This is a genomic window from Corynebacterium sp. HMSC068G04, from assembly GCF_001814885.1.
GTDB classification, from domain to species: Bacteria; Actinomycetota; Actinomycetes; order Mycobacteriales; family Mycobacteriaceae; genus Corynebacterium; species Corynebacterium hiratae.
Map to the genome: position 1 here is coordinate 1 of NZ_KV818305.1, position 57,286 is coordinate 57,286.

Here is a 57,286-nt window from a genome sequence, read left to right on the forward strand (position 1 = left end):
TATCAGGTGTCTACCAAACAGGGGTCAGGTCCTATCGCGGACAAAGCCACCTACCACAGGTCATCGACGCCATGTTTAATACAGACCAGCTCGAAGCGGAGTCCAAGCGCCTAGACGAGAAAATCCGCGCTCTTGCCAGCGAGATTGAATCATTGGTTGCAGAAAATCAGCGGGTAGCGCAAGACCAGGACCAATACCCCGCCCGCTACACCCAGCTAGAAGCGCGATACCAGAAAACCCTGGGCCGCAAACAAGCCATCGAGGCCGAGATTGCTGCCAAGAGTGCCAAGGCCACTGCGATCAAAACCGCCTACACCCAGTTGGCCGACAAGCCCATCCAGCATTTTCAACCATCCCAGTGGACAGCGCTTATCGACCATGCCGTTATCGGAGCCAACGAGATCCAGTTCGTCTTCAGAATCGGCACTGAAATCACCGTGCCTATTGCTAGCAGGCTGCCAGTTTCTTCCACTTCCTGATTTTGGTGCGAAACGTCGTAAATGGCGCGACGGTGTTGATATGCACCCATTTCCACACCGGCCACGCCGACGGGGTGGAAGAAGCCCACGCACGCTGACCCGAACTAAACAATTCTGATTCGGTTAGACCGCCCACCATTTTGACTATCTCACCAAGCAGGATCTTGAACCTGTCGATCAAATCCTCAGTAGATACCTGCTCCCAGCGTTGGTAGAACGATTCATACAATCCGCCCAGTTGATTCCACTTAAAACCAGGTGCCGGAGTCACCACGTCAAGACCGGCTTGTTCGTCACGTTCCCAGCCGAGCAGTAATTCCATCCAGCCAAGCTGGTAGGCGATCATCTGCCGGGGCGTGCGGTCAACACCGTCAACCAGCCGGTCCCAACCATCGCCAGGAACGCCTACGAACTCGCCGATAAAAAGTTCGCCACGCTTAGTAATCTCTGCGGCTAGTTCATCGCCGGACGCATACGATCTCACCACACACCTCCTCGTGAAACGGCCTTAGGTTTAACGCTTCGTTAGCGCGTTAAACCCTAAATACGCATTTTACTAGGGCAAACAAGATACCCGCTAACGCAAAACCCAAACCCGCTAACGCAAGCGATTTTTCACACCCCCCTAAGCGATACTCGCTAACGCAAAAGGGTACTTATCAAATCCGACGTCTAAGTGGAGCCGCCTGCGAGAATCGAACTCGCGACCTTCTCATTACGAGTGAGATGCTCTACCGACTGAGCTAAGGCGGCACGATGCAGTGTGTATATGCGCCGCCTGAGAGTTTAGCCTAGGCCTGGGCTGATAAAGAAATCGGGCTATCACCTGTAGTGTGCACGCAGCACACGTGCTGGTTAGCGCGCGCCACAGGCCAGGCGCAGGCGGCCCACCATGCCGTCGAAAGCCACCTGCGGGGTGACGTTCTGCGGCAGCTGCTCGCGGCAAGTGCGAATGGCGGACTGAGCAGCCAGCAAGCCATCTTCGCTCACGCGCTGGGCAAGTTCGCTCGCCAGGCCCGCGAAGTCCGGGTGGGTCATCTCCACCTCAGCGCCGACTTTCAGCATGAGCGCATCGCGGTAGATGCCGGCGAGATCCACGAGGGCGATGTCGAGGCCGTCGGAGATGCGTCGTTTAGCGCGCTTCTTGTGGAGCTCTTCCATATCCTTCAGGGCACTGCGGGCGTCGCGCTGCGCCTTCGTCACGCCCTTGCCCTTGGCGCCGACGCCGAAGGATTGCTCAATCTTGGAGCGCTCCGCCTCCTCCGCCGCCGCGTGGGAGTCCTTGGCTTCCTTCTCAATGAATTTCAGCAGCGCCGTGACGGATTGAAAGGCCTGGGAGCCGTGAAAGACATCCTCGGCCAGGTTGATGGCCATGGCGCGGCGCTTCTGCGCGGCGGGCTCGTTGACTAGGTGCCGCGCACGTCCCACGTGGCGCAGGGTGGTCACGGCAGCCAGGCGCGCGTCGTTCTCGCTAGCGCCTTCGGCGACGAGCTGCTTGACCACACCCTCCACACTCGGCGCCGGGATATAAAGGTGCCGGCAGCGCGAGCGCAGCGTGACCGAGAAATCCTCCGGATCCTCCGAGGGCGCCACCATGATGATGACGGTGCGCTCCGGGGGCTCCTCCACGGTTTTGAGCAACGCGTTGGCGGCCTCATTGCGCAGGCGGTCGGCCTTGTTGAAGATGACCACGCGCCACGGCGCCACGCTCGGCAGGCTGGCCGCGCGCCCAATGACCTCGCGGGCCTCGCCGACGGTGATGAACTGCTCCTGCGGGTCCACGTAAACCAAGTCGGTGTGCTCCTGCTTGTCCAGGACGCTCCGGCAGGAGGGGCAGCGCCCGCAGCCGGGGTTGCCGTTCTCGTCGGCAGAAGTGCACATGAGCGCTGCGGCGAAGCATTGCGCGGCCAGTGAGCGGCCAGCACCCGGGGGCCCGGTAAATAGCCAGGAGTGGCTCATCGCCCGCAAGTCGCCCTCACCGCGGGCCGCGCGGGCAGCACTGAGGATGGTGTGGGCGACGGAGGGGGCGTCGGCAAGCCTTTCTGCAACGCTTGATGTAATCACTCGCCCTAGCCTACTGGGATAACTAAAGTGAGTAATCATGAATAGACTGATGCGTGGCGCCCGCTGGTTATGGGGTACTCAATGGCCGATGTACGCCGCGCTCGTCCTTGGCTCCAACATCATCGGCGCCGTTGCAATCATGACCTTCGTGGTCTTCTTTCTCCCCATGCCGGAGATCTCCGACTTCATCGCCCACACGCCCCACCTGTGGACCTATGGCACGCTGTTCGTGACCTTCGCCGTCATCATTGGCATTGCGGTGACCCTGCGGCTGTTCCGGCCGGTGTTGGACTGGCAGCGCAGTCCCGACGACCATGACCCCAATATGGTGCGCAACCTGGTCCTGCGCATCCCGCTCTACCAGGCCGGTGTGGCCGCGGGCGTGTGGCTGCTGGGCATCATCTTGGCGGTGGTGCTGGCAGGCCAGCACTCGGCGCGGCTGGCCGTGGTAGTCGGTGTTTCTGCTGCATTGGCCGGCGGCCTCATCGTGCTGTTGACGTACTTGCAGGCAGAGCGCCTCGTACGCCCCGTGGCTGCGGAGGCCGTGGCCCGGCGTTTCGAGGATTCCACCTTGGAGCCGCCGATTAAGTACCGGCTGCTTTCCACCTGGATGATGACCTCCGGCATCCCGCTCATTGGCATCGTGCTTGTCCTCATGGGCCAACAGGCAGGCCTGTTTAGCCCTGAGACCTCAGACATCATGCCGGCCATCGTCGCGCTGACCGTTACCGCGCTGGGCACCGGGCTCATGGGCACCATGTTCGCGATGATGAGCGTGGTCGATCCCATCATTGAGCTGCAGGACGCCATCAACCGCGTGCGCCGCGGCGAGAGTGACGTCCAGGTGGACATCTACGACGGCTCCGAGCTCGGCGTTCTTCAGGCCGGTTTCAACGAGATGATGCGCGGCCTGCGTGAGCGCCAGCGCGTGCGCGATATCTTCGGCCGCTATGTCGGCACTGAGGTGGCACAGCGCGCCCTGGAGGAACGCCCGGAGCTGGGCGGTGAGGACCGCAAGGTGGCAGTGCTGTTTATCGACGTCATCGGCTCCACCACCTTCGCCGTCAACCACACCCCGGAGGAGGTCGTGGAGGAGCTCAACAAGTTCTTCGAGCACGTCGTTGAGGTGGTGCACCGCAACAAGGGCATCATCAACAAGTTCCAGGGTGACGCCGCCCTGGCTGTCTTCGGTGCCCCGCTGACGGTCTACGACGCTAATTCCATGGCCCTGCAGGCCGCTCGCGAGCTGCGCCAGGAACTGCGCGGGCTGCGGCTGCAGGCAGGCATCGGCGTGGCCGCGGGCCACGTGGTGGCTGGCCACATTGGTGGTGCGGATCGCTTTGAGTACACCGTCATTGGTGACGCCGTCAATGAGGCCGCGCGTCTTACTGAGCTGGCCAAGGACACGCCCGGCCAGGTGCTCACCAACTCCGCCACCCTGCGCGGCGCTAACGAGGCTGAGCAAGCACGCTGGACGCTGATGAAGTCTATCGAGCTGCGCGGGCGCCGCCGCATGACGCAGCTGGCACGCCCTATTCGCCCGACCCTGGCGGAGCGTGCCCTCGGATAAATAAGTCTTTGTGATTCTGGTAGCTTCGGGGCCATGCTCCAACAGCCACATCAGCCCCATCCGCCACGTCAGAATTCGAGTCCTCGCCTCCTCGTCCCCGACGTCGCCCGCGGCATGGCCCTGCTGGGCATTGCGCTGGCAAACGTCTGCACCGCGTGGATTATGAACGACGGCGATGGCCCCGATGCTTATTTCGGCGGCGTGGAAACGCTCGCGGACAAAATCTACGTGGTCTTTTCCGCCATGTTCATCCACGTGCGCGGCCTGCCGATGTTCTCCACGCTTCTCGGTTTTGGCGTGGGGCTTATTGCGATGAGCTTGTGGCGGCGAGGTTTCCCGCTTCGCCGCGCGCGGACGGTGATTGCGAAGCGCTACGGGTTCTTGGCTCTGTTCGGAGCACTTCACTGCCTTTTCCTGTTTATGGGCGACATCATGATGCTGTATGGAGCCATAGGCATACTCCTCGCGCTGCTGCTCCCTGTGACCGACAAAACCCTCATGCGCGTGGCCTATGCACTCTTCGGACTCCAAGTACTCGCCGGCATTGGCATTGGTGTGGCCGCAGTATTCATCGACACCTCAAATTTCAACATCGGCGGTGTCCCTTCACCAGAAAGCTACTTGGGGCTCGTGGGCGAGCAAGCTCTTGCGCTCCTCGCCCACGCTGTGTCCTTCCCCTTTACCGGTGTCATCGCCCTGCCGGTCATGCTCGTGGGCTTCGTGTGGGCGCGCCGCGGCACCTTGGCCGGGGGTCATCGGCGTGAGCTGTGGGCGTGGACCCTTTTGGCCCTAGCCATCATCCTCTTCCTCGGGCTGCCTTGGGGTCTGGCCACGATTGGGGTGCTGGACCCAGCACTAGCGGATCCCCTCAACGCGGCGAATAGCTGCATCGGAATGCTCACCGGGCCGGGCATCGTGGCGGCGGCGACACTTGCCCTAGAACCCCTGCAGCGCCGCGGCGCGCGCCCGTGGTTCCTGTGGCCGCTCATCGCACTGGGCAAGCGTTCCATGACCGGCTACGTGCTGCAGTCCGTGTTCTTCCTGGCGCTGGTCTACCCCTTCACCCTCAACATTGGGCCGGAGCTCAGCGCCGCAGGCCAGGCAGCGCTGGCCGCCGGCGTGTGGCTGGCAACGCTTCTCATTGCCTGCGCGCTCGAGGCAGCAGGCAAGCCCGGGCCCTTCGAGTGGGTGCACCGCCGCCTGTCCTACGGCAAGACGATGCGCCCGGAATTAGGTGCGGCGTCTAGCTCCGAGCCTTCCGCACGAGCCCATCCACCAGCAGCACCAGGCCTATCGTCTGCGCCGCATCCAGGGCTCGGCCACGCAGGCCCGCATCCTGGCGCTGCTCAACCGGGTTCAGGACCGTCAGCGCCTCAGAGGCCAGAAGCAGGTTAGCGCCGTGGCTCAGGCCCTGCGTGGCCTGGTTGGCGCGGAGCTTCTCATCACCGGCTAGCGCGGAGAGTGCAGCCGCCGGGATTCCGGCGACGGCCGTAGCGAGGCGCTCGCCCCGGGTGCGGGAGAGCGCAATACCCGCGGCCCACGCCCCGGCGCGCAGGCCCCAGCCCACCGCATCATTGCGCGCGCCGCGCAGCGCCCATGCGAAGGAAGCGTATTGCACGCTCACGCAGGTTACCCCGAACGTTGTTGGCTCACCGCGCTTGGCGGCTTGGCCTAGGGACGCGGCGATGAGCCCCACGCGGGTCTCCGGTGCGCAGTCCGGGCGCAGGGCCAGCAGCACTGGTACAGCGGCCGTCGTCACCGTGCCGAGCGTGCGCCAGTTAAACAGGCGTGACCAGACTGCAGTCTCCCCCGCGGCGAGCGCGCCGAGGGTGAAGTGATCGCGGCCGGTAAAGGCCGGGCCCACCGCGCGCAGGAGAGCCTCGGTGCCCTCCTGAGTGCGGGCCACCATGTCGCGCGCGAAGCTGGTCTTCATGTCCTGCTACTTCCTGCGCGATCCGGCCTTGACCACGTTCTTCGTGCCCGGCGAAGGCTTCTTCGTGGCCTTCTTGCTCGACTTCTTCGTAGCCTTCTTCGTCGATTTCTTGGTCGACTTCTTAGTGCTCTTCTTCGTCGACTTCTTCGCCCCGCCGTTCGCGGCATCCTTGGCGCGGCGCTCGGAGAGGAGCTCGTTCGCGCGGGCGTCGGTAAGCTGCTCCGGATCGTCACCACGGCGCAGCGAGGCATTCGTGGTGCCGTCGGTGACATACGGGCCAAAGCGGCCGTCCTTAACCGTCATCGGCTTGCCGGAGACGTCGTTATCACCCAGCTGCTTAATCGGCGGCTGTGCGGCCGCGCGGCCACGGCGCTTCGGCTCCGCGTAGATGCGGCGCGCCTCATCCAGCGTGATGGAGAAGATCTGCTCCTCCTTGGCCAAGGAACGAGAATCCTTGCCCTTCTTCAGGTACGGGCCATAGCGGCCGTTCTGCGCGGTGATGACCTCGCCGTCCGAGGGGTCCACGCCCACCTCACGCGGCAGGCTCAGCAGCTGAAGTGCTTCCTCCAAGGTGACGCTGGCCGGCTCCATCGAGGCAAAGAGCGAGGCCGTGCCCGGCTTCAGCTTCTCCTCAACGTACTCAGCAATGCGCTTTTCCTTCTGTTTTGCCGCAGTCTTGGTCTCCCAATTCTTGGCGCGCTTGCCCTCGGCCGCGCGCTGGGCGTCCTCGGCGGCGCGCTCTTCCTTGACGATCTCCTCGGCCTCGGCCTCGGCCTTCTCGCGCTCGTCGTCACGCACCTGCTCGGTCACGTACGGACCGAAGCGGCCTTCCTTGGCCACGATGGTGCGGCCATTCTCCGGGTTCTGGCCCAGCTCACGCCCGCCCTGCGGGGTGGCAAAGAGCTTCTCTGCGAGGGCCTCGTTGAGCTCATCCGGGGTGACCGTCTCCGAGAGGTTAGCGCGCTGGTACTCCACCGTGCCGTCCTCGTTGGTGCCCACGGCGCGCTCGATATACGGACCGTAGCGGCCCACGCGCACGAAGACATCGCGGCCTTCCGCGTCGGTGTAGAGACGCAGCGAGTTGACCTGGCGGGCATCGATAGCCTCCAGGTTGATGTCCACCAGGGACTTCAGGCCGCCGTGGCGGGCGATCGACGCTGCTTTGCGCTCACCAGCCTCGGTGTTGCCGAAGTAGAAGTTATTCAGCCAATCCGTGCCATTCTCCGAGCCGGCCGCAATGGCATCGAGCTCATCCTCCATGGAGGAGGTGAAGTCATAGTCCACCAGCTCGGTGAAGTTATTCTCCAGCAGGCCCACCACCGCGAAGGCAACCCACGAGGGCACCAGCGCGTTGCCGCGGGAGAGCACGTAGCCTCGGTCCTGGATGGTCTTGATGATGGAGGCGTACGTCGACGGGCGCCCAATGCCCAGGTCTTCCATCTTCTTGACCAAGCTGGCCTCGGTATAGCGCGCCGGCGGGTTGGTCGAGTGTCCGTCGGCAGTAACCGCAGCGGTCTTCAACGTGTCACCCTCGTTGAGATGCGGCAAGCGCGACTCTTCCTTCGAACCCTTCGCCGCCACGTCCTCGTAGGCCTTGAGGAAGCCCGGGAAGGTAATCGTGCGGCCAGTTGCGGAGAAGTCGGCGTCGTGGCCGCCGGCGTTGACCGCCGCGGTCACCTTCATCGACGTTCCCTTGGCATCGGCCATCTGAGAGGCCACGGTGCGCTTCCAAATCAGCTCGTAGAGCTTGTACTCCTCGGCGTCGAGCTGCCCGGCCAGCTGGCCCGGGGTGGCAAAACGCTCACCGGCCGGGCGGATGGCCTCGTGGGCCTCCTGGGAGTTCTTCACTTTACGGTCATAGGTGCGCGGCCCGTCGGCCACGAACTCGGCGCCGAAAATGGACGTCGCCGCCTCACGTGCCGCGTCCAGGCCCTGCTTAGACAGGGAGGTCGAGTCGGTACGCATATAGGTAATGTGACCGTTCTCGTAGAGGCGCTGCGCAATGCGCATCGTGCGCTCCGAGGTGTAGTGCAGGCGCCGACCCGCCTCCTGCTGCAGGGTCGAGGTCATAAACGGCGCGGAAGGCTTGCGCGAATAGGGCTTGTGCTCAACGCTGGCCACGGTCATGGTGGAGCCCTCCAGCGCGCTGGCCAGCTCCTCCGCCTGGGCCTGCTTGACGACGACCACCTCGTCGCTCTTCAGCTGACCCCTATCGTTGAAGTCGCGGCCCGCGGCCACGCGCTTGCCGTCGAGGGCGCTCAGGCGCGCGTCGAAGTCCGGCGTGGACGTCAGCGTTGCCGTGAGATCCCAGTACTCGGCGGGGATGAACGCCATGCGCTCGCGCTCGCGCTCGACGATGACGCGGGTGGCCACGGACTGCACGCGGCCAGCCGATAGCCGCGGCATGACCTTCTTCCACAGCACCGGGGAAACCTCGTAGCCGTAGAGGCGGTCCAGGATGCGGCGGGTTTCCTGGGCGTCGATGAGGTTTTCATCGAGCTCACGGGTGTTTTCCGCGGCCTCCAGGATGGCGGACTTGGTGATCTCGTTGAAGACCATGCGGCGCACCGGCACCTTGGGCTTGAGTACTTCCAGCAGGTGCCAGGCAATGGCCTCGCCCTCGCGGTCGGGGTCTGTTGCGAGGTAGAGCTGATCGCACTGCTTCAGCTTGGCCTTGAGGTCAGCGACCTTCTTCTTCTTGTCCTGGCTGATGACGTAGAGCGGGGTGAAGTTATCCTCCGGGTTCACACCGAGGCGCGCCCAGGATTCCTTCTTATATTTGGCGGGGACGTCGGCAGCGCCGCGGGGAAGGTCCCGGATGTGGCCGACGGAGGCCTCAACAATGTACTTATCGCCGAGGTAAGGCTGAATCTTCTTCGCCTTGGTTGCTGACTCGACGATGACCAGGGTCTTCCCCGGGCCGGTAGCTTCTGCCACTTCGACTTCATCCCTTCCGATGGCTAGTCCTCTGCTGGGCAATTGCCCCTAGAGTACACAGATAGAGGTTCACTCTAGTTATTCAGGCCAGTACACGTCCACACAACAGGGGGTCTATACTGGCCGTCCGAGGATTCGCCTCACAGTACACAACCGGGAGACAGCGTGATTGCGTCTATTACTGCATGGTTCGAGGTCATCATGGCCACACAGTGGATTTATCCGCTGGTGGGCTCGCTGATTTTCCTCGACTGCTTCTTCCCCGTTTTGCCTTCAGAGGTTCCCCTCAACATGGTGGGCGCCTGGTCTGGTTCCCAAGGATTCCCCCACCTCCCCACCATGTTTTTCGTCGCCATGGTTGCCGCCATTTTGGGGGATAACTTGTGCTTCCTCCTAGGAACCCGGCTCATTGCCCTTATTAATAGAGCCCAAAAGGGCACGAAGGCTTATGACGCCTTGACGTGGGTCAAGCGCAACATTCGACGCAGTGGCGGCGCAGCCATCATCATTGCGCGTTTCATCCCCTCGGCCCGGCTCTTCATGACGATTCTGCTGGGCTCGATGCGTTACCCATGGGCGTTGTTTTTCTTCTTCGACACCTTCGGTGTCCTGCTGTGGGTGGCCCAAGCGCTGGCTATCGGTTACCTCGGCGGCGTGGCCTTCTCTGGCTCGCCCGCTATAGCCATGCTCATTTCCATCATCGCCGCCGTCATCATCGGCTTCGGCCTACAAAAAGGCCAGAATAAGCTGCTGGAATGGTGGGATACCCGGCGCGGCTATGCCGAGTCTCCCTAAACCACCTCGACGTTGGTGGCCTGCTGGCCTTTAGCGTCTTCCCCAATCTCAAAGGAAACGCGCTGGTTATCTTCGAGAGTGCGGAAGCCGGTTCCTTGGATCTCGGTGTAGTGCACGAAGATATCGCCGGAGCCGTCCTCCTGCTCAATGAAGCCGTAGCCTTTTTCGGCGTTGAAGAACTTGACGGTACCGTATGCCATGATGAGTTGTCCTTTGCGGAAATAAAGTAGTGCAAACTAGTGCACCAGTGTGCCACGTTTGGACACCTACAGCAGATTAGTGGAGGCAAGCGTGAGTGAGAACCCTCTGGGTGAGGAGCTCGTCGAACACCTTGTTGAGCGTTTCCCCGAGTCCGAGCTAACGCACTTCACCACCCTGCCCGCCCAGCCCGCGAGCTATGCCGAGTGGCCAGAGTGGGTCCTGCCGGAGTTGCGGGCAGTATTGGAGGAACAAGGTGTGGCCAAGCTCTATGCCCACCAGGTTGCCGTGGCCCAGGCCGCGTGGGAGGGGCGCGACGTGGTGGTCTCCACCGGCACGAGTTCCGGAAAATCGCTGGGCTACCGTTTGCCCATTCTGTCCCGCCTGGCGCAGGATTCGACCGCGTGCGCGCTCTACATCACGCCAACGAAGGCGCTGGGTTCGGACCAGCTGCGCGCGGGGCTGGAGCTCACCCAGAACATTGCCGCGCTTGGCGACGTCCACCCCGCCCCCTACGACGGCGATACCCCCACCGAAGCGCGCGCTGGCATCCGCGATCAGGCGAGGTTTATCTTTTCCAACCCGGACATGATTCATTCCTCCCTGCTGGGCGCGCATCAGCGCTGGGCACGCGTGCTACGGCACTTGAAGTTCATCGTCATCGATGAGGCGCATGCCTACCGCGGGGTTTTCGGGGCGAACGTGGCGCTCGTGGTGCGGCGTTTGCTGCGGCTGTGCGAGCACTATGGTTCACGGCCGGTCATTATTGCGGCGTCGGCGACCATGCGGGATCCCGCCCGGCATGCCGCGCGGCTGACGGGGCGCGAGTTTCTCCCCGTAACCGAGGATGGCGCGCCGACGGGCGCACGGACGGTAGCACTGTGGGAGCCGGGCTTCATGGAGGGAATTGAGGGCCAAAACGGCGCCCCCGTGCGCCGCGCCGCCACGACGGAGGCGGCCTGGATGATGGCCGCGCTCGTGGCGCAAGGCGCTCGGACGTTGACCTTTGTGCGCTCACGACGCGCGGCGGAAACCACGGCGCTGCGGGCAGCGGAGGAGCTCTCCGGAAGGTTGGGGCGGCCGGATTTCGCGCGCCGAATTGCGGCCTACCGCGCGGGGTATTTGGCCGAGGACCGCCGCGCGCTGGAACAGGCGCTGGATAATGGTTCACTGCTCGGAGTGGCCACCACCTCGGCTTTGGAGCTGGGCATTGACGTCGGCGGGTTGGATGCCGTGGTCACCGCCGGATTCCCGGGTACGGTCGCCAGCTTTTGGCAGCAGGCCGGGCGCGCGGGCCGCCGTGGCCAGGGCTCGCTGGTGGTGTTGGTGGCCCGCGATGAACCGATGGACACCTACCTGGTCCACCACCCGGAAGCGCTGTTAGGCCGGCCGGTGGAGGCCAGCGTGTTCAACCCAGCTAACCCCTACATCCTGGCCGGGCACGTGTACTGCGCGGCGGTGGAGAAGCCGCTAAGCGACGCCGACGTGGCCGCCTTCCGCGCCGAATCCGTGGTCCACGACCTAGCCCAGCAAGGCTTGCTGCGCCGGCGCCCGCAGGGCTGGTTCGCCGCTCCCCTGCCGGCTGGCTCCAGCGATCTCACCCCGGAAACCGCGCACACGGCAGTCTCGCTGCGCGGCGGTTCGGGCGAGGAGGTCATGATTGTGGATTCCTCCGATGGCCGCCTGCTGGGCACCATCGATTCCGCCCGCGCGGTGAGCCAGGTGCATCCCGGCGCGGTGTACCTGCACCGTGGTGAGAGCTTCGTCATCGAGGAACTTCACCTCGGCGGAGGCGATGGTTGGGCGTCCGCCGAGCCGGGCGTGGCCCTCGCCGTACCGAAGGCGCCGGACTACACCACGCAGCCGAAGTCCACGACGGACATCCGCATCCTGAGCGAGGCCGATGACCTGGTGAACTACGCCCCCGGCCTGTGGGTGGCCAGCTTGGAGGTTGAGGTGACCGATAAGGTTACCGGCTACCAGGTGCGGCTTCCCGATGGCTCCGTGGGCGAGGATATCCCCCTTGACCTGCCGGAGCAGCGCCTGGTGACCCGGGCGGTGGCCTACACCATCGATCCGCTGGCACTCGCAGCGATGGGAGTCACCGCCGGGCGCACCCCGGGCACCCTCCATGCAGCAGAGCACGCCGCCATTGGGCTGTTGCCGCTCATTGCCACCTGCGACCGCTGGGATATCGGTGGCGTGTCCACCGCGCAGCACGCCGATACGGGCTTGCCCACGGTCTTTGTCTACGACGGCCACCCCGGCGGTGCTGGCTTCGCCGAGGAAGGTTTCCGGCGCTTCCCTGAGTGGATCAAAGCCACCTTCGAGGCCGTGCGCTCCTGCCCCTGCGAGTCCGGCTGCCCGTCGTGCGTGCAATCCCCCAAGTGCGGCAACGGCAACAACCCTCTGGACAAGGCAGGCGCTATAGCCCTCCTCGGCGCGCTGGTCACCATGACCTCTTAGACCGGACCAGCGCGGGCAATAGCGCTGCGCCCGCGCAGCCGGGCAGTAACCTCAACGTCGCGCCCATCGATGACGCAGGAGCCAAGCTCCGCGCCGTTGAGCGCGGCAATCTCTGTGGCCTTCGTGCAGGCCTCCCTGCCCTTGGCCACCTCCCACGCACCGGCCACGGCGGCGAGGTCCGCCGCCACCTGCGCTTCGTGCCGCGCCACGACGAGTGAAGCTATCGCCGCGACCGCCAACAGCAGCGAAGCCACCGCGGCGATGATCCCGGCGGTGACGACGGTGGCATAGCCGTCCTCACCCGCTAGGAGTCTCGCCCATCTGCGCTGACGACGCCTCATGGCTGCACCCCGTTGTTCCCACCCGCTGCCATCTCCGCAGGAAACACCGCCTGCGCGCGCATGGTCCCCAGCGGTGCCGGCACGGCGGCCTCAGCGGTCATAAGCCCGGAGCCTTCGCTCACATTCACGGTCACTCCCTCGCGTTGAAAATCCACGCCAATGGCGGCGGAGCGAGCAGCAGCGCCCGCGGCGTCAACGGCAGCGAGGTGGGCCGACAACGTGGCGATGCCACCCACGATTCCCGCGGCAACGATGACGAGCGCGAACAGCGACAATGCCGCCTCGATGGTGACGGAGCCGGCGTCATCAAGCGCGCGCATTAGCCTGGGGTGTTGGACAGGGCGTCGGTGATGATGGACGTGATGGCGCTGGTAACTTCGCCGCCATTGACCACGGCATAGAGGACCGCGGCAAGGGCTGCGGCCGCTAAGCTCCCCATGGCGTACTCAATCGTGGACATACCATCATCATTTCCTAATAGTGACTGGTAGTTTACCTTTTTCTGCATGATGTACCTAGCTTTCTTTTCCTGTGTTTGTGTCGGTTATGTGTACTGAGTTGGTGAGTGGTTAGTTGTATGTGCTGATTTAGAAGAGTTGCTGCCCCAAGCTGATGAGGACAGGTATCAACCCAAGGACCAGGAATGCGGGAAGGAAGCACACTGCCAGCGGTGCTGCGATGAACACGCCAGCGCGTTCCGCCCGCGCGGTAGCTTGTGCCGAGGCTTCGGCACGCAGCTGCGCCACCAAACGGTGGCACCCAGTCGCCATGGCCGCGCCCGATTCGCCGGACAGCTGCGTCAGTCGCACCAGTTCTTCCAAATGCGGCTGACTGGCCAGCGCCGACCACGCGGTACTCATGGGAACCCCCACCCCGATGAGAGCTGCCGCCTCCGACCAGTGTGGTGACGCCTCAGCGACAGCTAGCACGGCACTGCGCGTGGAGAGACCAGCCTCTAGGCAAGCAGCAAAAAGCTCCAAGTCGCTTGCCGCATCGAGCGCGCCGTATTCTGCCGCTGGGCCATCGCGCGGCGTCTTCGGGCGCGGTGTGCGCGACCCTGACTGGGCTATCCTCCCGGCTGGCGCAGCAGCAGTAATAGCGAGTGCTGCAGCCAGCAAGGCAGCGGATAAATACGTCACGACCATCACTGCGCTGCCTTCCGCAATATCAAGCGCGACCAGATGAATCCGGCGCAGACGAGTGCCACGCCGACGTCGAGAAGCAGGCCACCGAGACCACCGCCAAGCAAAAGCCCCAAAGAATCCGCGCCCATCGCCCCGCCCATGAGGATGCCCGCCAGCGGCAAGCACGCCAGGATGACCGCGGTGGCCTGTGGCCCTTGCAAGGAGGCCGCGGTCTCACCGGCATGGCGGCGCGCGGTATCCAGCTGGCTTTGGGCCTGCTCAATGAGGCTCGCCAAGGCCACGCCATGGCGTCCGGAGAGCGTGAGCAACGCCGCGTAGCGCCTAACCTCCGGCACGGTGAGAGCGACTGCGGGTTCCCCGCCCTGCGCCGCGAGGCCCGCTGCCGTGTTCAATGCGCTGCGCAACCCTTCTGGGGTTGTATCAGGTAGGGATTCTGCGCCCCGGCGAAGCGCGCCCGCCGTCGTCGATCCCGCCCGCAGTTCAGCCGCAACAGAGCCAAAGTAGGAGGCGAGCGCTTCTGCGCCGCGGCGCTCGCGCCGGGAAGCTGCGAGGTCGTTGGCAAACCACAGCGTACAAGCCAGGATGCAGCCGGCCGCCACCACAACCGTCGGCCGCCCGAAGAAGACACAGCACCCCACCCCGAGAAAGAGCAGCGCTGGGGCCAGCGAGCGTGACTTCGGCGGCGCCAGCCGCGCCACCGAACCGGGGTTCGTGAGCAAACACGCCGCTGCAAGGAATAGCCACATCATGGTTCCACCCCCAGCCGCGAGCACAGCTGCGCAAACCCAGGAAGGGGGCCGTCTTCGACCGTCCACACCAGCTGCGGTGTAACCGGGTTTCCCTCCAGCACGCCGAGATGCGCTAGCCGACGCCCCTGCGGTGTGCGCTCCATCCCGAGGACCACGTGCACGGCGGCCGCCAGCTGCGAATGCAGCGCTACGCGGTCGAGCCCGCCGAGAGCGGCGAGTGCCTCCATCCGGGCGGGCACTTCATCAACAGAGTTTGCGTGCACGGTGCCCGCACCACCATCGTGCCCGGTGTTGAGCGCAGCCAACAACTCCACGACCTCCGCGCCGCGGATCTCCCCGACGACGATGCGGTCCGGGCGCATGCGTAGCGCTTGGCGGAGCAGGAGCGACATGGATATCTCGCCGCGTCCTTCCGCATTAGCCCGGCGCGAGACCAAGGTCACCGCGTGCGGGTGATTGGGCGAAAGCTCCGGGGTGTCCTCGATGATAAGCAAGCGCTCGGTGGCGGGCACAGAGCCCAACAAGGCCGCGAGTAGTGTCGTCTTCCCCGATCCCGTTCCTCCCGTGACGAGGAAGGAAATCCGTCGCTCAACCACCGCACGCAAGAAATCCTCCAGGCTGGCGTCAATGCTCCCATTGGCCACCAACTCCCCCAGGCTGGTTTGTGCCTGCCGCAACACGCGGAGGCTGATGCACGTTCCGCTGGCCGATGGCGGAGCTAACAACGCATGAAGACGAATGCGGGTGCCATCGGGGCGGGTCAGGCGCCCATCGGCAAAAGGCTGCGCGTCATCAAGCCGCACGCCCGCCACCGCAGCCAGCCGTGTAGCAAGCTGGCGCACCTCGGCATCATCGCTAAAGCCGATGTCACGCGGCTGCAGGCCCTGCCCGCAATCAACGAAGCAGGAATCGGGGCCGTTGACAACGACATCGGTCAGCCCCGGCAGCGACAACACTGGTTCCAGCAGCCCCAGCCCCACGGAATCGTGGCGCAGACGCTGCAGGAGGTCAAGCACATCAACATCGCTGATGACGCCGGCTTCCTGACGAATGCGCCGCGCCAAGGCCGGAGCATCGTGGGCAAGCTGCGGCTCGGAGGCCACGATGGTGCGCATCGTATCGAGCAGGCTCATGCCACGGCCTCCCAAATCTGGCGGGTCACCCGCGTCAGGGCGCGTGGCAGCTGCCGCGGCAACCCACTCGTTTCTACCGTGCGGGTCAGACCACGGATGGTCGGCAGGTCAGCGATGGGATCCGCATGGGTGACCGTGGCAATGTCGCTGGAATCGAGGCCTGCCCACTGGCGGTGGCGCACGACGACGGAGCAGTCCTGCGGCCGGGCGCGAAGCTCTGCTACCAGCTGCGCGCAGGCGGCAGCCGCCCGCACCTCTGCGGCGGTCAGCAACACTACGTGATCCGCCGCATCGGGGATATCCCACGGAGGGCAGTCCACAACCACGGTCCCTGGGTATAAGCAGGCGGCCTGCATAATGGCCGCGCGCCGTGTCGTGCTCATCGCAACCGCCTCTGCGCTGGCCGACCTCGCAGCCGAGAGAACCGCGATGCCATCTGGGGTGGTGGGCAATGCACGGACGAGGTCTGCCGCATCAACCGCACCGGTCCCCGCAGCGAGATCCGGCCACCGCGCGCCGGGCTTGTTTTCAATGCCGATGAGCAAGTCGAGCCCTCCGGAATTGGGGCACGCATCAACCAGAAGGTCCGCGCCCGCCTCGCGGGCCAGCGCCGCCGCCACCGTCGAGACCCCCAAGCCACCAGCGGAACCGGTCACCGCTACGGTCACGCCAGTGGACACCGTTGTCTCGGGACTGGTTTCTGTGGCGAGCGCACCTAGGAGTTCTTTGGATTGCGCAGGCAGGATAAAGGCAGCTGTGGCCCGGCAGCATAGTGCAGCTTCATAGTCGATCGGCCCCGGGTCGAGCGCCACAAAGTACACCCGTGGATGTCCCGCCACCAGGCGAGCTGTCAGCGAATCAGCCAAGACGGCATCCGCCTTGGGCAGGTGCCGGGAGAAGTCCCGCGGATCCTCCACAGTGCTCACTTCCGCAGTACTGGCAGCGGCCGCGGATGCTGCCTCTGCTCGCAGTGTGGAGTCCCCAACGGCGATAACTAGGTGAAACGTGCTCATGCCTGAAGCATGCGCGAGCGAACCAACCGCGCGCTAGGGCTACCTAGCCGCCTGTGGATAACTCGGCTGTTTTCGCGTCATTCGCACCCATTTTGCTGACTCTTAAACAAAGTTACGGGGCTTAGGTACCGATAATTCACAGGGAACCAAAAACTTGCCTCTTAAGCGGGCCCCGCGCCGGGCTGAGTGCCCCAAAGCAAATACCCCCGAGCTGCGCTCGAGGGTATCGCAATAAGTGCGGTAGATAATGGCTTGGTTAGCCATCAAACTCGGGTGGTGAGTCTGAGACTCGGCCCGAGGGGCGCTTGCTTTTAGCCTGCGGCTATGGCGTTCAGCGCCTCACTTAAGAGTATCGTTGGCGCTTCAATTCTGTCAATGACCTCTCATGGCTTGTCTCAATCTTCAAAAGTGATGTACGGCAGTCACTGAAGTGACTCTCACCTAATGCAGCCGCAATACCTTTCGAAAGCCTGGCCTTTGGCGAACGATCTTCCAAGAAGGCCTCCAAACCCACGTCTTCGATCTTCTTTCGCGCATGGAAAACCGAACTAGCTAGCAAATCCGCCACCTGCAGAGCCGGACACGTCCGAGAATCCAGGCTAACCGCCGTTGCAAACCGCTTATTTCCAAATCTCTGATTGAGAGAATTCACCAGCGCATCTCCATAGGAAACCCCGACAGGAACATCAATGTGATCAAGCAGCACCACCCCAACCTCACGCCGAGTAACCAACCCCCCGTAACAGCCGATCTGTCGCGAACAAATGCCCCTGCCACTGTTCTCGGCTACTCCATGGATCAAAATGTCTCTTGTCCAGAACAAAAGCACCAAACGAGCAGCCCGCGTTTACCGCTGTTTGAAAAATCTCCAGCAAAACAGGTCCAGAGTGTTTAGTGACTTTCGAAAACTTAATCTCGTCAGCCTTTGTGAAGTTGTGCTGCTCACGACATGCCTTAATCTCTCTCGAAAGGAAATCAGGATCCCCCGTTCGAACAGCCGCAACAACAAAATACTTCCCTAAGGTTCCTTTACTCCCTGCTTCATCAACAAAGTAGACGGTGCTTTCTGTAGCAAGTGGCAAACTCACTTGAGGGGGAACGGAACCTCCTCGGCGAGAGGAAGAATTTGAACGATAGCCTGTCACGACTGAGATTATATCGCCACGCCAGGACATTAAATACGAACAGTTTGATGGCGGAAAAATTAAAAAGGTGATGGCCCGCGCCTCGGGGGGGTGTGCGCGGGCCATCGGTAACCCGGCATCGGGGGGGTGCGCCGGGGCAGGCCGCACTGTATATCGGGGCCTTGCACATCACATTATGACATGCGAGGGAACAGATGACAACAGCGAGCGACAACATTCCTTGAGATCCCTAACACCGTGCCGATACACTCCCGATTCTTCCTGCTAAGAGGTTACGATGAGCAGGGTAACTCGCACACAGACGGCAGGCCTTCCTCGATGACCGGTACCCCTTTTCCCACTGACGGCGCCACCCGCGCGGCCGCGTTCTTCGACTTGGATAAAACGATCATCGCCACATCCTCTGCCTATGCCTTCGGCCGCGAGTTCATGCACAACGGGCTCATTACCCATGCCGAGGCGCTCCAACTGTCCTTAGCTAAAGCCAGCTATATGCTCGCTGGGCACAGCAGTGAGCATATGGACACCACCCGCGATCAACTCGCCGCGATGGCCGCCGGCTGGTCCGTTAAGGAAGTCCACGACATCGCGGTGGACACCATGCACTCAGTGGTCACCCCCGCCATTTATGCGGAGGCACGCGCGCTTATCGACGCCCACCGCGCCGCCGGCCACGAGGTGGTGATCATCTCGGCGTCGGCAAGCGTACTGGTCGAGCCCATCGCACAGGAACTGGGCATCAAGCACGTCGTGGCCACCGAGCTCGCCGAGGAAGACGGCCGGTTCACCGGGGAAATCCTGTTTTATTGCAAAGGCGCCGCAAAAGCTGAGGCACTGGCGCGCATTGCCCAGGAACTCAACGTGGACCCCGAAGAATCTTTTGCTTATTCCGATTCCGCAACGGATATCCCGATGTTGGAGCAGGTTGGCCACCCCGTTGCCGTGAACCCGGACCGCTTGTTAAAGAAGCATGCCCTTGCCCATGACTGGGAAATTCGCACGTTTAAACACCCCGTTCCCCTCTTCACTGCCCCCAGCGCCCGCGAGTTCGGTATTGGCTCGGCCGTCGTGGCCGGCATCGCTGCCCTAGTGGTTGGCGGTGTTTTCTTTGCGAGGCAGCAGCTGCGCGATTAAGCCGCTTGCGCGATGCCGTCGGCTTCGCGGGCGCCGGCCTCCCAGGCGTCGAGAAGCAGCGTGATGAGCGCCCCCGGATCCTTGTCATAAGCGTCCAGTGCCGCACGGTAGTCCGCGCGATGGCGGTTGAGGTAGGTCTCGGGCACGGCGAATCCTCGCGGATCGAAGCCGGTGTGGATGGCGGCGGTGCGCGCGGCGACGAGCGCCACGGCAGTGCTACGCGCACCGAACAGCGAGCGCGCGGCGATCTCCGCGTGCACCACCACCGGCAATAAACGGTCGAAATCCACGCCGGCTCCGCGCGTGATGAGCTGCGCCAGCGCCTGCGCCACCGCCGGGTTCTGATCGGGGCGGCCCGCACCGCCCGCAGCAACATCGATCCGGGCTAGGACCTGCAGCGGGGCCCGCGCGAAGGTGCGCACCGTGGCCGCCTGTTTTTCGGGAGCGAGGAGGGAATAGGCGCTGACTGCGGGCGGGATACTGTGCGCGTCGAGCGGCGCGCCGTCGATCGCCGCGGCCGCCCGCGCACCGCGCAACAGCGATTCGGAAGAAATAACGTCAAACTTGCGCAAGCCCGCGGGCCGACGGTGCACGCGCGCTATCGCTGCGACGGCAGAACCGGCTTTGTCCTCCACCCCAGAAAGGGCCATCAGCGGGGTCAGCGGGTCAGAATGCGGCATACCCATTACAATAACGCCGTACCCACTTTGCGGGCCGCACCACATGAACTCTGGAAAGTTCATTACTATGGCCGATATAGATTGCGACAAAACAGTAGGAGTATTAAACCGTGAGCAACGACGGACTATTCACTGACGGGTCCAACAAGTTCGCCCCGAAGGTAGACAGCATTCCCTTGAGCGATGCGGATACCTCCCGCCGTGGCGAAGCATCCATCGGCCAGCTCGTGTCCAACGCCACCGAGCAGATGTCCCAGCTGGTTCGCTCTGAGGTTGAGCTAGCCAAGACCGAGCTCGCTGCTTCTGCCAAGAAGGGCGGCATCGGCGCGGGCATGTTCGGTGTGGCCGGCACCGTGGCTCTGTATAGCTCCTTCTTCTTTTTCTTCTTCCTGGCGGAGCTGCTGGCCGTATGGCTCGACCGCTGGGCTGCCTTCCTGATCGTCTTCCTCATTATGGTCGTCTTGGCCGCCGTCGTGGCCTTTATCGGTTTCAAGCAGGTCAAGCAGGTCAAGGCCCCGGAGAAGACCATCCAGTCCACGAAGGAACTCAAGAAGCTGGTTCCGGGGAAGGCTGAGAAGTCCATCGAGCGTGGTCTCTACACCTAAACCCTCAGGGTCCTTTCTCTCTCTCTTTACAGCCCCGCCCCGAGCACATGCGTTCGGGGCGGATTTCGTCTATCTACCCTCCCCCTTCGAAAGGCCCGCCCCTATGAATCCCCTACCGCCCTCCGTAGTGGAGCTTGACGGCCCCTTTGAGCACGAGTTCCTGCACACGCGCGGCATCCGCCTGCACGCCGTCACCGCCGGCAACCCGGATGACCCGCTGGTGCTGTTGCTCCATGGTTCTTTCGGCGGGTGGTTCGACTTCCGGAATGTCATTGCCCCGCTTGCCGACGCCGGCTTCCACGTCGCCGCCCTCGACATGCGCGGCTTTGGCATGTCCGATAAACCACCGCTCGAACCCGGCCAGGATATCCGCGTGGCGGTTGGCGATGTCAGTGGTGCCATCCGCGCACTGGGCCACGATGATGCCTACCTGGTTGGCGGGGATACCGGTGGTGCGGTGGCATGGGCGCTGGCAACCGAGCGGCCCGAGCGGGTGCGCGGGCTGGTTTCTGTTTCGGCAGCACACCCAACTGATTTGCGCCGCGCCATCGCCGCACGCCCCTGGGATTTCGGGTGGGTTCTCCTACGCGCGGCGTTGTGCCGCATGGGAAAAATTGGCGCCCCGAGACTCCTGCTGCGGGAAGATACCTATCACCGAGAGATGGATCTCGACGCCCTCGGATCCTTCAGCGGCGCCGAGCGCGCGGAGGCCCTGCGCTTGCGTGTGGCCTCCTCACGTATTGGAAACGTCCGCCGCGGAATCATCTGGAACCACCGACTGCGTACCGCCGTGGTCCCGCTGAGTTGGCTCAAGCTCAGCGTGCAGTGTCCGACGCTGTTCATTCATGCCGATCAGATGTTGTGGCGGCCGGTAGCCCGGCGCGCGGCGCGACGCTGCCGTGGGGGCTTTACCGCCACCACCATCCCCGGCGCCAAGAACCTCCCCTACCTTGAGAACCCTCACGGTTTTACCCAGACCATCACTCAGTGGCTGCGAGATAGGTAACATTCATCCCCCTCCGTGTCCCACCCCTCTCAGGGGGATGGGACTTTTTTCATTCTCCAACAAAACCGCAGGTCAGGAACAAATACCTACCGATCTATAGCTTTCATTGCAGGACATATTTTTCGATTCCTTGTATATGAGGCGCGCCACGCGGTAGCTTCATATAAAACCAACATCACAGGTTTTCTACATCTTTCGCACCACGGAGGTCTAAGACCCACATGACGCTCAAGAAGACACTTGCTGCTCTCTCTGTCGCTACCCTGCCGCTCACCCTCGCGGCCTGTGGTGGCGATAACTCCGGTTCGGACTCTGCTTCCGGCTCCGCATCCGGTGACGGAATCGTCACCGTCAACGGCTCCGAGCCGCAGAACCCGCTCATCCCGGCCAACACCAACGAAACCGGTGGCGGACGCATCGTCGATTCCATCTACGCCGGCTTGGTCTACTACGACGGCGACGGCGAAGCCCAGAACGAGCTGGCTGAATCCATCGAGCCGAACGATGACAACACCGAGTTCACCGTCAAGCTCAAGGAGTCTAAGTTCTCCGACGGCTCCCCGGTCACCGCGAAGAACTTCGTGGACGCCTGGAACTACGCCGTGGCCAATGACCAGCTCAACGCTTCCTTCTTTGCCAACATCAAGGGCTTCGAGGAAGGCGTGAAGGAGATGGAAGGCCTCAAGGTCGTCGACGACCTCACCTTCACCATCGCACTGAACAGCCCGGAGCAGGACTTCCCGGCACAGCTGGGCTACTCCGCGTTCTACCCGCTGCACGAGTCTGCCCTGGAGGACATGGATGCCTTCGGCCAGAACCCGATTGGTAACGGTCCCTACAAGCTGACCGAGTGGAACCACAACCAGGACGCGACCGTCGTCCCGAATGAGGAGTACAAGGGTGGCCAGACCCCGCAGAACGACGGCATCAAGTTCGTCTTCTACGCTGGCCAGGACGCTGCCTACGCCGACCTGCTGGCAGGCAACCTGGACGTCCTCGACGCCATCCCGGACGCCGCTTTCGACGTCTACGAGACCGACCTCGGTGACCGCGCTGTGAACCAGCCGACCGCCGTGTTCCAGTCCTTCACCTTGGGTGAGAACCTCGAGCACTACTCCGGCGAAGAAGGCGTCCTGCGCCGCCAGGCCATCTCCCACGCCATCAACCGCGAGGAGATCACGGACACCATCTTCAAGGGCACCCGCACCCCGGCCAAGGACTTCACCTCCCCGGTTATGCCGGGCTACTCCGAGGACATCAAGGGCAACGAGGTCCTGAAGTATGACCCGGAGAAGGCCAAGGAACTGTGGGCTGAGGCCGACAAGATCAACAAGTGGGACAACCCGACCCTCGAAATTGCCTACAACTCCGACGGTGGCCACAAGAGCTGGGTGGATGCAACCACCAACTCCATCAAGAACACCCTCGGCATCGAGGCTGTTGGCGCTCCATACCCGGACTTCAAGTCCCTGCGCGATGAGGTGACCAACCGCACCATCAAGACCGCCTTCCGCACCGGCTGGCAGGCAGACTACCCGAGCCAGGCCAACTTCCTTGCTCCGCTGTACAAGACCAATGGTTCGTCCAACGACGGTGACTACACCAACCCGGAGTTTGACAAGCTTCTCGACGAAGCCCTGACCTCCACCTCCGAGGAAGACGCAATCAAGAAGTACACCGCGGCCCAGGAAATCCTGTTCAAGGAACTGCCGGCCATCCCGCTGTGGTACTCCAACGCCACCGGCGGCTACTCCGAGAACGTCGACAACGTCGTCTTCTCCTGGAAGTCCCAGCCGGTGTACTACAACATCACCAAGAAGTAACGCCACCTTTGCTACTTCGCACGACCCCCGCAACCTCCGTGAGCGGGGGTCGCCCCACGTTTTCACCCCCGAAGTGTGATTAGAAACGCGCTATAGATTTCCCGGAGCGTGGGATCACACATTAGAATTCTCGTAAGCTTTGACCTGCGTCCCAAAAATCGGAGAACGCTGGCAAGCACCTGCCCCACAATGAGTAAAGGACCACACTATGCTGCGCTATATCGGGCGCCGAGTGCTCCAGATGATTCCGGTGTTCTTCGGAGCCACCCTGCTCATCTACGCGCTCGTCTTCTTGATGCCCGGCGATCCAGTCGAAGCCCTTGGCGGTGACCGCGGCCTCACCGAGGCTGCCCGCGCCCGCATTGAGGCTGAATACAACCTCGACAAGCCGTTCATCATTCAGTATCTGCTCTATATCAAGGGCATCTTCATGTTGGACTTCGGCACGACCTTCTCCGGCGTGCCCGTGACCCAGGTAATGGCTAATGCCTTCCCGGTTACCGTGAAGCTCACCGTCATGGCGATCATTTTTGAATCCGTCTTCGGCATCCTCTTCGGCGTCTTCGCCGGTATGCGCCGCGGCGGCTTCTTCGATTCCACCGTGTTGGTCATCTCCCTGCTCGTCATCGCCGTGCCCTCCTTCGTTATCGGCTTCGTCTTCCAGTACCTCGTAGGCATTAAGTGGGGCGTCCTGCCGGTTACCGTCGGCGCTAACGCCACGGTGAAGTCCCTTCTCATGCCGGCCATGGTGCTCGGCGCGCTCTCCCTGGCCTACGTCATCCGCCTGACCCGCCAGTCCGTGGCTGAGAACCTGCGCGCCGACTACGTGCGCACCGCCCGCGCCAAGGGCCTGTCCAACGGCGCGGTGACCCGCCGTCACGTGCTGCGCAACTCGCTGATTCCTGTGGCCACCTTCATCGGCGCCGATATCGGCGCACTCATGACCGGCGCCATCGTGACCGAGGGCATCTTCGGCATCAACGGCGTCGGCGGCACCATGTACCAGGCCATTCTGCGCGGTGAGCCGACCACCATCGTCTCCTTCACCACGGTGTTGGTGATCATCTACATCATCGCCAACCTGCTCGTTGACCTCCTGTACGCCGTACTTGATCCGAGGATTCGCTATGCCTAATTTCGAGAAAACCACTCCCTATCCGGGCCAAGAGCACTTCGTCTCGGAAACCGATGAAACGGGTCTCGGCGCGGTCGACGCCGTCAAGGACGAGTCCGCTCCCTCCTCTCAGTGGGGCGAGGCATGGCGCTACCTGCGCCGCCGCCCACTGTTCTGGGTCGCTGCCGTGATGATTCTCGTGGCAGTCCTCCTGGCTATCGCACCGGGTCTGTTTACTAGCACCGACCCGCGCCTGTGCGAACTATCCAGGTCCCTCGCACCCGCCGAGCCGGGCCACCCCTTCGGTTTCAACCGCCAGGGTTGTGACATCTATGCCCGCGTGATCTACGGTGCGCGTGCGTCGGTCGCCGTCGGCATCCTCACCACGCTGCTCGTCGTGGTACTTGGTTCAATGATCGGCGCTATCGCCGGCTTCTTCGGCGGCTGGATCGACTCCGTCCTGTCCCGCATCACCGACATCTTCTTCGCCATCCCGCTAGTGCTCGCCGCCATCGTGGTCATGCAGATGTTCAAGGAGCACCGCACCATCGTCACGGTGGTCTTGGTGCTCGGCCTCTTCGGCTGGGTCTCCATCGCCCGCATCACCCGCGGCGCGGTGGTCTCCATCAAGAACGAGGAATTCGTACAATCCGCACGCTCCATCGGCGCGTCGAGCTGGCGCATCCTGTTCAGCCACATCCTGCCGAACGCAGCCGCGCCCATCATCTCCTACGCCACCGTGGCGCTGGGCACCTACATCGTCGCCGAGGCCACCCTGTCCTTCCTGGGCATCGGCTTGCCGCCGACGTTCGTGTCCTGGGGCGGAGACATCTCCGACGCGCAGGCCTCCCTGCGTGTTGCCCCGGCAGTCCTGTTCTACCCGGCGGGTGCCTTGGGCCTGACCGTGTTGAGCTTCATCATGATGGGTGACGTCGTCCGCGATGCACTCGATCCGAAGGCGAGGAAGCGTTAATGACTAACCCACTTCTTGAAATGAAGGACGTTCGCATCTCCTTCACCACGTCGACCGGCGTGGTTGAGGCAGTGCGTGGCGTCAACATGTCCATCTACCCGGGCCAGTCCGTGGCCATCGTGGGCGAGTCCGGTTCCGGTAAGTCCACCACGGCGATGTCCATCCTGGGCCTGCTGCCGGGCACCGGCAAGGTCACCGGCGGCCAGATCCTCTTCGAGGGCGAGGACATCACTCACTACAACAACAAGCAATTCGAATCGCTGCGCGGCGACAAGATTGGCTTGGTCCCGCAGGATCCGATGTCCAACCTGAACCCGGTGTGGCGCATCGGTACGCAGGTCGAGGAATCCCTCAAAGCTAACAACGTGGTGGAGGGTTCCAAGCGCCACGAACGCGTGGTGGAGCTTCTGGAGGAAGCCGGGCTTCCCGACGCCGAACGGCGCGCCAAGCAGTACCCCCACGAGTTCTCTGGTGGTATGCGCCAGCGCGCGCTCATCGCAATCGGCCTGGCCGCCCGCCCGAAGCTACTCATCGCCGACGAGCCCACCTCCGCGCTGGATGTAACTGTTCAGAAGACCATCCTGGACCACCTGGAGCACCTCACCGAGGAGCTGGGCAACGCCGTGCTCTTCATTACCCACGACCTTGGTCTGGCAGCCGAGCGCGCCGAACACCTCATCGTGATGCACCGCGGCCGGATCGTCGAGTCGGGCCCCTCGCGAGAGATTCTGCGCTCCCCGCAGCACCCCTACACGCGCCGCCTTGTCAAGGCCGCCCCTTCCCTCGCCTCCTCCCGCATCCGCGCGGCCAAGGAAGCTGGTGTGGAGGCCAAGGAGCTCAAGTCGGGTGAGGCGATCGGCACCGCCTCCGACTCTGGTTCCACCGCTGCAGATTCCGCTGAAGGTTCATCTTCCGCGGCTCAGGCCCCGGTCATCTCGGTGCGTAACCTCACCAAGGAATTCGATATCCGCGGCCAGCGCGGCGGCAAGAAGCTACTGAAGGCCGTCGACGACGTCTCCTTCGACATCCGCCGCGGCACCACCCTTGCGCTGGTGGGCGAGTCCGGTTCCGGCAAGTCCACGGTCGCCAACATGGTGTTGGGTCTTTTGGAGCCGACCTCCGGCACCATCGAATTCGAGGGCCGCGACACCTCAACGCTGTCGAAGCAGGAATTGTTCAAGCTCCGCCGCAAGATGCAGGTGGTCTTCCAGAACCCCTATGGTTCGCTGGATCCGATGTACTCGATTTACAAGTGCATCGAGGAACCTATGGCGCTGCACAAGGTGGGCTCGCGCAAGGAACGTGAGGCCCGCGTGGCCGAGCTTCTCGACATGGTCTCCATGCCTCGCTCCGCCATGCGCCGCTACCCCAACGAGCTTTCCGGCGGCCAGCGCCAGCGTATCGCCATTGCCCGCGCGCTGGCGCTGCGCCCAGAGGTCATCGTCCTCGATGAGGCTGTCTCCGCCCTGGACGTGCTGGTGCAAAACCAGATCATCCAGCTGCTCGCGGAGCTGCAGTCGGAGCTCAGCCTGTCCTACCTCTTCATTACCCACGACCTCGCGGTGGTCCGCCAGACCGCCGACGACGTAGTGGTCATGAAGAAGGGACAGGCCGTCGAACAGGGCACCGCCGACGATATCTTCGACAACGCCCAGCAGGAGTACACCCGCAACCTCATCAACTCGGTTCCGGGTATGCACCTCGATATCGGCACGGATATCTAGCTCAAGCGCGCCGACTACCCGTCAACCTTGCTGTGGTTGGCGGGTTCGGCATTGACGGGCCTTTATACCAGCGATAGCGGGCCGCGAAAGACGATGGTCTTTATATGCAATTACTGGACCCAAGACTGTTGAAAAACAACCAGCAATTCCATAAAGTGTACGGTGAGCCATATCACTTCTATGGACTCTAAAGGATCTCTAACACAAGGAATTCTGATGAAGAAAATCACCCTTTTAGCTTTCAGTTTGGCGCTCACCACATCTGGCGCGGGACCTTCTGCTGCCGCCACCAACGTGCAACCGTTCAAAATCTGCGAATACGAGAATGGATCACAATGCACCGGATGGTATCCAAATCCGGACACATGCCGAGACATCTTCAATAAGCCAGGCGTTACTGATTACCAGCTTCGCGCCTGCCTTGCTTGGAGTGGGCACGGGAGTCGGGGATAGGAACGCATAATGTCCACTTCCATCGTGATAATTCTTTTGGCTGTCCTACTCATCTCCCTCCCCGCAGGAATGATGCACCACCGCATTAACAAACGAACACATAGCCATGATCCCGAAGTTCGTCAGGCTGCTGTGGACTTTCAACGAGACGTCAGCAGAGGGCAAATGGGCTTTTAATTCACTCGCCCGCCCTCGCCGAAGACCTATTCCAGAAACCTATGAGACGCAGGAGCCGGTTGGGGTGGCGTCGACAAGCTGCGTAACGTCACCCACGTGGCCGCGCACCTCGTCCGCGGTGAGTGCATAGCCCGTATCGGAATCCTCCACGGAAGCACCAAACACAACGCCGAGCACCTGGCCCTCCGGGTTGATCATCGGGCCGCCGGAATTGCCCTGCCGGATGCTGCCGCGCACCGTGTAGGCATCGCGCTCCACACGGCCCGTGGAATAGATATCCGGCCCCGCGATGGTGAGGCGATCCCGCACTCGCGCCGGTTCTGCAGTAAAGGGCCCCGACTGCGGGAAGCCCAAGACGATGGCATCATCCCCCGTCACAGCCGCTTGCTCCGCCCACGGCAAAGGCTCCAAGCCCAACCCGGGGCTATGCAGCACCGCAATGTCCACATCCGAGTTGTAGTACACCACGTGCGCCTCCTTGAGCCCGAGCACAGTATCGAGGTGAACCTTATCCGTGCCGGCCACAACGTGGGCGTTCGTGATGACGTAGTCCGGTTCCGTGACAAAGCCCGAGCCCATCAGCCGGCGCGAGCACGCCTCCGCATCACCCAGCACGTGGATTACGGAAGGTCGCACGCGTTCCGCGAGCTCAGGGTCCTCGATGTTCACTGCGGGAGCATCCACCTCCACATCGGCACCGGAACGCTCCCACGGAGACACCAGCGGCGGCAGCCCAGACTCGTTGAGTAGTGCTGCGATACCGTTCGGCAGCGCCGCTAGGCGCGAGGGTGCCGCTGCATTGAGCGCGCTGAGCACGTGCGACTCACGCAGCGCCTGCCCCGGCCGGCCACCCAGGTTGGATGCCAAAGGCAGGGAAACCAACCAAATCACCACGATGGCCGCCACCGCCTGGAATACCGCACCAATTGAGGAGTCCACGCGCTGCCCCGAGCGGGTGCGCATGCGGTCCCGCAACGCCATGCCAAGCGACGTCCCCACCAGCTGCCCTAAGCCCACCAGCAGAATGAGCACGCCGACAGCCAACAAGAAGCGCACGGCGGCCTGGTCCGCCAAGCCCATCGCCAGCGGGGCAACCACGGTTCCCAGCACCAGCCCCGCAATGATTCCCACGGCGGCGAGGACCGCTGCCAAGGCGCCCTGCCGCCAACCCACGCGAACAGCGAGGAGCACGGCAACCACGATCAGGATGTCAACAGCAAGAGACACAGAGGGAATGCTTTCTTAAGGGCTAAAAGGGGCAGAAACTAACCTATCTTCTCATTATTCAAGGAGCGGTTGAGTGATTCACGCAGATCGTGAACCATTTTCTTATCCCATTCCACGCTCCAGCCCGCATGATCCATCAGCCCAGACAGCACTCCCGCGGTAAAACCCCACACCAGGTAGCCCCGCGTCCGAAACGCCGGCCCCTTCCAGCGGCCAAATCCCACCATCATGCGATTCGTGGGATCCGCCAGCTCCCGCAAAGGGACGGTGAAGACATCATCGGTTTCCGCGGGGCTCGCCGGCCACACGTCACCCGGTTTATGCCAATACGCCAGGACCGGGCTCACGGTGTTGCCGGTAGCTGGGATATCTAGCTTGCTCCACTGCTCAAGGGGTGTGACGGTGGAGCGGTCGAGGCCGGTTTCTTCTTCGGCTTCGCGCAGGGCAGCGTCGACAAGCGAGGCGTCCTCCTCGTCCTTGCGCCCACCGGGGAAAGCAATCTGCCCGGAGTGCGAGCGCATCGAGGGCGAGCGGTGCGTAAGCAACACCTCACCGTCCTCAAAACTCGCGCCCTTCAACAGCACCAACACTGCCGATTCACGCCGACGCCGAGCGGCCGGGACGTGGCGAATGAGGCGCTCTTGAACTGTGCTTGTATCGATCCCAAGAGCAGGGCGCAGCCACTCCGGGGCATGAGCAGGAAACAGGCGGCTCACTGAAGAACCTCCTCGACGGCCGCCTCCAATTCTTCGGCGGAGCTAAACGGTTTGATGAACTTCTCTTCTACCTTGCCATCGCGTACCACCAGGGTGATGGGGATGACGCCCGGCAACCCGAGCTCACCGGCGAAGGTGCCGTCATCATCCTGATAGCTGGGGATGTCGACCTGCAGGTCACTCAAAAGCGCAGCACCGTTGGCGGCGTTCGCATCCGCATGCACGCCGACGACATTCCACGTCGAGTGTGAGCGCGCGAGATCTTCGAAGAAGGGCAGCTCCGTGCGGCACGGCTCGCACCACCACGCCCACAACGTGACGATCTGAACGTTCTTGGCCGCCGCGGTACCGGCCGCTCCTAAGCAGGGAAGGTCCACCCCAGCAATGGGCCCCTCGGGGCACTTGGGACGCTTGGCTATTTCTTGCTCCTGTGCCTCGGGGACAGGGACCTCCGGCTCATCATCCTCAAGGAGATTCACCACGCCGACGAACGCGAGTGCCGCCAGCGCAACAATGGCTGCGATGCTCACCTTCACGTATCCGGGCCACCGAGAATATTGGCTCATTGCTCCACCTTAACCCCGCGACGGGCACCATGGGGCGAGGACGCAGGCCGTGCACTTCGGCTTCCGGGCGGTGCACACGCGCCGCCCGTGGAGGATGAGACGGTGAGAGAACACGGTTTGCTCTTCTTCGGGCACGCGCTTGGCGACGTCCCTCTCAATCGCCCGCGGCGTCTTCGCCTCGGTCAGACCGAGCCGCTGGCTCAGGCGCGTGACGTGGGTATCCACGGTGATTCCCGGCAGCCCAAAGGCATTTCCCCGCACCACCAGCGCGGTCTTGCGGCCGACGCCGGGCAGCGAGGTGAGCTCGTCGATGCCGCGTGGTACCTGCCCGTCGAAGTCCGCGACGAGCTTTTCACCGATGCCCAACAGGTGGCCGGCCTTCATGCGCTGAAAGCCGAGCGGGCGGAGAATGCGCTCAAGGTCGGCGCGGTCCGCGGCGGCATAATCCGGTGCGGTGGGGTAGGCGGCGAACAGCTCCGGGGTGACCTGGTTGACGCGGGCATCCGTGCACTGTGCTGAAAGCACTGTCGCTACGAGTAGCTCAAGGGGGTTGGTGAAGTCTAGTTCACAGTCGGCATCGGGATATTCGTCCGCGAGGGCGGTACGAATATGGGCAACACGCGCTTCCTCGGTATCATCGTCATGCTGTGCAAAAAGGTCAGGGGACATAGAAGTAACTCTAGTGACGGAAGTTAGAATGGAAAGCATGATTTCGCTCGTTGTCCTCGTCCCGCTGTGCCTCGCCCTGTTTGCCATTCTCATGGAAAAGCTAGAGGCAACGGCCTTCGAGAATTAAACAGATTAGTAAAGGCATGTGACTATTTTTCCCGTTGGTGGAAATAGTGACTAATTGCACTGTATGATGTTGTGCAGTGCCTCGTGGCGCACTGGAGACTAGGTGCGTCAAAATAGACCAAACCAGCTTGCGTCCAAGTGTTTTCCTCGCTGCGCAGGCTTTAAGGAGTAACAGTGGAAGGCGTACAGGACATCCTCTCCCGCGCTGGCATTTTCCAGGGCGTCGATCCGGTAGCAGTACAGAACCTCATCGAGCAAATGGAAACCGTCCGTTTCCCGCGCGGCACCACCATTTTCGAGGAAGGAGAGCCGGGCGACCGCCTCTACATCATCACCTCGGGAAAGATTAAGCTTGCTCGCCACGCCCCGGATGGCCGTGAGAACCTGCTGACCGTGATGGGCCCGTCCGATATGTTCGGTGAGCTTTCTATCTTCGATCCGGGCCCGCGCACCTCGTCTGCTGTGTGCGTCACCGAGGTCACCGCCGCCACGATGAACTCCGAAATGCTCAAGCAGTGGGTGGCTGATCATCCGGCGATTGCGCAGCAGCTGCTGCGCGTGCTGGCCCGCCGTCTGCGTCGCACCAACGCCAACCTGGCGGACCTCATCTTTACCGATGTTCCGGGCCGCGTGGCCAAGACCCTGCTGCAGCTGGCTAACCGCTTCGGCTCGCAAGAGGGCGGTGCACTGCGCGTGAACCACGACCTCACTCAGGAAGAGATCGCCCAGCTCGTCGGCGCGTCCCGCGAGACCGTCAACAAGGCGCTGGCCACCTTCGCCCACCGCGGCTGGATTCGCTTGGAAGGCAAGTCGGTGCTCATCGTCGATACCGAGCACTTGGCCCGCCGCGCGCGCTAAGTCTTAAAGGCCGAGCCAACATATGCCGCCTCCGGGCGGCTGTGGCCCAATGCAAAATCCCCCGAGAATTTCTCGGGGGATTTTCCTATGCGGTGTTTTAGTTCTGAGCCGCGAGGTACTTCAGCGCAGTGCGCGTGGATTGCTCGGCGGCGTGGCGAAGGACCGGGTCGACGTCGTCGTACATCTCATCGACGAGGGTCTTAACGTCAACATCCTCACCAAGGCGCCCGCGGACCTCTTTAATCTGATCCAAGCGGTGGTGGCGGCGGTCAATGTACTTGCGGGCAACCGCGGAGGTGTCCTCCAAGTCCGGGCCGTGCCCCGGGAAGAGTGCTACATCCTTGCCGCGCTCTTCGAGAAGGTCCAGCGTCTTCAGGTAGGCTCCCAAGTCACCATCGGTCTCAGACAGGAGCACGGTGTGACGGCCAGCGATGGTATCACCGGTCAGAATTCCCTCCAGGGTGGAGTTCTTAGCCTCTTCGGACCATACGAAGAAGCAGGTGGAATCCGCAGTGTGGCCAGGGGTATGGACCACCTCGAGTTGCGGGGTGATGCCGTCGACGGTGATCACTTCGCCGTCGACAAGCGCCTCCGCGCCGTTGCAGTAGTTCGGATCGAACGCGCGAATCGGAGCGCCGGTGAGCTGGCGCAGACGCTGAGCGCCCGAGGCGTGATCATCGTGGCGGTGAGTGAGAAGGATCAGTGCTACCTCGCCCGCTTTCGCGGTCACAACGTTGAGATGACCCTCATCCTCTGGGCCTGGATCGACCACAATGGCGCGGGAATCTTCTCCGGCGCGAATGATCCACGTGTTGGTGCCTTCCAAGGCGGTGTAGCTGGGATTATCGCACAGCACGACACCGACGGACTGGCTCACGGGACGCAATTGGCTATATGCAGGATGCTCCATGGTTCTAACCCTATCCGATTACTCAGCGATTTCTACGATAACTTCGATCTCAACGGGGGAATCCTTCGGAAGGACCGCTACCCCCACTGCAGAACGCGCGTGAACACCGGCATCACCAAAGACCTCCCCGAGGAAGTTCGAGGCACCGTTGATAACCGCGGCCTGATCCGTAAAGGATGGAGCCGAGGCGACGAAGCCGACCACCTTCACCACGCGGGTGACACGGTCGAGGCCCACGAGGCCATCGATGGCAGCCAACGCGTTTAGCGCGGCCGTGCGCGCCAGCTCCTGCGCCTTCTCGAGGTCCACTTCTGCGCCAACCTTGCCGGTAGCAGGCAATTCGCCGCCCACAACGGGCAGCTGACCGGAAGTCCATACCTGGTTTCCTACCTGGATGGCCGGGATATAGGACGCGAGAGGGGCCGCGACAGAAGGAAGCTCCACGCCGAGTTCTTCCAGGCGTGCGAGGGCGCCCATTAGGACTCCTCCAGAGGGCGCTTGAAATAGGCGACGACATTCTCCGGGTTCATGCCCGGGGTGATAGTGACGAGCTCCCAGCCGTCCTCACCCCAGGAATCGAGGATTTGTTTCGTCGCGTGTGTAAGAACCGGCGCGGTTGCATATTCCCATTTAGTCATGGGCCCAATGCTACTAAATACCGATGAGTTCGCCACCCTCAGCAAGGTAATGCGCCCAGCTGGTGATGTGCGGATTTTTACGCAGAAGGGCGCGGCGCTGGCGCTCCGTGAGGCCGCCCCACACACCAAACTCCACGCGGTTATCAAGGGCATCCGCGCGACACTCGTTCAGCACCGGGCAGTGGCGGCAAATCACCGCGGCCTTACGCTGCTCTGCCCCTCGCACGAAAAGCGCATCGGGGTCACCGTTGCGGCACTTGGCTTGGGTAACCCACTCACCACGCTCGGAGGTTAACGAGGCATTCTTTACCATTGCGGACCGTCCTGCACCTTTGACACTGACTGCCATGGCTAGGTAACTCCTTCCAAGTTCCCCCCGTCGTAGTGGAAGATCGTGAATAACCCTCAACCCGACGGAATATTATGTACCATTGGTAAGTCTATTCACAGACCGGTATACCTGTCTAACAGGTCACACTTTAGGGGGGTCTCCCGGTTGTCGCCCTAAAGCACTAGTGTGTGGAGGGTGACTGTCATCAAATCCCTGGGAAAGCTCGTCCTGTCCACAGCACTGGTCGGCATCCTCATCGCGCTAGCCATCGCCCCCGTCGCCGGCGTCAGTGGCGTTGCCGTTGCTAGGACGAACGAAACGATGCAATCGGACATCCAGGATCTCACCAGCGGGGATACCCCCGGCGTGAGCACCATCTTGGACGCCAAGGGCAATCCCCTTGCCTACATCTACGAGCAGCGCCGCCATCCCGTACAGCCGGATGAGATCTCCGACGCTATGAAGCAGGCAGTTGTGGCCATCGAGGATCGCCGCTTCTATGAGCACGAAGGCGTCGATCTGCAGGGCAACGTCCGCGCTTTGTGGACCAACCTGGCCGCGGGCGGCGTCTCCCAGGGCGCGTCCACGCTGGATCAGCAGTACGTGAAGAACTATCTCCTCCTCGTCAACGCCACCACGGATGAAGAACGCCAAGCCGCAACCGAGCAATCCATAGCCCGCAAGCTGCGCGAGATGCGCATGGCGACGGATATCGACGCCAAGCTTTCCAAGGACGAGATCCTCACCAACTACCTCAACCTCGTGCCCTTTGGTAACCACTCCTACGGTATCGAGGCCGCCGCCCGCACCTATTTCGGCTCCGATGCCGCGCACCTCACCGTGCCGCAGGCAGCGATGCTCGCCGGCATGGTGCAGTCCTCGGAATACCTCAACCCCTATACCAACGAGGAAGGCGTGCTCGAGCGCCGCAATGTGGTGCTCCAAGCTATGGTCGACACCGGCTCTCTATCCCAGGAGGACGCCGATGCCTATGCCCAAGAACCCCTTGGGGTGTTGGATAGCCCCGCCACGCTGCCCAATGGCTGCATCGGCGCGGGTGATCGCGGTTTCTTCTGCGACTACGTGATGGACTACCTCGCCGATAAGGGCATCGACCACGAGCATCTAGCACGCGGTGGCCTGACCGTGAAAACCACCCTTGACCCCGACGTCCAGGACCAAGCTCTCAACGCAGTACGCAGCCACACCGCCCCGGATACCGAGGGCGTAGCGGAAGTCATGAACGTGATCAAGCCGGGCACTGATTCCCGCAAGGTCCTCGCCATGGTGTCCTCGCGCACCTACGGGCTCGACCTTGCCAACAACGAAACCCTCCTGCCCCAGCCCAATTCGCTGGTGGGCAACGGCGCCGGCTCCGTGTTCAAACTCTTTACAGCCGCGGCCGCCTTGGAATCGGGCTACGGCATCAAAGACAAACTGGCAGTGCCCAAACGCTACGAGGCGGAAGGGCTAGGCTTCGGCGGCGCTGAGAACTGCCCACCCAACAAGTACTGCGTGGAAAACGCCGGCAGCTACGCCTCCACGATGACCATGCAGGACACTCTCGCCTACTCCCCCAACACCCCCTTCATCCAGCTCACCGAGCAGCTTGGCGTCGAGCGCATCGTCGACATCGCTGTGAAGCTCGGCCTGCGCTCCTACGAGGAGCCCGGCAGCTACGACGGCGAATCCTCCATCGCCGACCACATTAAGGACTCCAACCTGGGCTCCTTCACGCTCGGCCCGACGGCGGTGAACGCGCTCGAGCTTTCCAATGTGGGCGCGACGGTGGCGTCGGAAGGCATGTGGTGCGAGCCGAACCCCATCGAGGAGGTCACGGACTCCCACGGTAACGAGGTGTACCTCAAGCACACCCCGTGCGAGCGCGCAGTGGGCAAGGAAGTTGCGAAGGCGCTGGAAAATAACATGACCGCCGATACTGAAAAGGGCACGGCGGCCGATTCTGCGCGTGCTGCGGGCTTCAGCGGTAAGGCCGCCGCCAAGACTGGTACCACGGAGTCCAACCAGTCCTCGGCATTCCTCGGCTTCAACTCTGAGGTTGCTGCCGCGCCGTATATCTACAATGACGGCACCACCACGAGCCCGCTGTGCACCGGGCCCGTGCGCCAGTGCGCCAACGGCAACCTCTTCGGCGGCAAGGAGCCCGCGTCGACGTTCTACACCATGGCCGCGCGCGTTCCCGATGCGCTGAAGGGAACGGTGCCGGACTACGACCGCGCTTATGATTCGGGCACGGTATCGCCGCTTATCGACGGGCTGAAGGGCAAGTCCGAAAGCCAAGCCCGCTCCGCTCTAGAGAAGGCTGGCTACGTGGTTAAAACCACCGAGGTGCCCGCGCCCGGCGTGGGCTACGGCAAGGTGGTTCGTGTCATCACCGGCGCATCCGGCACCAAGAAGGGCGCGGAGGTAACGCTGCAGCTTTCCGACGGCTCCGCTGGCGACTCAACGAACTCCGCCGCCTCAGACTCCAGCTATTACACCCCATCAGCGCCGAGCGGCAACGGCGGTGGCGCGGACAATGACCAGCCGGCTACTCAGTCCGGCCCGCTGTTCTCCCAAGAGGACGTCGACCGCCTGACGAACGACGTGCGGGACTTCTTCGGGCTTTAGCGCTGAGCGCGCTAAAGCGTAAAAACGAGCTAAACGTAAAAACGAGTTACAGCGTGGGGTGCTAGCGCTCTAGTTGAGGGCGGCCTTGACCGCGGTGGACAGGCGCTTGCCGTCGGCGCGCCCAGCAGCCTTGGCGGTGGCCACCTTCATCACGTTGCCCATCTGCTTGATGGTCACCGGCTCGCCGGAGTCCTTCTCAACCTCGGCGATGGATTCAGCGACGAGGGAGTTCAGGGCGTCGTCGTCAAGCTGCTCCGGCTGGTAGGCCTCGAAGAAGGGGACGTCGACAAGCTCTGCCTCCGCCAACTCGGGGCGGCCGTTTTCCGCGTAGACCTCTGCGGACTCGCGGCGCTTCTTGATCTCACGGGCGATGACCTTGAGGATGTCCTCATCGGTGATCTCGTGGCGGGAACCAGTAGTTTCCTCCGCTTGGATGGCAGACAGCAGAGAACGGATGGCGCTCGTACGGGCCTTGTCCTTGGCCTTCATCGAGGTCTTAAGGTCAGCACGGATAGTTTCTTTCAACTCACTCATGCCCTTCAATCTACGCCTGCCGGCCAGGTAGTGTGGTGAAGGTGAAGACTTTCCCTGTTCTTGGCGGACTCGCCGCCGCCGGCCTAGGCGTTGCCGCGTGGGCGCACTCAGAACTCACCAAGTTTGAGCTCAAGGAGTACACCCTGCCGCTGCTGGAGCCCGGTACGCTGCGCGAGGAGTCCGAGTTCCGTATCCTGCACGTGTCCGACCTCCACATGATCCCGGGCCAGCGCGCCAAAATCGAGTGGGTCTCAGGCCTCGATGCCCTTGACCCGCACTTGGTGATCAATACCGGTGACAACCTCTCCGACGAGCGCGCCGTACCCGAGGTCCTCCGCGCCCTTGGCCCGCTGCTGAGCCGCCCGGGGATGTTCTGCTTCGGCACCAACGACTACTGGGCGCCGCGCATCCCGAACCCCTTCAACTACCTGATTGGGAAGAAGAACGAACCTTCCTACGTGAACCTGCCCTGGAAGGGCATGCGCGCGGCCTTCCTGGAACACGGCTGGCACGACGCCAACCAGGCCCGCGTGGAGTTCAAGGTAGGCGATGTCCGCCTCGCTGCCGCCGGCGTGGACGACCCACACCACGATTTGGATGACTACTCCGAAATCGCCGGCGCCCCCAACGAGGACGCCGACCTCTCCTTAGCACTACTGCATTCCCCGGAACCTCGCGTCCTGGAGAAGTTCGCCGCCGACGGCTACCAGCTGTCCCTGTCCGGACATACGCACGGCGGCCAGCTCTGCCTGCCTTTCAAGGTGGCGGGCTCGCGCTCCATCGTGACCAATTGCGGCATCGACCGCGTTCGCGCGGAGGGCCTGCACCGATTCGGAGAAATGTACATGCATGTCTCCAACGGGCTGGGCACCTCCAAGTTCGTTCCTTTCCGCCTCTTCTGCCGCCCGTCCGCCACGCTGCTGCGTATCACAGAGAAGGCCGCCTAGGAATACCCCCTCCACGCTGCCGTTTTGTCCTTTCAGGCTGGGGTGCGTTACAGTATTCCGGTACCGCTTAGAGCGAGACACCGGGATATGGCGCAGCTTGGTAGCGCGCTTCGTTCGGGACGAAGAGGTCGCAGGTTCAAATCCTGTTATCCCGACCATTAAACCCGCAGGAAACTGCGGGTTCTTTTCGTTTTCACCGGGCGGCGGAAAGGGCGCCCGTCCTCCTAGAAGCTGGAGGAGCCACCCGAACCGGAAAAGCCCGAGCTAAACCCGCTGTTGACGCCGCCGCTGCTACCGGAAGAGCTATCGCGGGCGGCAGTCGCGTCGCTGTCCCAGGTGCTCACAACGTAGAAGGGCACGTAGCCGTGGTAGCCGGAGCCGGCGAAGAAGTGGGAGTCATAGATATGCGTGCGTACGGGGCGTTCCTCGGCCTCGTTCTCCTTCTGCAGCTGTGCTTGCAGGTGCTCCGAGAGCAGCGCAGTCCGGTCCAAGAGCTCCAAGTAGCACTCCATGAACTGCGGGTGGTTCGGCTCCTCGGACAGGGCCACGGCGGTGTCTTCCAGCTCCTTGGCGTGGCGCTCAAGCGCCGAGTCAATGTCCGCAGCCAGGTAGCCCGCCTGGGCTAGGTCCTTGCCCAGCTCGTAGAGCTCGTAGCGGCGTGTGTCGGTATCAGCGTTCTCGATACGGTGTAGCTTTTCGATGTTGGACTCGGCGGTCTCTACACGTTCGCAGAGCAAACGTGCACGAGCAATGAGCACGGAGCGTGAGCGGAACTGCTCGTCCGGTGCGTCGGCCGGAATCGACATGAGGGAACCCACCTTGTCATCGATGGCCAGGAAGTCATCGCGCAGGCCCTCCCAGTCCTCACGCAGGCGTTCATCCACTAGACCCGATTGCAGCGAGTGCGCCCGGATATCGATCTCCCGCAGGCGCTGCGCCACATCGGTATAGGTCTGCGACACATAATCCCAATCCTCGCGCGCCTGCTGCGCGTTCTTCTGACGGCTGCGGCGAGTACCGCCAACGATGCCTGCGCCCGCGCCACCAACGCTCAGGCCCGCTACCCCCAGACCAATGGCCGCCCCAACGCGGTTATTTTGAGCACTCTCAAACTGGGTATCCGCAGCACGGTCCACGTCGATCGCTGCCGCCGCACCCGCAAAGAGACCAGCAGGAATGTTGTCATCCCGCACGCCCGGCTTAATGGCTTCGATGGACTGCTCGAGATGGCTATCTTTCTTGCGCAGCTTCATCTGTTCGGCCACGTCCTCACCCGCGAAGACGAAGGCCTGGCGCGGATCGAGGCCGACGCCGACGAAGACTTGGCCATCGGCAAACTTATCCTTGCCGATAAGCTCCGGGTGATTGTCACGCAAATACTCCTCCACGGAGTCGTTGACGTTTTCTTTGTTCTTGGCAAAGACCATGTAGTGCAGCCCTTGGACCACGTCGGGGGCGGCGATCCGGGAGACGTCGCCAAGCATGCGCTCTTCCTCCTCCGGAGTGAGCACATCGTCGGGGTCCATGATGTCGGCCTGGACCTCGCGCTGTGCTGGCTGCATGACAAAATCGGCACGCTCCGGCGCATCGAAGACCGCCAAGCTTGCGCCCGCACCAATACCTCCGAGCAGCAGACCTCCCGCCACTGCTGCACCGACGATGGCGCCGACCGACGTTATTTTGGGACCACGGCTGGCGGCAAAAGGTTTGATATCGCGAGAGTCAGTCACGGTGATTCTCCAATTCTTCAGCGTTCAGTGCCGCCAATTTTACCCCCGAAAATTGGAAACGACGCGGTGCCCCTACAGCAGCCGCGTCGCCCCTATTCCCTATCACTCACAACGGATTGGAGAAACCGTTTGCCTACCCCCTAAGTAGGCTTTGTGAGCGATTCTCACTCTAGCACTATTTTCCCTCGCAACGGTAGATAAATCTTCAAAAACTCTGTAACGCTTCTACCGGCTCAGTCGATGCTTCACACGCAGGCCTTTGAGCTAGGCTTTTCCATTTTCTTCGTGCCTAGCGGGTGCCCCCACGAGAACGAAAGCCGCGATCGAAATTACCCCCAAAATAGCCAGCGCGGTCCACAGCTGTGGGGACTGCCCCCCATTGCCTGCCACGGTGATGGCGGAGGTTGCCCACTGCATGGGAAAGAGGTGCACGAGCGCACTCATCGCGGCGTTGAGATCGGTTCCCGTCGAGGCCGCTTTCCACGCCCATCCCACGACGCCCACCTGGGCTACGCCGAGCACGCTGCCCAGGCCCCAACCAGCGAGCCCCAGTCCGCGCACGAGTGCGTACACAATGCTTGCCGACGCCACCCCGGCCCCCGCCGCCGCGAGCCCCGCCCACGCCACGGCCGCGGCGGTTCCACCGGTAGCAAGAAGTGCCACGAGCAGGCCCACCACAACTCCGATCAGCACCGCGCCGCCCAGCAGCGCGAGGATACGACGCTCCACGCGCGTCAGCAGCGCTCCGATAACCCCGCCGCCCAAGACGGCGATAGCCGCGAGGAGCATGGCCACGATGGGGCTCAGTAGCTGGGAAGGCGCGTTATCGCCCTCTGCAGGTCCGGCTACGGTGGGCAAGGCACGCTGCGCGCCCTGCACCTTGGACCGGTTCTGCTGCGCCATGCCGTCGACCTTCTCTGCGCCGGCAACGAGCTTGTCCACACCTTGCAGGGCCTCATCGACCTTGGAGTTGAGCTCACCAATACCGGCATTGAGCTGCTTTGCGCCCTCCGTGGCTTGGTAGACGCCATCGTGGTAGGCGTAGCCGCTCACGGCCAGCTGGTTGGAGAGCTCGCGCGAGCCATCCTTCAGCTGCGTCAGTTGATCCTGAATGGACTGGTCAAACTGGAAGTTCTCCACTTGGCTGCGCAGATCACCGAGCTGCGAGCGGATGTTCTTTGCCTCCGCCGAGTTGTTTCCTTCCAAGTCCTTGAGGGTGCCGTCGATGGCCTGCAGGATCTGTCCGCGGACCACGCCTAGGCCGATGACTTGGTCGACGGCGCCGCCGACGCCGTCGGCCAGCTCGGTAGCACCGTTGCCCAGCTGGGCGGTGCCGGATTGCAGCTGTACGAGGCCGTCATATAGCTCCTGCGAGCCGCCGGCCAGTTTATCCACTCCGCCGCCCAGTTCACCGGCTCCATCCTTCAGCTCACCGGTGCCGTCGGCCAGTTGCTGCGCGCCGCTCGCCAGGAATCCCGCCTGGGCATTGGCTTCGCTGAGGGCGCGGGCGACGTCGTAAAGCTCAGCGGGATCGATGGTGCCATCGCTGGGCGCACCCGCCTGCTCCTGAGACCAGGCTTCGGCTGGCTGCCACTCGGACACGGTGGCAACGACCGCGCCGATAACGAGCGGCACGATGAGCACGAGGGCGAGAAGGAGTGCGCGGGTGCCAACCTTCCGGTTAGCGTCAGCAGGAGTAGCTAGGCGTGAGGTCATGTAAAAGAAACTATCGCCCACGCTGGGCAAAAGCGGTCAGGCGCGCGGAAAAGCCCCGCCCGGAATGAACCCGGCGGGGCTTCTAAGGTGACGGATTAACGCCCCTGCGTTAATCCCTACTTCTTTTCAGCGAAGAGCTCGCGCACGCGCTTGCCCAGCTGCGGGGAGACTGCATCCCAGTAGGCGTAGACGCGCTCCTCGGTCTCCGGGGACACACCGGCCATAGCGTTGGTGATGTTGTCCGCCAGGCGCTCCTTGGCGCCGTCATCGTAGACGTTCTCGTACAGGTCGGTGGCCTGGACGGTGTCGTTGTCCTCAGCGTGGTGGATATAAGGCGCACGCACCAGGTCGATGCCTGCCGGGTCCGGGTTCACGTAGAGATCCGGCGCGGTGGTGGTCTCCTGCTCCTTGAAGCGCAGGTTCTCATCGCCATCCAGGTAACCGCCGCCCTTAGCGTGACGGTTCGGGGAGTAGACCGGATCCTCCGGGGCGTTGAACAGGTACTGCATCGGACCCTCGTGCTCATAGGTGTTGACCTGGTTGAGCGGCTGGTTCACCGGCAGCTGCTTGTAGTTCGGTCCGATACGGTAGCGCTGCTGGTCGGAGTACGCGAAGACGCGTGCCTGCAGCATCTTGTCCGGAGACAGCCCAATGCCCGGGACAATGTTGGACGGATCCAGGGCAACCTGCTCAATCTGCGCGAAGAAGTTGCGCGGGTTGCGGTTGAGCACGAAGTATCCGACATCGACCAGCGGGTAATCCTTCTTGGACCAGGTCTTGGTGAGGTCGAAGGGGTTGAAGCGGTACTCTTCAGCCTCCGCCACCGGCATGATCTGAACCTTGACGTCCCAGACCGGGAAGTTGCCTTCCTCGATGGCGTTGTAGAGGTCCTCGCGGTGGTAGTCCGCGTTCTTGCCAGCCATCTCCGTGGCTTCCGCGTCGGTGAAGTTCTCCACGCCCTGGCGGGTCTTGAAGTGGTACTTCACCCAGAAGGCATCGCCGGACTCGTTGACCCACTGGAAGGTGTGGGAGCCGTACCCGTTCTGGTGGCGGGTGGTCTTCGGGGTACCGCGATCACCCATAAGGTAGGTCACCTGGTGGGTGGTCTCCGGGTTGCGGGTCCAGAAATCCCACTGCATGTCAGCATCACGCAGGCCGTTCGCGCCCAGACGCTTCTGGGAGTGGATAAAGTCCGGGAACTTAATGCCATCACGGATAAAAAAGACCGGGGTGTTATTACCCACGATGTCGTAGTTGCCGTCCTCAGTGTAGAAGCGCAGCGCGAAGCCGTGGACGTCACGCCAGGTATCCGGGGAGCCCTGCTCGCCGGCAACGGTAGAAAAGCGACCCATCATCGGGGTCACGGTGCCCTTCTGGAAGAGCTTTGCCTTGGTGTAGGCGGAGACATCCTCGGTAACGTGCAGCTCACCAAAAGCGCCGTGCCCCTTAGCGTGCGGGGTGCGCTCCGGCACGCGCTCACGGTTGAAGTGCGCCAGCTTCTCAATCAGGTGGATGTCATTGAGCACCACTGGGCCGTTCTGACCCACGGTGATGCTGGTGTTTTCAGTAGCAACCGGCTGGCCGGAAGGACGGGTAGTGTTCGGGCCGCCCGGGGCGCGCTGCCCCTTGTCTAGAACCTTGTCTGCCGCGGACTCATTTGAAGCGTTAGTCATGGGGTTAATGCCTCCTAGATCGGTTGATAATTTGCTTTACATTATCAATCACGGACCTTTCATAGACTACCCATAAAAAATGACCTGCGCAACAGTTTTTGACGTTGCCAGAGTTCACGGCCTTAAGCCCGAGGCACCCAAGTCCTGCCTCCCCCGACTGGTAAGTTATGGGAGGTGAAACGACACTCCGAGCGCGACGATGCGCGCGTCACCGACCTCGCCCTCAAGGCAGGCCGTGGCGATCGCGCAGCCCTCACGGAGTTCATTAAGTCCACCCAAGATGATGTCTGGCGCCTGCTCGCCCACCTCGGTGGCCCGGACATCGCGGATGACCTCACCCAAGAGACCTACCTGCGCGTCATCGGCGCACTCCCCCGCTTCGCCGCCCGCTCCTCAGCGCGCACGTGGCTGCTCTCTCTTGCCCGCCGCGTGTGGGTGGACAACATCCGCCACGATATGGCCCGCCCGCGCAAGTCCGCCACCGAGTACGAGGATGCCGCCGCCCTCGCAGCAACTCCCGAAAACGCCGGCACGTGGAGCGAGTGGATCGACGCCCGCGCGCTTATCGACGCCCTCCCAGAAGACCGCCGCGAAGCCCTCATCCTGACCCAAGTACTGGGCTATACCTACGAGGAGGCCGCGAAGATCGCCGGGGTCCGCGTGGGCACTATCCGCTCCCGCGTGGCCCGCGCCCGCAAGGACTTAATCAACCAACGCGGCTAATCGTTATCGAGCCGTTACAAATCGGCTTGGCCGGCCATAGAACCTGCATCTACATGCGCCAAACGGCAAATTCTGACACCCCCGCCACTGCCTATCCTTAAGGAAACCGCAGCCCCAGCTGGAAAACACCGATAGACGGCGCCTAATCTTTTCCGAGGCACACGTGATAAATCGATAGTCGAACCGGGCCCGCGAGGCTTTCCCAATTGCCCGCACCACACCTTGGGTAGTGATGGCATTCCCCCGGCGCGTGTGAGATTGAGAGACCTCTTTACCTTATGTGGAAACGCGCAGTGGCCATTTCCATGGCCTTCATCGGCGTCGTCGTCGGCGCCGGCTTTGCCTCCGGCCAGGAAGCACTCCAGTACTTCGTGGCTTTCGGAAACATGGGCCTGTGGGGCGTACTCCTCGCCTCCGCCCTCATGATTATTACTGGTGTAGCAATTCTGCAGCTTGGCTCCTACTTCCAGGCCGATGAGCACACGGCAGTGTACGACAACATTAGTGGGCCCATCGTCTCCCGGATCCTGGACTGGGGCACACTGGCCACGTTGTTCTCCATCGGCTTCGTCATGTTCGCCGGTGGTGGTTCCACCATCAGCCAGCAATTCGAGGGTGTGCCCATCTGGGTGGGCGGCGCTATCATGCTCGTGCTCGTCCTGCTGGTAGGCCTCCTCGATGTGGATAAGGTCAGTAACGTCATCGGCGCGATTACGCCGTTCATCATTATCTTCGTGGTTCTGGCCACCGGCTACACCATCATCGTGACCGACGTGGATTGGTCCCAAGCCAATGAGTTTGCTGTCAACAACGTCGAGAGTCCGCTCAGCAACTGGTGGCTGGCTGCGCTGAACTACACCGGCCTCAACGTCATGTGCGCGGTCTCGATGTCCATCGTGATCGGCGGCAACATCCTGGATAACCGCGCCGTCGGTGTTGGCGGCCTCATCGGTGGCTTCTTCTACCTGCTTCTGCTTGCCCTCCTCGTGGTTTCCCTCTACATGGTGGCGCCGGAAGTCTACAAGCAGGACCTGCCGGTGCTGACGCTGATCAACCACGTGAACCCGGCTCTGGGTTACTTCATGACCTTCATCATCTACGGCATGGTCTTCAACACCGCCATCGGCATGTTCTACGCCATGGGCAAGCGCCTGACCCGCAAGAAGCCGAAGCTCTTCTACCCCGTCTACGCGGGCGCCTGTGTCGTGGGCTTCATTCTCTCCTTCATTGGCTTCAAGCAGCTGGTCTCCAGCGTCTACCCGATTCTGGGTTGGATTGGCCTGCTCATGATTGCCGTCATGGTCATCACCTGGATTACCCAGCGCGACAAGATCACCTCCGAGTCTGACCGCCGCGTGCGCGCCCGCACCTTGGTTAAGCGCCGCCTTGACCCGCGCGAGCACTTCACCAAGAAGAACGAGCGCGAGCTGCGCAAGCTGGCAGCGGCCTCCAACATGGAAACTGAAGAGTTCGTCTCGACCGTTGCCGATGAGATCCACGAGGAGCTCGAGGCCGACGATGAGATTGAATACGACCGCGAGGATCCGGAACCCTCTGTGACCTTCGTGGAGCACACGAAGCCCGAGGTGCCGAAGGACTAGCCCTTCCGCACACCCCCTTTCCCGTTACTCACAAAAAGTCCGCCCCCAGATATCACTCTGGGGGCGGACTTTTCTTATTTATGCGGGTTCTAAAACTCGCTGCAACTTTTCTTTAGACCAGCAGCTCCGCAATCTGAATGGTGTTGAGCGCGGCGCCCTTGCGCAGGTTATCGCCGGAGACTACGAAGACAAGGCCCTTGTTGTCCTCGACCGCCTGGTCCTGGCGGATGCGCCCGACCAAGGAGAGGTCGATGCCGGCTGCCGCCAGCGGGGTCGGCACATCGACGACCTTGACGCCCGGCGCGGACGACAGCACCTCGCGGGCCTGTTCCGGGGTAATCGGCTTCTCAAACTCCGCGTGCACCACCATGGTGTGGCCGGTGAACACCGGGATGCGCACGCACGTACCGGAGACCTTGAGCTCCGGGATACCCAGGATCTTGCGGGACTCGTTGCGCAGCTTTTGCTCCTCGTCGGTTTCTTCCGTGCCATCATCGACGAGGTTGCCGGCCAGCGGCAGCGCGTTGTACGCAATCGGGGCGACGTAGGGGCCCAGATCCTCCTCGGAGACCTCGAGCGCCGAGCCATCGTGGACGAGCTCAACGTTGCGGTCGCCGATGGACGCTACTTGCTTAACCAGGGTTTCCACGCCTGCCAGGCCTGAGCCGGAAACGGCCTGGTAGGAGGCGACGCGCATGGTGGTGAGACCGGCGGCGTCGTGAAGCGCCTTCGTGACCGGCATGATCGCCATGGTCGTGCAGTTCGGGTTCGCGATGATGCCCTTCGGGGTGTTGCTCTTCTCCTCCGGGTTTACCTCCGAGACGATGAGCGGCACGTCCGGGTCCTTGCGCCATGCAGAGGAGTTATCCACCACGATGGCGCCGGCCTCGGCGAAGAGCGGCGCATACTGCTTGGAGGTGGAACCGCCGGCGGAGAAGACGGCGACGTCGATCCCAGCGAGGCTTTCTACGGTCTGCTCTGCCAGGTCTTCCACGACGATCTTCTCCTCGCGGAAGGTGAGCTCCTGGCCCGCCGAGCGCGCAGAGGCGAAGAAACGGACCGTCTCGGCCGGGAAGTTGCGCTCCTCCAAGAGGGTGCGCATCACGCGGCCGACCTGGCCGGTGGCGCCTACTACTGCAACAGTGGTCATGACCTTTACTCCTTAAGTTTTAGCGTCCGGTACCAGCATAAACGGTGGCCTCTTCCTCGCCACCCAGCTGGAACTTCTCGTGCAAAGCAATGGCTGCCTTATCGAGGTCCGCCTCGCGCGTCAGCACGGAAATGCGGATCTCAGAGGTGGAGATGAGCTCCATGTTGACCCCTGCGTCACGCAATGCCTCCGTGAAGTCCGCGGTGACACCGGGGTGGGACTTCATACCGGCACCGACCAGGGAAACCTTGCCCACTTGGTCGTCGTAAAGCACGTTGCTCCAGTGGCCGTCTTCCTTGAGCTTGGCCAGAATCTCCATTGCCTTCGGCCCATCCGAGCGCGGGCAAGTGAAGGTGATATCGGTCGTGCCGGACTCCAGGGAGGAGACGTTCTGAAGGACCATGTCGATGTTGATCTCGGCGTCTGCGATAGCGCGGAACACCTTAGCGGCCTCACCCGGGCGGTCCGGGATTCCCAGGACGGTGACCTTGGCCTCGGAGCGGTCGGTTGCGATGCCGGTTAGTACTGCTTCTTCCACGGGGATATCCTCCATTGAACCGGCGATGAGCGTGCCGGGGTCGTTTGAATAAGACGAGCGAACTCGAAGGGGAACGTTGAACGCGCGGGCGTATTCGACGCTGCGCAGGACCAGAATCTTAGAGCCCACGGCGGCCAACTCCAGCATCTCCTCGAAGGAGAGCTGCTCGAGCTTCTGGGCGTTGTGAACGATGCGGGGATCAGCGGTGTAGACGCCGTCGACATCGGAGTAAATCTCACACACATCGGCCTTGAGCGCTGCCGCCAGCGCCACCGCGGTGGTGTCCGATCCGCCACGGCCGAGGGTGGTGACGTCGCGCGATTCCTTGTTGACGCCTTGGAAACCCGCGACGATGCAGATTTTGCCTGCATCCAGCGCCTCGGTCAGGCGGCCCGGGGTGACGTCGACAATGCGGGCGTTACCATGACGCTCAGTGGTGAGCACGCCAGCTTGGGAGCCGGTAAAAGACTGAGCCTGCGCACCGAGGGACTCCACTGCCATGGCAACGAGCGCATTGGAGATGCGCTCGCCGGCGGTCAGCAGCATGTCCATCTCGCGCTGCGGCGGGACGGGGTTGACCTGGGCGGCGAGGTCTAGGAGCTCATCGGTGGTATCCCCCATGGCGGAGCACACGACAACCACGTCGTTGCCCTGTTTCTTCGTCGCCACAATGCGCTCCGCCACCGCGCGAATGCGCTCTGCGCTTTCGAGGGAGGATCCCCCGTATTTCTGTACGACTAGGGCCACTGACGGTCCCACCTTTCCTGTTTGTGAGGGCCATTACCTGTTCACCGCCCAATACCTATAGACCGGCAGTCAACTCCTTTAGACTACCGCCCTTTGGCTACCATCGAAACACGTGCTGGATATTAATTCCAGGTAAGGTGGAAACGATGCTTTCAAACCTGGTTGCCGTTGCTTTCGCACTGGCCTCGGCACTAGTCGTGGCCTGGGGCACTGTCATACGCCACCGCATCGTGTTGGACGCCAGCTCCAGGACCGTCATGCGCACCGCAATTCGCACTCCCCTGTGGTGGATTGGCACCGGAGCCGCCGTCGTTGCCTATGCCTTGCAGCTCATCGCACTCCACTTCGGCACGCTGCTCATCGTGCAGCCCATCCTCGTCCTGTCCCTGATGTTCACGCTGCCGCTCGCCGCGTGGTATTCCCGGCGGCCGATGCCGGCGCGGGAGGTCTTCTGGTGCCTAGCGCTGACCATCGCGGTGGGCATCATGGTGGTCTACGGGCGCCCCACCGCAGGCTTGACGACGCCCAGCTGGTCCCAGTGGTGGCCCGCCTTCGCCCTCGGCGCGCTGACACTCGCCGCACTCTTTGTGGCGGCCTATAACCGGCCGGAGGAATCCGCACTCGCGCTCGGCAGTGCCTGCGGCATCCTCTACGGCTACGTGGCGCTCGTAGCGAAAGCGGTGGTTGACGTCCTCTCCCACCAAGGCATCGCAGCATTGCTAGCGAGCTGGGAGCTGTACGTGCTCATCGGGCTGGCGGCTGCCGGCACGGTGATCCAGCAGTATTCCTTCCACGCCGGCGCTCTTGCGCATTCGCTTCCCGCGATGACCATCATGGAACCCATCGTGGCTTTCGGCCTGGGTTACTGGGTCCTGGGCGAGAAATTCCAGGTCGAGAGCATCGCGGGCTGGTGCGTGATGGGGGCTTCGCTCATCATCATGATCGCCGCCACGATCGTCCTGTCACGCATTCCGGTCAACCCGGGAAGCACGCGGCTCGCGGAACAAAGCCCGCACTAGATCGCCCACTCAAAGACCACCAGCATGTAGGCGGAGAACCACGCCGACCACAGGACCCATGCGCCACAGGCAGCCCACAGCATGCGTGGGCGCCACGCCGTGGCGGCGCGCACAACCCACGGCAGCACCAGAATGATTGCGGGCAGGAGAAGTCGCGGGCGCGAGTGCATGATGCCGTCGGAAAGCAGCACATTCGCACATAACGCAGCGCTAAACCACCAGGCGACCGGGTTAACCTTCCCCCAGGCCGCGATGAGCAACACGGGGGCACCGAGGATCACCAGCACGGTGAGCAAGTAGCCCACATCGTTGTTCTCCGTCAAGGTTTCCCACACGAACCGCACGGTGGCAACTCCCCCGTCGAAGGTGGAGTTCCAGTGTTCGGTTTGGATGCCGAAGTAGCCGCCAGCCTCCGCCAGGTAGCGCTGTGTCCACAGCAAGTACCCCGGCAGCGGGAGCGACGCCACGATCAGGCTGAGCCACGCCTGCCAGGAACGCCGCCCGTAAAGGAGCACCCACAGGCCAAAAACTGCAAGGAAGTCCACGGAGGTCAGCCGGACAAAGGACAAGGCAATACCGAAAGCCGCGGCGCTCCACCAATCGCGTTCATCCAGCGCCACGAGTCCCCACACCACAAGGGCCCCGAAGAGGGCTTCCGTATAGGGCATGGAAAACACAATGGACATCGGAGCGCTGCTGACCACGATGGCCGCGGCGCATTGCCCACGGCGCCCTGCCCCCAGGCGCTGCGCTAGGACCATGACTCCAGCAGCCATCACCGCGGTAAAAAGAGTATTCACAAGGAGGGCAGCTACCTCAAGGCTGATCCCGGTCCACCCCAGAACCCGCAACAGTATGGGAAAACCCGGAAAGAAAGCCATAGTGATTTCATGGACCGGCCCATCCGTATGGATGTCCGCATCGAAATAACCTACGCGCGCAATCTCCAGGTAGTACTTAGAGTCCCAGGCCGTGAGCTGATCCCACAGCTCCTGCTCGTTAACGGCTCCGATGCCGCTCAGCACAGCGATGCGCACTGCAGTGCCCACTACCGCGACCAGCACGGCCATCGGCAGCAGCGAAAGTACCCCTAGCACACCTTCAGGGGTCGGGGCGGCATCCGGTTCCTTGCCCGGCGCAGTCTTCTTCCCAGGTTCCGGAGCAGTCGTCATGGTGTTTTCTTCAGGCACGCAACACATCCTAGCCACCCGCGACCCCATCCCAGTATGTGAAACCAGTTGCCGCAGAGTGGGAAGCGTTGTATTGTGGCTCACATGACTTTGCGGCACACTCTTCTCCTTAGTAGCCGCGGCGGGATTTAGGTTTGTAACTCTACGGCCAGCGCCCCGTCGCGGAGCGTGGTGATGCCAACACACACCACAGCTGGCCGTCCCCACAATTCACTACATCGTTGCTCATCACAGCAACGCGGCGAAACAAACGCCTCAGGCCACACACAAGGAAGAGAACAAACACCATGTCCCCCAATGATTCTTTCATCTCCGCTCCCCGCGAAATCACCACCCCGGCCGGCCCGCGCAACGAGAACCAGCCCGCCTGGAATAAGCAGCGCGGCTCCTCGATGCCGGTCCACCGCTACCAGAGCTTCGCCCAGGAGGTCGAGCCCGTCACGCTGCCGGACCGCACGTGGCCGGATAAGAAGATTACTGTGGCCCCGCAGTGGTGTGCGGTGGATCTGCGCGATGGTAACCAGGCCCTGATTGATCCGATGTCCCCGCAGCGCAAGCACCGCATGTTCGACCTGCTGGTAGCCATGGGTTACAAGGAGATCGAAGTGGGCTTCCCCTCTGCCTCCCAAACGGACTTCGACTTTGTCCGCGAGATTATTGAGGGCAATAAGATCCCCGAAGACGTCACCATTCAGGTTTTGGTGCAGGCCCGCGAGCACCTGATTCGGCGCACCTTCGAGGCGTGCCAGGGCGCGAAGAACGTCATCGTGCACTTCTACAACTCCACCTCGAAACTGCAGCGCCGCGTGGTATTCCGCAAGGACCGCCCGGCCATCAAGAAGCTGGCCACGGATGCCGCAGAGCTCATCAAGGGCATTGCCAAGGATTACCCGGATACCAATTGGCGCTGGGAGTACTCGCCGGAATCCTTCACGGGAACCGAGCTGGACTTCGCCGTCGAGGTCTGCGATGCCGTCGTCGACATCATGGAGGCCACCCCGGACAACCCCATGATCATCAACCTGCCGTCCACGGTGGAGATGATTAGCCCGAACGTGTACGCCGACCAGATCGAATGGATGCACCGCAACTTTGCCAAGCGTGACTCCATCATCCTGTCACTGCACCCCCATAACGATCGCGGCGAAGGCATTGCCGCCGCCGAGCTGGGTTACATGGCCGGCGCAGATCGCATCGAGGGCTGCCTGTTTGGCAACGGTGAGCGAACCGGCAACGTAGACATCGTCACGCTGGGTCTGAATATGCTCACCCAGGGCGTGGACCCGCAGATCGATTTCTCCGATCTGCCCAAGATCCGCGAGACGGTGGAGTACTGCAACCAGCTGCGCGTACCGGAGCGCCACCCCTACGGCGGCGAGCTGGTGTTCACGGCCTTCTCCGGCTCCCACCAGGATGCCATCAACAAGGGCCTGGATGCCCTGGCCCAGGAGGTACGCCCCGGCGCCAACAACACCGAGGTGTCGTGGGAGGAACTGCAGGAAACCACCTGGGAAGTTCCCTACCTGCCCATCGACCCGAAGGATGTCGGCCGCGATTACCAGGCGGTCATCCGCGTCAACTCGCAGTCCGGCAAGGGCGGCGTAGCCTACATCATGAAGACCGACCATGGCATCAACATGCCGCGCGCCATGCAGGCGGAGTTCTCCTCCGTCGTGCAGGCGGTGACCGACGCCGAAGGTGGCGAGGTCAACTCCAAGAACATGTGGGACATCTTCGCCAACGAATTCCTGGAGCGCACCTCCCCGCTAGAGCTGGTTTCCTTCCAGGTGGACAACTCCACCACAGAGGGCGAGGACGCCAAGGTAACCGCGACCATCGTCTTCAACGGTGAGAAGCGCGTTGTCTCCGGCATCGGCAATGGCCCCATCGCCGCATACGCCAATGCGCTGGAGGACGTCGGAATTGATTTCGAGGTCATCGACTACTCCCAGCAATCCCGTACTGCTGGCGACGACGCCGAGGCCGCCTGCTACATCGCCGCCGAGGTTAACGGCGCCCAGGTATGGGGCGCGGGCATCGCTGGCTCGACGACGCGCGCATCCATCAACGCGATTACGTCCGCAGTCAACCGCGCAGACTAAGCCAGGCAAAGCCAGACTTAACAACAGTGCAGCTAGGGAGGGAGGAGCACGTTCCTCCCTAGCTTCCAGCATCCGAGCTTTAAGCTATGCGCAAAAACTCCTCGTCACCATATCCCGCTGAATGCGCTTTCTTGTAGGCCAGAACTCAGAGCGATATAGTTAAGCAGCATAACTGCACTGCAATAAAGATTTTTCAAACATTTCGTGCGGCTAGTCAGCGCTTCAGTCTGGGCTTCGGCATTCCCAATGCTCACGGCAGACCCGCCCAGCCGTATGCACCCGACGTGGTCTACTCAGCGAAGGCGAGCAATATGACGGTCACTAACTATGTGGTTCCCCACCACGGGTTTGGCACACCGCGTCGCCTGACGGTTGACACCGTAAACCCGGAGATGTTCCTGCAGTTGCTTTCGCTAACTGAAAGCAGTCATCTCCCCGTCACTTTGAGTGGACATTCAAGTACAGGATTTCGCGTCCATCACGGCGAAGACATCGTGGGCGAGATCCCTGCCTCCCAAACTGCTGATTACACGGAACTGGACTGGATCATTGATGCGGGACTAAACCCACAAGCCACCGCGGAGATCGCACTCCGCGAGGATGCGGCGGAAGAAACCATTCCTGCTTTCGAGGTCCTCCTCCCCGAGCCTGGCCTGTGCGTTCCGCTCAATATTCCCCCGGCTCAGCGGTGGGGCATGCTCAGCGGCCAGCGCGCTTTGCGCATCACCGAGTTTGCAGTCCCGTCCAGTTCCCTACCGACGCACCCTGCGCACCTCCTTGTGCGTTTGACCAACAACCGGCACTTTTTCCGACGCTCCATCGAGGTTCACCTTGATGACGAACTCGTCGCCACGATTCCGCGGGAGCGGGCTCCCTGGCTGAGCGATACCATCGCAGGATTCAATCACGAGGGTCTCATCGCAGTCGCCCGCGCATATTTCATATCGGATGGACAACCAACCCTCACCGTCTATTCCGAAGAAGGCACGCCGGAAAGCCACTTCGCCGTGGGAACCGCCGGAATCATCGCTGCCGCCGCGGGCGCAGCGGCCGTGAAGGTCACCAACAGTGGCAAGGCACACGCAGCCAGCCTGCCGGCTGGCGGAATTGAGGCTACCGGCGCAGCGAAGACCGCCGGTACTGCTGCCACGCAGAGTGCACAAGCCCTGTCCCTCAACTCTGCCGGGGCGGCTGCCGTGACCGGAACAAAGATCGCTGCAGCTAGCACTGGGCTCAAGGTAGCTTGTGCTGCTGGCGTAGCCGTCGTGGTCGGCGGGGCTGCCAACTTCGCATCTTCCGGGAATTCCTCCGGTTCACACCACCATAACCTCGCCGAATCGGCTTTTGAGGAAAACACTCTCGCTGTATCCACGTCACACTCTGCCGACGCCGACGCTGCTGCTATTGAGGACAAGGCCTCCGACGTCGCGGACACTACGGACATTGTGGCTGCAGACGCCCACCTCCCCGAGGAGCGGGATGATACGGACGCTACGCAAGCGCTTAGCCCGACTGGTTTTTCCGAGCCCACAGAGCCTACTGAGCTGACCGAACCAGCAGAACCCACGGAGCTCGCTGAGCCCACGGAACGTACCCCACTGCCTGCTGCCGAGGAGGCTGCTACTTCACCGCAGGCGGATCACCTGCCGCATACAGCACCGACAACAGCAGCACCTCGGACCACCGAACCCACAGCGGAGGAGCTCGACGCTCCGGAGGCTCGCCGCACTGAGGCGTTCACCGCTCCCAGCTCCAGCCCTAGGAGCACCGTAAAAAGCACGGAATCAACCACTTCACGTGAGGTCAGTCGCTCCGCAGAGCCGCCGACCACCACGCGCCCGCTGAGCACTACTTCGCGGCCGCGCACAACGCCGCCGATCCACGTACCCCGTCCCACCCCACAAACTCAGGCGACCCCGTCGCCGACTGTGGTGACGACTACGCCGAAGCCACCAGCTGAACCCACGCGCTCCACGTCAAAGGCTGCTCCCACCACCACTCCGGTGGGCGAAGATCGAACCGCACCTCACGACGAACCAACTGCCCCGAGCACGCCGCCGGCCACTACCCCTGTGACCACGCGCGTCAGCACACCACCCACGGCGGCTCCGGCGCCCTCGACTACTTCTGCTCCGGCAACTCCAACGCCCACCACCAAGCCCAAACCAACTAGCAAGCCCAAGCCCACCACGAAGCCCACGCCGACCGCTAAGCCCACGCCAACTAGCAAGCCCAAGCCGACCACTCAACCTCAGCCCACCAGAAAGCCCGAGCCGACTAAAGAGCCCGAGCCCAGCCGCGAGCCTGACCCCACTCCCGAGCAATCCGACCGCGGCGGCTGGGTCATCATCATCGACTTTGGCTAGTCCGCAGCGTGCTTACCTTCACCGCGACTCAGTGGATACAACCCCCTTCTCGTGTGCCCTTTCCAGCTTCCTCGCAGTTGGGTACTAAACTGTGAACAATGACTACGACACCCGGCCCCACCGAGCCTGCAGCGCAGCTCAGCGCTGCAGAGACGCCGGCCGCGGCGTCACCACACACCGGCGCCCCTAAGCCGGGCCCGCGCCCCCACCAGGCAGATAAGAAGCAGACCGATAGGGAGCACAAGGCCTCTGCCCGCGAGGAAGCTCTCGCCGCCTTTCCCTACGTGGCGCTGACCATCCAAACCACCGGAATCCACCCTTCGACCGGCCGCCTGCTCACCGTGGATGCGTTGACTCTCAACGCCGCTGGGGAGATCGGCCAGGAATTCCACGCCGTCATCAACCCAGGCGCAGACCCCGGACCGCGGCACCTCCACGGGTTAAGCGTCGAAGAAATCCAGGCTGGGCAGTCTTTCTCCATGCTGCTCAAGCCTCTGGACCGGCTCATTGATGGCCGCACGCTCATCGTCCACGACACCCCTTATACCTGGGGATTCATCGTCTCCGAAGCGCGCCGTGCGATGACCGCCGCTGCCCGCCAGAACCGCGCGCGCAATCGCAACCGGGGAAAGGGCCGACGCCGCCGCTTCAAGGTAGGACACGTCCCCACCCCAGTCGCCATCGTGGATACCCTCGCCACCGCCCGCCGCCAAAGCGTGTGGGGCACCGACATCCGCTTGGCGGCCGTCGCGCGTGACACCGGCCTTTCTGCACCCGACCCCACGGCCAGCGTCGAGCGTGCACAGAGAGCAGAAAAAGATCCCTCCCGCAAAGCAACCCGCCTGCTCGTGGATCTCTACCGCGCGCAAAGCGCTGGCCCACTCAGCAGTGCAGCACCGGATGACCTGCGAGCGGATCGTTTTGGGCTCCAGCGCTCCCACGTCCGCGTCGACGCTGCTGAAGCACCCCGCCAGCATCACAACCCCGGTCCGTATGTGCCCGGCAAGGAGCTCATCCGCGGCATGGAGATCGTTGTCGCCCCGGAGATCACCGAGGATCCCGACACCATCATTGCCGCACTCGCCCGGGAAGAGCTCAACTACTCAGAAAAACTCACCCGGGAGACTTCCCTGGTGGTCTGCAATATCACCACGGACCTCGTGGGCAAGCCCATGCATGCCCACCGCAAGGACATCCCCCTGATGTCCGACACCGCTTTCCTCGCCGCCCTCGAGCGCATCGAGGAACCCACGGAGCCAGAAGAGCAGTCCGCATCTGGTGGGGCGGGCAACTCAGGGAAGCGCCAGGGCGAGGGACGCTCCGGTGGGCAGTCCAACCGCAACCGCTCCACGAACAAGAATCGCCGTCGCTCCCGCCGTAAATCTTCCGGTAATCATCAGCCCGCTAAACAAGGGCACAACGATAAGAAGAACCAGAACCCTTCAACCGAGGGTTCCGCAGGCGACAAGCCTGCTCACTCGGGCTCGGCTAATAACCAAGGTTCGCAGGGCTCTGGCAACAACAATCGAAACAAAGGCGGAAACCACGGGCGTAGGCGTCGCCGCCGCGGTGGGCGCGGCCGCCGCGGTAATGGCAACCAGCAGGGCCAACAAAACTCGGGACACAACCGCTCCCGCAACACCGATAACTAGCGTCCCCCGACTACCCTGGGGAACATGAATTTTAACTTCCGAAGCGCGTTCTCCTCCGCGCGCACTGCGGTTGCCACCACCGCTGCGACGCTGGCTACCACTGCCTCGCGCGCCACGGGCCGCGGCGCCGGCGGCATGATTGGCGGGCTCATCGCCAACGCCATCGACCCCACCATCATGCAGAACCTAGCCAAGCAGCGCCCAGCCATCCTGGTGACCGGAACCAACGGTAAGTCCACCACCACGCGCATGCTCGCCGCCGCTGTGCGCACCGAGCACTCCGTGGCCACCAATGATGGCGGCGACAACATGGACGCCGGAATCATCTCCGCGCTTCTAGCAGGCAAGGACGCGAGCCACTTGGTGCTGGAAGTGGACGAGCTCCACGTTCCCCACGTCGCGGATAACCTCAACCCCACCGCGCTGGTGTTGCTGAACCTCTCACGCGACCAGCTGGACCGCGTAGGCGAAATTAACAAGATCGAGCGGGCCCTGCGCGGCGCAGTCGAGGCACACCCGGATATGCTCGTCATCGCCAACTGCGATGACGTGCTTATGACCTCCGTGGCCTATGACGCGAAGAACGTCATCTGGGTTTCCGCTGGTGCCGGCTGGATGGGTGAATCCGTCACCTGCCCGCGCACCGGAGGACACATCGTGCGCGAAGGCGAGGACTGGCACGCGGTCAAGCCGCTTGCCGACGGCCGCGAATTCCGCCGCCCCACCCCCACCTGGGCAGTGACGGAGGAAGGGCTGGTGAGCCCGGGGGGCGTCGACAAGCTCCAGCTGTCCCTGCCGGGGCAGGCCAACCGCGGCAATGCCGCCCAAGCCGTCGCCGCTGCCGTCGAGGCCTTTGGCGTGGATCGCCACGAGGCCATTGCCGCCGCGGAAAGCGTCGACGATGTAGCCGGGCGCTATTCCACCATCACGCTAGGAAACCGCACCATCCGCCTGCTGCTGGCTAAGAACCCAGCCGGCTGGCAGGAGGCGCTGTCCATGGTGGACCGCGAGGCCGATGGCCTGGTCATCGCCACCAACGGCCACGTGGCCGACGGTATTGATATGTCCTGGCTGTGGGACGTGCGCTTCGAAGACTTCGAAGATCTGCCAGTCAAGGCTGCGGGTGAGCGCGGCACCGACCTCGCAGTGCGTTTGGTCTACGCGGATATCTCGCACGAGCTCATCCCGGATCCCCTCACCGCCATTCAGTCCTGCCCGGAGGGCCGCATCGAGGTGCTGGCCAACTACACCGCCTTCCGTGATCTGAAG

General features: G+C 62.6%; 49 protein-coding genes, 2 tRNA genes and 2 pseudogenes (1 of these 53 cut by a window edge). 24 read left to right on the plus strand and 29 right to left on the minus strand.

The window, feature by feature from the left end:
- A pseudogene (locus HMPREF2993_RS04320) lies at positions 1-479 on the plus strand (DNA recombinase); the annotation flags it as partial.
- On the opposite strand, the gene HMPREF2993_RS04325 reads toward HMPREF2993_RS04320, so the two are convergent.
- The 3 genes from HMPREF2993_RS04325 to HMPREF2993_RS04335 all read right to left on the minus strand — a co-directional run bounded on the left by HMPREF2993_RS04325 (position 448) and on the right by HMPREF2993_RS04335 (position 2,582).
- Positions 448-963, minus strand: a complete 516-nt coding sequence (locus HMPREF2993_RS04325; RefSeq protein WP_034969882.1) for a ClbS/DfsB family four-helix bundle protein — start codon at positions 961-963, stop codon at positions 448-450. The pseudogene HMPREF2993_RS04320 and the gene HMPREF2993_RS04325 overlap by 32 nt on opposite strands.
- A 193-nt stretch (positions 964-1,156) precedes the next feature.
- Positions 1,157-1,232 (minus strand) — tRNA-Thr (locus HMPREF2993_RS04330).
- Between the two features lie 102 nt (positions 1,233-1,334).
- Positions 1,335-2,582, minus strand: a complete 1,248-nt coding sequence (locus HMPREF2993_RS04335; protein WP_083318694.1) for a DNA polymerase III subunit delta' — start codon at positions 2,580-2,582, stop codon at positions 1,335-1,337.
- Between HMPREF2993_RS04335 and HMPREF2993_RS04340 the strand changes: the two genes are divergently transcribed.
- Positions 2,581-4,113 carry an adenylate/guanylate cyclase domain-containing protein gene (locus HMPREF2993_RS04340; RefSeq protein WP_070701218.1) on the plus strand — a complete coding sequence of 511 codons (1,533 nt, stop codon included), beginning with the start codon at positions 2,581-2,583 and terminating at the stop codon, positions 4,111-4,113. The two genes, HMPREF2993_RS04335 and HMPREF2993_RS04340, sit on opposite strands and share 2 nt — an antisense overlap.
- 33 nt (positions 4,114-4,146) lie before the next feature.
- Positions 4,147-5,508 carry a DUF418 domain-containing protein gene (locus tag HMPREF2993_RS04345; RefSeq protein ID WP_070701220.1) on the plus strand — a complete coding sequence of 454 codons (1,362 nt, stop codon included), beginning with the start codon at positions 4,147-4,149 and terminating at the stop codon, positions 5,506-5,508.
- Positions 5,509-6,052: 544 nt separating this feature from the next.
- Here the strand turns inward: HMPREF2993_RS04345 and topA are convergent.
- Positions 6,053-8,983: a type I DNA topoisomerase gene (gene topA, locus HMPREF2993_RS04350; protein WP_070701222.1), complete on the minus strand. Its 2,931-nt coding sequence runs from the start codon at positions 8,981-8,983 to the stop codon at positions 6,053-6,055.
- 201 nt (positions 8,984-9,184) lie between these two features.
- Between topA and HMPREF2993_RS04355 the strand changes: the two genes are divergently transcribed.
- Positions 9,185-9,778, plus strand: a complete 594-nt coding sequence (locus HMPREF2993_RS04355; protein ID WP_371325902.1) for a DedA family protein — start codon at positions 9,185-9,187, stop codon at positions 9,776-9,778.
- Here the strand turns inward: HMPREF2993_RS04355 and HMPREF2993_RS04360 are convergent.
- Complete coding sequence (locus HMPREF2993_RS04360) at positions 9,775-9,978, minus strand: cold-shock protein (RefSeq protein ID WP_010189920.1); 204 nt, start codon at positions 9,976-9,978, stop codon at positions 9,775-9,777. The two genes, HMPREF2993_RS04355 and HMPREF2993_RS04360, sit on opposite strands and share 4 nt — an antisense overlap.
- A gap of 91 nt (positions 9,979-10,069) precedes the next feature.
- Here HMPREF2993_RS04360 and HMPREF2993_RS04365 point away from each other — a divergent pair, with 91 nt between their 5' ends.
- Positions 10,070-12,442, plus strand: a complete 2,373-nt coding sequence (locus tag HMPREF2993_RS04365) for a DEAD/DEAH box helicase (protein WP_070701226.1) — start codon at positions 10,070-10,072, stop codon at positions 12,440-12,442.
- Here the strand turns inward: HMPREF2993_RS04365 and HMPREF2993_RS04370 are convergent.
- The 8 genes from HMPREF2993_RS04370 to HMPREF2993_RS13395 all read right to left on the minus strand — a co-directional run bounded on the left by HMPREF2993_RS04370 (position 12,439) and on the right by HMPREF2993_RS13395 (position 17,968).
- Positions 12,439-12,783, minus strand: coding sequence for an Rv3654c family TadE-like protein (locus HMPREF2993_RS04370; protein ID WP_070701228.1), 345 nt, complete (start codon positions 12,781-12,783; stop codon positions 12,439-12,441). The two genes, HMPREF2993_RS04365 and HMPREF2993_RS04370, sit on opposite strands and share 4 nt — an antisense overlap.
- The gene (locus tag HMPREF2993_RS04375) at positions 12,780-13,103 is read right to left on the minus strand and encodes a hypothetical protein (RefSeq protein ID WP_049157887.1); all 324 of its coding nucleotides are present in this window, start codon (positions 13,101-13,103) and stop codon (positions 12,780-12,782) included. The genes HMPREF2993_RS04370 and HMPREF2993_RS04375 overlap by 4 nt, the downstream gene beginning before the upstream one ends.
- Positions 13,103-13,291, minus strand: a complete 189-nt coding sequence (locus tag HMPREF2993_RS04380) for a DUF4244 domain-containing protein (RefSeq protein ID WP_049157884.1) — start codon at positions 13,289-13,291, stop codon at positions 13,103-13,105. Before HMPREF2993_RS04380 ends, HMPREF2993_RS04375 begins: the two co-directional genes overlap by 1 nt.
- Before the next feature lie 79 nt (positions 13,292-13,370).
- A complete protein-coding gene (locus tag HMPREF2993_RS04385; RefSeq protein WP_070701230.1) occupies positions 13,371-13,928 on the minus strand; it encodes a type II secretion system F family protein in 558 nt (185 codons plus the stop codon).
- Positions 13,928-14,677, minus strand: a complete 750-nt coding sequence (locus HMPREF2993_RS04390) for a type II secretion system F family protein (protein WP_049157880.1) — start codon at positions 14,675-14,677, stop codon at positions 13,928-13,930. Before HMPREF2993_RS04390 ends, HMPREF2993_RS04385 begins: the two co-directional genes overlap by 1 nt.
- Positions 14,674-15,810 (minus strand): TadA family conjugal transfer-associated ATPase, encoded by a 1,137-nt coding sequence (locus HMPREF2993_RS04395; protein WP_070701232.1) that lies wholly within the window; start codon positions 15,808-15,810, stop codon positions 14,674-14,676. Before HMPREF2993_RS04395 ends, HMPREF2993_RS04390 begins: the two co-directional genes overlap by 4 nt.
- Positions 15,807-16,823: a septum site-determining protein Ssd gene (gene ssd / locus HMPREF2993_RS04400; RefSeq protein ID WP_049157875.1), complete on the minus strand. Its 1,017-nt coding sequence runs from the start codon at positions 16,821-16,823 to the stop codon at positions 15,807-15,809. Before ssd ends, HMPREF2993_RS04395 begins: the two co-directional genes overlap by 4 nt.
- A 716-nt stretch (positions 16,824-17,539) precedes the next feature.
- Entirely contained in the window at positions 17,540-17,968 is a 429-nt protein-coding gene (locus HMPREF2993_RS13395) for a hypothetical protein (RefSeq protein ID WP_141758254.1), read from the minus strand.
- Positions 17,969-18,286: 318 nt separating this feature from the next.
- On the opposite strand from HMPREF2993_RS13395, the gene HMPREF2993_RS04405 reads away from it, so the two are divergent.
- Positions 18,287-19,102, plus strand: a complete 816-nt coding sequence (locus tag HMPREF2993_RS04405) for an HAD family hydrolase (RefSeq protein WP_070701234.1) — start codon at positions 18,287-18,289, stop codon at positions 19,100-19,102.
- Here HMPREF2993_RS04405 and HMPREF2993_RS04410 read toward each other — a convergent pair.
- Entirely contained in the window at positions 19,099-19,788 is a 690-nt protein-coding gene (locus HMPREF2993_RS04410; RefSeq protein ID WP_070701236.1) for a type III PLP-dependent enzyme domain-containing protein, read from the minus strand. The genes HMPREF2993_RS04405 and HMPREF2993_RS04410 overlap by 4 nt on opposite strands.
- Before the next feature lie 104 nt (positions 19,789-19,892).
- Here HMPREF2993_RS04410 and HMPREF2993_RS04415 point away from each other — a divergent pair, with 104 nt between their 5' ends.
- From HMPREF2993_RS04415 to HMPREF2993_RS13585, 7 genes are all read left to right on the plus strand, one after another.
- The gene (locus tag HMPREF2993_RS04415; protein WP_046647879.1) at positions 19,893-20,387 is read left to right on the plus strand and encodes a phage holin family protein; all 495 of its coding nucleotides are present in this window, start codon (positions 19,893-19,895) and stop codon (positions 20,385-20,387) included.
- 103 nt (positions 20,388-20,490) lie between these two features.
- Positions 20,491-21,393 (plus strand): alpha/beta fold hydrolase, encoded by a 903-nt coding sequence (locus tag HMPREF2993_RS04420; RefSeq protein WP_070701238.1) that lies wholly within the window; start codon positions 20,491-20,493, stop codon positions 21,391-21,393.
- Positions 21,394-21,614: 221 nt separating this feature from the next.
- Positions 21,615-23,216 (plus strand): peptide ABC transporter substrate-binding protein, encoded by a 1,602-nt coding sequence (locus HMPREF2993_RS04425; RefSeq protein WP_070701240.1) that lies wholly within the window; start codon positions 21,615-21,617, stop codon positions 23,214-23,216.
- A gap of 208 nt (positions 23,217-23,424) precedes the next feature.
- Positions 23,425-24,351 (plus strand): ABC transporter permease, encoded by a 927-nt coding sequence (locus HMPREF2993_RS04430; RefSeq protein WP_010189948.1) that lies wholly within the window; start codon positions 23,425-23,427, stop codon positions 24,349-24,351.
- Entirely contained in the window at positions 24,344-25,303 is a 960-nt protein-coding gene (locus HMPREF2993_RS04435; protein WP_046647882.1) for an ABC transporter permease, read from the plus strand. The genes HMPREF2993_RS04430 and HMPREF2993_RS04435 overlap by 8 nt, the downstream gene beginning before the upstream one ends.
- Entirely contained in the window at positions 25,303-27,027 is a 1,725-nt protein-coding gene (locus HMPREF2993_RS04440; RefSeq protein WP_070509580.1) for a dipeptide ABC transporter ATP-binding protein, read from the plus strand. The genes HMPREF2993_RS04435 and HMPREF2993_RS04440 overlap by 1 nt, the downstream gene beginning before the upstream one ends.
- 462 nt (positions 27,028-27,489) lie before the next feature.
- Positions 27,490-27,657, plus strand: a complete 168-nt coding sequence (locus HMPREF2993_RS13585; RefSeq protein ID WP_158010554.1) for a hypothetical protein — start codon at positions 27,490-27,492, stop codon at positions 27,655-27,657.
- A gap of 39 nt (positions 27,658-27,696) precedes the next feature.
- Here HMPREF2993_RS13585 and HMPREF2993_RS04445 read toward each other — a convergent pair whose 3' ends face one another.
- The 4 genes from HMPREF2993_RS04445 to nth are packed head-to-tail and all read right to left on the minus strand — an operon-like array spanning position 27,697 to position 30,835.
- A complete protein-coding gene (locus HMPREF2993_RS04445; protein WP_070509578.1) occupies positions 27,697-28,884 on the minus strand; it encodes a MarP family serine protease in 1,188 nt (395 codons plus the stop codon).
- A gap of 38 nt (positions 28,885-28,922) precedes the next feature.
- Complete coding sequence (locus HMPREF2993_RS04450; RefSeq protein ID WP_070701242.1) at positions 28,923-29,600, minus strand: NUDIX hydrolase; 678 nt, start codon at positions 29,598-29,600, stop codon at positions 28,923-28,925.
- Entirely contained in the window at positions 29,597-30,166 is a 570-nt protein-coding gene (locus HMPREF2993_RS04455; protein WP_070701244.1) for a TlpA family protein disulfide reductase, read from the minus strand. Before HMPREF2993_RS04455 ends, HMPREF2993_RS04450 begins: the two co-directional genes overlap by 4 nt.
- Before the next feature lie 9 nt (positions 30,167-30,175).
- The gene (gene nth, locus HMPREF2993_RS04460; protein WP_246819888.1) at positions 30,176-30,835 is read right to left on the minus strand and encodes an endonuclease III; all 660 of its coding nucleotides are present in this window, start codon (positions 30,833-30,835) and stop codon (positions 30,176-30,178) included.
- 300 nt (positions 30,836-31,135) lie between these two features.
- Here nth and glxR point away from each other — a divergent pair, with 300 nt between their 5' ends.
- Positions 31,136-31,819, plus strand: a complete 684-nt coding sequence (glxR, locus tag HMPREF2993_RS04465) for a CRP-like cAMP-activated global transcriptional regulator GlxR (protein ID WP_046647888.1) — start codon at positions 31,136-31,138, stop codon at positions 31,817-31,819.
- A 97-nt stretch (positions 31,820-31,916) separates the two neighbouring features.
- Here the strand turns inward: glxR and HMPREF2993_RS04470 are convergent, their stop codons facing one another.
- The 4 genes from HMPREF2993_RS04470 to HMPREF2993_RS04480 are packed head-to-tail and all read right to left on the minus strand — an operon-like array spanning position 31,917 to position 33,716.
- On the minus strand, positions 31,917-32,729 hold the full coding sequence (locus HMPREF2993_RS04470) for an MBL fold metallo-hydrolase (RefSeq protein WP_070509573.1): 813 nt from the start codon (positions 32,727-32,729) through the stop codon (positions 31,917-31,919).
- Positions 32,730-32,747: 18 nt separating this feature from the next.
- Positions 32,748-33,206 (minus strand): RidA family protein, encoded by a 459-nt coding sequence (locus HMPREF2993_RS04475; RefSeq protein ID WP_070701246.1) that lies wholly within the window; start codon positions 33,204-33,206, stop codon positions 32,748-32,750.
- Positions 33,206-33,367: a Sp36 family protein gene (locus HMPREF2993_RS13400; protein WP_010189965.1), complete on the minus strand. Its 162-nt coding sequence runs from the start codon at positions 33,365-33,367 to the stop codon at positions 33,206-33,208. Before HMPREF2993_RS13400 ends, HMPREF2993_RS04475 begins: the two co-directional genes overlap by 1 nt.
- A gap of 13 nt (positions 33,368-33,380) precedes the next feature.
- Complete coding sequence (locus tag HMPREF2993_RS04480) at positions 33,381-33,716, minus strand: WhiB family transcriptional regulator (RefSeq protein ID WP_175974779.1); 336 nt, start codon at positions 33,714-33,716, stop codon at positions 33,381-33,383.
- Positions 33,717-33,893: 177 nt separating this feature from the next.
- Between HMPREF2993_RS04480 and HMPREF2993_RS04485 the strand changes: the two genes are divergently transcribed.
- Positions 33,894-36,329: a transglycosylase domain-containing protein gene (locus tag HMPREF2993_RS04485; protein WP_070701248.1), complete on the plus strand. Its 2,436-nt coding sequence runs from the start codon at positions 33,894-33,896 to the stop codon at positions 36,327-36,329.
- A gap of 69 nt (positions 36,330-36,398) precedes the next feature.
- On the opposite strand, the gene HMPREF2993_RS04490 is transcribed toward HMPREF2993_RS04485, so the two are convergent.
- Positions 36,399-36,863, minus strand: coding sequence for a GatB/YqeY domain-containing protein (locus tag HMPREF2993_RS04490; RefSeq protein WP_070509571.1), 465 nt, complete (start codon positions 36,861-36,863; stop codon positions 36,399-36,401).
- A 41-nt stretch (positions 36,864-36,904) separates the two neighbouring features.
- Between HMPREF2993_RS04490 and HMPREF2993_RS04495 the strand changes: the two genes are divergently transcribed.
- Positions 36,905-37,810, plus strand: coding sequence for a metallophosphoesterase (locus HMPREF2993_RS04495; protein ID WP_070701314.1), 906 nt, complete (start codon positions 36,905-36,907; stop codon positions 37,808-37,810).
- Positions 37,811-37,891: 81 nt separating this feature from the next.
- Positions 37,892-37,968, plus strand: a tRNA-Pro gene (locus tag HMPREF2993_RS04500).
- A gap of 66 nt (positions 37,969-38,034) precedes the next feature.
- On the opposite strand, the gene HMPREF2993_RS04505 is transcribed toward HMPREF2993_RS04500, so the two are convergent.
- From HMPREF2993_RS04505 to HMPREF2993_RS04515, 3 genes are all read right to left on the minus strand, one after another.
- Complete coding sequence (locus HMPREF2993_RS04505; RefSeq protein ID WP_070701250.1) at positions 38,035-39,540, minus strand: hypothetical protein; 1,506 nt, start codon at positions 39,538-39,540, stop codon at positions 38,035-38,037.
- Positions 39,541-39,804: 264 nt separating this feature from the next.
- The gene (locus tag HMPREF2993_RS04510) at positions 39,805-41,256 is read right to left on the minus strand and encodes a hypothetical protein (protein ID WP_070701252.1); all 1,452 of its coding nucleotides are present in this window, start codon (positions 41,254-41,256) and stop codon (positions 39,805-39,807) included.
- Positions 41,257-41,372: 116 nt separating this feature from the next.
- Positions 41,373-42,929, minus strand: a complete 1,557-nt coding sequence (locus HMPREF2993_RS04515; RefSeq protein WP_070701254.1) for a catalase — start codon at positions 42,927-42,929, stop codon at positions 41,373-41,375.
- Between the two features lie 174 nt (positions 42,930-43,103).
- On the opposite strand from HMPREF2993_RS04515, the gene HMPREF2993_RS04520 reads away from it, so the two are divergent.
- Positions 43,104-43,652, plus strand: a complete 549-nt coding sequence (locus HMPREF2993_RS04520) for an RNA polymerase sigma factor (RefSeq protein WP_046647897.1) — start codon at positions 43,104-43,106, stop codon at positions 43,650-43,652.
- A 278-nt stretch (positions 43,653-43,930) separates the two neighbouring features.
- On the plus strand, positions 43,931-45,253 hold the full coding sequence (locus tag HMPREF2993_RS04525) for a YkvI family membrane protein (protein WP_046647898.1): 1,323 nt from the start codon (positions 43,931-43,933) through the stop codon (positions 45,251-45,253).
- Positions 45,254-45,365: 112 nt separating this feature from the next.
- On the opposite strand, the gene HMPREF2993_RS04530 is transcribed toward HMPREF2993_RS04525, so the two are convergent.
- Positions 45,366-46,403, minus strand: a complete 1,038-nt coding sequence (locus HMPREF2993_RS04530) for an aspartate-semialdehyde dehydrogenase (RefSeq protein WP_049157831.1) — start codon at positions 46,401-46,403, stop codon at positions 45,366-45,368.
- 19 nt (positions 46,404-46,422) lie between these two features.
- The gene (locus HMPREF2993_RS04535; RefSeq protein ID WP_046648822.1) at positions 46,423-47,688 is read right to left on the minus strand and encodes an aspartate kinase; all 1,266 of its coding nucleotides are present in this window, start codon (positions 47,686-47,688) and stop codon (positions 46,423-46,425) included.
- Positions 47,689-47,834: 146 nt separating this feature from the next.
- Between HMPREF2993_RS04535 and HMPREF2993_RS04540 the strand changes: the two genes are divergently transcribed.
- Positions 47,835-48,707 (plus strand): DMT family transporter, encoded by an 873-nt coding sequence (locus HMPREF2993_RS04540; protein ID WP_070516339.1) that lies wholly within the window; start codon positions 47,835-47,837, stop codon positions 48,705-48,707.
- Here HMPREF2993_RS04540 and HMPREF2993_RS04545 read toward each other — a convergent pair.
- On the minus strand, positions 48,704-49,906 hold the full coding sequence (locus HMPREF2993_RS04545) for a mannosyltransferase family protein (RefSeq protein ID WP_070701256.1): 1,203 nt from the start codon (positions 49,904-49,906) through the stop codon (positions 48,704-48,706). The two genes, HMPREF2993_RS04540 and HMPREF2993_RS04545, sit on opposite strands and share 4 nt — an antisense overlap.
- A 278-nt stretch (positions 49,907-50,184) precedes the next feature.
- Between HMPREF2993_RS04545 and leuA the strand changes: the two genes are divergently transcribed.
- The 4 genes and pseudogenes from leuA to HMPREF2993_RS04565 all read left to right on the plus strand — a co-directional run.
- Complete coding sequence (leuA, locus tag HMPREF2993_RS04550; RefSeq protein ID WP_046648828.1) at positions 50,185-51,999, plus strand: 2-isopropylmalate synthase; 1,815 nt, start codon at positions 50,185-50,187, stop codon at positions 51,997-51,999.
- Positions 52,000-52,310: 311 nt separating this feature from the next.
- Entirely contained in the window at positions 52,311-54,365 is a 2,055-nt protein-coding gene (locus HMPREF2993_RS04555) for a hypothetical protein (RefSeq protein ID WP_141758256.1), read from the plus strand.
- 98 nt (positions 54,366-54,463) lie between these two features.
- A pseudogene (locus tag HMPREF2993_RS04560) lies at positions 54,464-55,630 on the plus strand (DNA polymerase III subunit epsilon); the annotation flags it as partial.
- 411 nt (positions 55,631-56,041) lie between these two features.
- Positions 56,042-57,286: the 5' portion of a Mur ligase family protein gene (locus HMPREF2993_RS04565; protein ID WP_070701262.1), read on the plus strand. It continues 45 nt past the right edge of the window; 1,245 of the gene's 1,290 nt are visible here — the first part of the coding sequence; its start codon is at positions 56,042-56,044; the stop codon falls past the right edge of the window.

Coding starts and splice junctions, on each gene's coding strand:
- HMPREF2993_RS04475 (WP_070701246.1), bottom strand. CDS start 33,206: ATGGGCGCCCTCGCACGCCTGGAAGAACTCGGCGTGGAGCTTCCTTCT.
- HMPREF2993_RS04435 (WP_046647882.1), top strand. CDS start 24,344: ATGCCTAATTTCGAGAAAACCACTCCCTATCCGGGCCAAGAGCACTTC.
- HMPREF2993_RS04390 (WP_049157880.1), bottom strand. CDS start 14,677: ATGATGTGGCTATTCCTTGCAGCGGCGTGTTTGCTCACGAACCCCGGT.
- HMPREF2993_RS04525 (WP_046647898.1), top strand. CDS start 43,931: ATGTGGAAACGCGCAGTGGCCATTTCCATGGCCTTCATCGGCGTCGTC.
- HMPREF2993_RS04395 (WP_070701232.1), bottom strand. CDS start 15,810: ATGAGCCTGCTCGATACGATGCGCACCATCGTGGCCTCCGAGCCGCAG.
- nth (WP_246819888.1), bottom strand. CDS start 30,835: ATGTCCCCTGACCTTTTTGCACAGCATGACGATGATACCGAGGAAGCG.
- HMPREF2993_RS04345 (WP_070701220.1), top strand. CDS start 4,147: ATGCTCCAACAGCCACATCAGCCCCATCCGCCACGTCAGAATTCGAGT.
- HMPREF2993_RS04425 (WP_070701240.1), top strand. CDS start 21,615: ATGACGCTCAAGAAGACACTTGCTGCTCTCTCTGTCGCTACCCTGCCG.
- HMPREF2993_RS04490 (WP_070509571.1), bottom strand. CDS start 36,863: ATGAGTGAGTTGAAAGAAACTATCCGTGCTGACCTTAAGACCTCGATG.
- HMPREF2993_RS04470 (WP_070509573.1), bottom strand. CDS start 32,729: ATGGAGCATCCTGCATATAGCCAATTGCGTCCCGTGAGCCAGTCCGTC.
- HMPREF2993_RS04375 (WP_049157887.1), bottom strand. CDS start 13,103: ATGCGCGCGCTTGATGACGCCGGCTCCGTCACCATCGAGGCGGCATTG.
- HMPREF2993_RS04385 (WP_070701230.1), bottom strand. CDS start 13,928: ATGGTCGTGACGTATTTATCCGCTGCCTTGCTGGCTGCAGCACTCGCT.
- HMPREF2993_RS04455 (WP_070701244.1), bottom strand. CDS start 30,166: ATGAGCCAATATTCTCGGTGGCCCGGATACGTGAAGGTGAGCATCGCA.
- HMPREF2993_RS04440 (WP_070509580.1), top strand. CDS start 25,303: ATGACTAACCCACTTCTTGAAATGAAGGACGTTCGCATCTCCTTCACC.
- HMPREF2993_RS04335 (WP_083318694.1), bottom strand. CDS start 2,582: ATGATTACTCACTTTAGTTATCCCAGTAGGCTAGGGCGAGTGATTACA.
- HMPREF2993_RS04360 (WP_010189920.1), bottom strand. CDS start 9,978: ATGGCATACGGTACCGTCAAGTTCTTCAACGCCGAAAAAGGCTACGGC.
- HMPREF2993_RS04420 (WP_070701238.1), top strand. CDS start 20,491: ATGAATCCCCTACCGCCCTCCGTAGTGGAGCTTGACGGCCCCTTTGAG.
- HMPREF2993_RS04540 (WP_070516339.1), top strand. CDS start 47,835: ATGCTTTCAAACCTGGTTGCCGTTGCTTTCGCACTGGCCTCGGCACTA.
- HMPREF2993_RS04355 (WP_371325902.1), top strand. CDS start 9,185: ATGGCCACACAGTGGATTTATCCGCTGGTGGGCTCGCTGATTTTCCTC.
- HMPREF2993_RS04545 (WP_070701256.1), bottom strand. CDS start 49,906: ATGTGTTGCGTGCCTGAAGAAAACACCATGACGACTGCTCCGGAACCT.
- HMPREF2993_RS04410 (WP_070701236.1), bottom strand. CDS start 19,788: ATGGGTATGCCGCATTCTGACCCGCTGACCCCGCTGATGGCCCTTTCT.
- HMPREF2993_RS04370 (WP_070701228.1), bottom strand. CDS start 12,783: ATGAGGCGTCGTCAGCGCAGATGGGCGAGACTCCTAGCGGGTGAGGAC.
- HMPREF2993_RS04555 (WP_141758256.1), top strand. CDS start 52,311: ATGACGGTCACTAACTATGTGGTTCCCCACCACGGGTTTGGCACACCG.
- HMPREF2993_RS04380 (WP_049157884.1), bottom strand. CDS start 13,291: ATGCAGAAAAAGGTAAACTACCAGTCACTATTAGGAAATGATGATGGT.
- HMPREF2993_RS04510 (WP_070701252.1), bottom strand. CDS start 41,256: ATGACCTCACGCCTAGCTACTCCTGCTGACGCTAACCGGAAGGTTGGC.
- leuA (WP_046648828.1), top strand. CDS start 50,185: ATGTCCCCCAATGATTCTTTCATCTCCGCTCCCCGCGAAATCACCACC.
- HMPREF2993_RS04480 (WP_175974779.1), bottom strand. CDS start 33,716: ATGGCAGTCAGTGTCAAAGGTGCAGGACGGTCCGCAATGGTAAAGAAT.
- HMPREF2993_RS04530 (WP_049157831.1), bottom strand. CDS start 46,403: ATGACCACTGTTGCAGTAGTAGGCGCCACCGGCCAGGTCGGCCGCGTG.
- HMPREF2993_RS13400 (WP_010189965.1), bottom strand. CDS start 33,367: ATGACTAAATGGGAATATGCAACCGCGCCGGTTCTTACACACGCGACG.
- ssd (WP_049157875.1), bottom strand. CDS start 16,823: ATGAGCACGTTTCACCTAGTTATCGCCGTTGGGGACTCCACACTGCGA.
- HMPREF2993_RS04405 (WP_070701234.1), top strand. CDS start 18,287: ATGACCGGTACCCCTTTTCCCACTGACGGCGCCACCCGCGCGGCCGCG.
- HMPREF2993_RS13585 (WP_158010554.1), top strand. CDS start 27,490: ATGTCCACTTCCATCGTGATAATTCTTTTGGCTGTCCTACTCATCTCC.
- HMPREF2993_RS04340 (WP_070701218.1), top strand. CDS start 2,581: ATGAATAGACTGATGCGTGGCGCCCGCTGGTTATGGGGTACTCAATGG.
- HMPREF2993_RS04430 (WP_010189948.1), top strand. CDS start 23,425: ATGCTGCGCTATATCGGGCGCCGAGTGCTCCAGATGATTCCGGTGTTC.
- HMPREF2993_RS04515 (WP_070701254.1), bottom strand. CDS start 42,929: ATGACTAACGCTTCAAATGAGTCCGCGGCAGACAAGGTTCTAGACAAG.